This window comes from Azotosporobacter soli (assembly GCF_030542965.1).
Lineage (GTDB): Bacteria > Bacillota > Negativicutes > SG130 > SG130 > Azotosporobacter > Azotosporobacter soli.
The window spans coordinates 1-57,671 of record NZ_JAUAOA010000017.1 but is presented as its reverse complement, the minus strand read 5'-3'; the positions used below and the strand labels follow the sequence as shown (position 1 = coordinate 57,671).

55 protein-coding genes, 1 tRNA gene and 1 riboswitch (1 of these 57 running past the window's edge) are annotated in these 57,671 nt (G+C 53.4%); of the genes, 50 read left to right on the top strand and 6 right to left on the bottom strand.

Annotated elements, in window-relative coordinates; all coding sequences use genetic code 11:
- From QTL79_RS13485 to QTL79_RS13465, 5 genes are all read left to right on the top strand, one after another.
- Window positions 1-1,259 carry the 3' portion of a PTS mannitol transporter subunit IIBC gene (locus QTL79_RS13485; RefSeq protein ID WP_346355494.1) on the top strand. 166 nt of this gene lie to the left of the window's left edge, so the window shows 1,259 of its 1,425 coding nt (coding positions 167-1,425); its start codon lies beyond the left edge, outside the window; the stop codon is at window positions 1,257-1,259.
- Window positions 1,260-1,479: 220 nt separating this feature from the next.
- Complete coding sequence (locus QTL79_RS13480) at window positions 1,480-3,606, top strand: BglG family transcription antiterminator (RefSeq protein WP_346355493.1); 2,127 nt, start codon at window positions 1,480-1,482, stop codon at window positions 3,604-3,606.
- Window position 3,607: 1 nt separating this feature from the next.
- Complete coding sequence (locus QTL79_RS13475) at window positions 3,608-5,458, top strand: PTS mannitol transporter subunit IICBA (protein ID WP_346355492.1); 1,851 nt, start codon at window positions 3,608-3,610, stop codon at window positions 5,456-5,458.
- 11 nt (window positions 5,459-5,469) lie between these two features.
- Entirely contained in the window at window positions 5,470-6,435 is a 966-nt protein-coding gene (gene pfkB / locus QTL79_RS13470) for a 1-phosphofructokinase (RefSeq protein WP_346355491.1), read from the top strand.
- Complete coding sequence (locus QTL79_RS13465) at window positions 6,432-7,691, top strand: zinc-binding dehydrogenase (protein WP_346355490.1); 1,260 nt, start codon at window positions 6,432-6,434, stop codon at window positions 7,689-7,691. Before pfkB ends, QTL79_RS13465 begins: the two co-directional genes overlap by 4 nt.
- Window positions 7,692-7,738: 47 nt before the next feature.
- On the opposite strand, the gene QTL79_RS13460 is transcribed toward QTL79_RS13465, so the two are convergent.
- Window positions 7,739-8,872 (bottom strand): HD-GYP domain-containing protein, encoded by a 1,134-nt coding sequence (locus QTL79_RS13460; protein WP_346355489.1) that lies wholly within the window; start codon window positions 8,870-8,872, stop codon window positions 7,739-7,741.
- A 318-nt stretch (window positions 8,873-9,190) separates the two neighbouring features.
- Between QTL79_RS13460 and QTL79_RS13455 the strand changes: the two genes are divergently transcribed.
- The 5 genes from QTL79_RS13455 to eutJ all read left to right on the top strand — a co-directional run bounded on the left by QTL79_RS13455 (window position 9,191) and on the right by eutJ (window position 15,233).
- A complete protein-coding gene (locus QTL79_RS13455) occupies window positions 9,191-9,826 on the top strand; it encodes a hypothetical protein (protein WP_346355488.1) in 636 nt (211 codons plus the stop codon).
- Window positions 9,827-10,032: 206 nt separating this feature from the next.
- Window positions 10,033-10,797 carry an ABC transporter ATP-binding protein gene (locus QTL79_RS13450; protein ID WP_346355487.1) on the top strand — a complete coding sequence of 255 codons (765 nt, stop codon included), beginning with the start codon at window positions 10,033-10,035 and terminating at the stop codon, window positions 10,795-10,797.
- Window positions 10,790-13,234, top strand: coding sequence for an ABC transporter permease (locus QTL79_RS13445; RefSeq protein WP_346355486.1), 2,445 nt, complete (start codon window positions 10,790-10,792; stop codon window positions 13,232-13,234). The genes QTL79_RS13450 and QTL79_RS13445 overlap by 8 nt, the downstream gene beginning before the upstream one ends.
- 34 nt (window positions 13,235-13,268) lie before the next feature.
- Window positions 13,269-14,159 (top strand): HlyD family secretion protein, encoded by an 891-nt coding sequence (locus QTL79_RS13440; protein WP_346355485.1) that lies wholly within the window; start codon window positions 13,269-13,271, stop codon window positions 14,157-14,159.
- Between the two features lie 261 nt (window positions 14,160-14,420).
- On the top strand, window positions 14,421-15,233 hold the full coding sequence (gene eutJ / locus QTL79_RS13435) for an ethanolamine utilization protein EutJ (protein ID WP_346355484.1): 813 nt from the start codon (window positions 14,421-14,423) through the stop codon (window positions 15,231-15,233).
- Between the two features lie 56 nt (window positions 15,234-15,289).
- On the opposite strand, the gene QTL79_RS13430 is transcribed toward eutJ, so the two are convergent.
- The 3 genes from QTL79_RS13430 to QTL79_RS13420 form a co-directional block, all read right to left on the bottom strand.
- Complete coding sequence (locus tag QTL79_RS13430; protein ID WP_346355483.1) at window positions 15,290-16,258, bottom strand: magnesium transporter CorA family protein; 969 nt, start codon at window positions 16,256-16,258, stop codon at window positions 15,290-15,292.
- 18 nt (window positions 16,259-16,276) lie between these two features.
- Window positions 16,277-16,579 (bottom strand): EutN/CcmL family microcompartment protein, encoded by a 303-nt coding sequence (locus QTL79_RS13425; protein ID WP_346355482.1) that lies wholly within the window; start codon window positions 16,577-16,579, stop codon window positions 16,277-16,279.
- Between the two features lie 89 nt (window positions 16,580-16,668).
- Window positions 16,669-17,838 carry an iron-containing alcohol dehydrogenase gene (locus QTL79_RS13420; RefSeq protein ID WP_346355481.1) on the bottom strand — a complete coding sequence of 390 codons (1,170 nt, stop codon included), beginning with the start codon at window positions 17,836-17,838 and terminating at the stop codon, window positions 16,669-16,671.
- 248 nt (window positions 17,839-18,086) lie between these two features.
- Between QTL79_RS13420 and cobS the strand changes: the two genes are divergently transcribed.
- The 28 genes from cobS to QTL79_RS13280 all read left to right on the top strand — a co-directional run bounded on the left by cobS (window position 18,087) and on the right by QTL79_RS13280 (window position 43,217).
- Entirely contained in the window at window positions 18,087-18,836 is a 750-nt protein-coding gene (cobS, locus tag QTL79_RS13415; RefSeq protein WP_346355480.1) for an adenosylcobinamide-GDP ribazoletransferase, read from the top strand.
- Between the two features lie 15 nt (window positions 18,837-18,851).
- Window positions 18,852-19,475: a histidine phosphatase family protein gene (locus tag QTL79_RS13410; protein WP_346355479.1), complete on the top strand. Its 624-nt coding sequence runs from the start codon at window positions 18,852-18,854 to the stop codon at window positions 19,473-19,475.
- Window positions 19,476-19,565: 90 nt separating this feature from the next.
- Window positions 19,566-19,765: riboswitch (cobalamin riboswitch) on the top strand.
- A gap of 106 nt (window positions 19,766-19,871) precedes the next feature.
- Window positions 19,872-20,933 carry a nicotinate-nucleotide--dimethylbenzimidazole phosphoribosyltransferase gene (locus tag QTL79_RS13405; protein WP_346355478.1) on the top strand — a complete coding sequence of 354 codons (1,062 nt, stop codon included), beginning with the start codon at window positions 19,872-19,874 and terminating at the stop codon, window positions 20,931-20,933.
- 114 nt (window positions 20,934-21,047) lie between these two features.
- A complete protein-coding gene (locus QTL79_RS13400; RefSeq protein WP_346355477.1) occupies window positions 21,048-22,271 on the top strand; it encodes a sensor histidine kinase in 1,224 nt (407 codons plus the stop codon).
- Window positions 22,272-22,289: 18 nt separating this feature from the next.
- The gene (locus tag QTL79_RS13395) at window positions 22,290-23,951 is read left to right on the top strand and encodes a response regulator transcription factor (RefSeq protein ID WP_346355476.1); all 1,662 of its coding nucleotides are present in this window, start codon (window positions 22,290-22,292) and stop codon (window positions 23,949-23,951) included.
- Between the two features lie 282 nt (window positions 23,952-24,233).
- Window positions 24,234-24,575: an ethanolamine utilization microcompartment protein EutS gene (gene eutS / locus QTL79_RS13390; RefSeq protein WP_346355475.1), complete on the top strand. Its 342-nt coding sequence runs from the start codon at window positions 24,234-24,236 to the stop codon at window positions 24,573-24,575.
- A gap of 1 nt (window position 24,576) precedes the next feature.
- Window positions 24,577-25,020: a EutP/PduV family microcompartment system protein gene (locus tag QTL79_RS13385; protein WP_346355474.1), complete on the top strand. Its 444-nt coding sequence runs from the start codon at window positions 24,577-24,579 to the stop codon at window positions 25,018-25,020.
- Window positions 25,017-25,292 carry an ethanolamine utilization microcompartment protein EutM gene (gene eutM, locus QTL79_RS13380; RefSeq protein WP_346355473.1) on the top strand — a complete coding sequence of 92 codons (276 nt, stop codon included), beginning with the start codon at window positions 25,017-25,019 and terminating at the stop codon, window positions 25,290-25,292. The genes QTL79_RS13385 and eutM (QTL79_RS13380) overlap by 4 nt, the downstream gene beginning before the upstream one ends.
- A gap of 25 nt (window positions 25,293-25,317) precedes the next feature.
- Window positions 25,318-26,100: a propanediol utilization microcompartment protein PduB gene (pduB, locus tag QTL79_RS13375; protein ID WP_346355472.1), complete on the top strand. Its 783-nt coding sequence runs from the start codon at window positions 25,318-25,320 to the stop codon at window positions 26,098-26,100.
- Window positions 26,101-26,121: 21 nt separating this feature from the next.
- Complete coding sequence (locus QTL79_RS13370; protein WP_346355471.1) at window positions 26,122-27,792, top strand: propanediol/glycerol family dehydratase large subunit; 1,671 nt, start codon at window positions 26,122-26,124, stop codon at window positions 27,790-27,792.
- Window positions 27,793-27,815: 23 nt separating this feature from the next.
- The gene (locus QTL79_RS13365) at window positions 27,816-28,454 is read left to right on the top strand and encodes a propanediol/glycerol family dehydratase medium subunit (protein ID WP_346355470.1); all 639 of its coding nucleotides are present in this window, start codon (window positions 27,816-27,818) and stop codon (window positions 28,452-28,454) included.
- A gap of 22 nt (window positions 28,455-28,476) precedes the next feature.
- Window positions 28,477-28,995, top strand: coding sequence for a diol dehydratase small subunit (locus QTL79_RS13360; protein ID WP_346355469.1), 519 nt, complete (start codon window positions 28,477-28,479; stop codon window positions 28,993-28,995).
- A 12-nt stretch (window positions 28,996-29,007) separates the two neighbouring features.
- Complete coding sequence (locus tag QTL79_RS13355) at window positions 29,008-30,831, top strand: diol dehydratase reactivase subunit alpha (RefSeq protein ID WP_346355468.1); 1,824 nt, start codon at window positions 29,008-29,010, stop codon at window positions 30,829-30,831.
- A gap of 5 nt (window positions 30,832-30,836) precedes the next feature.
- Window positions 30,837-31,316 (top strand): glycerol dehydratase reactivase beta/small subunit family protein, encoded by a 480-nt coding sequence (locus tag QTL79_RS13350; protein ID WP_346355467.1) that lies wholly within the window; start codon window positions 30,837-30,839, stop codon window positions 31,314-31,316.
- 4 nt (window positions 31,317-31,320) lie between these two features.
- Window positions 31,321-31,875 (top strand): BMC domain-containing protein, encoded by a 555-nt coding sequence (locus QTL79_RS17920; RefSeq protein ID WP_428845481.1) that lies wholly within the window; start codon window positions 31,321-31,323, stop codon window positions 31,873-31,875.
- The gene (gene eutM, locus QTL79_RS13340; RefSeq protein ID WP_346355466.1) at window positions 31,872-32,150 is read left to right on the top strand and encodes an ethanolamine utilization microcompartment protein EutM; all 279 of its coding nucleotides are present in this window, start codon (window positions 31,872-31,874) and stop codon (window positions 32,148-32,150) included. Before QTL79_RS17920 ends, eutM (QTL79_RS13340) begins: the two co-directional genes overlap by 4 nt.
- A gap of 34 nt (window positions 32,151-32,184) precedes the next feature.
- Window positions 32,185-32,844, top strand: a complete 660-nt coding sequence (gene pduL / locus QTL79_RS13335) for a phosphate propanoyltransferase (protein WP_428845482.1) — start codon at window positions 32,185-32,187, stop codon at window positions 32,842-32,844.
- A gap of 1 nt (window position 32,845) precedes the next feature.
- A complete protein-coding gene (locus tag QTL79_RS13330) occupies window positions 32,846-33,640 on the top strand; it encodes a flavoprotein (RefSeq protein WP_346355464.1) in 795 nt (264 codons plus the stop codon).
- A 35-nt stretch (window positions 33,641-33,675) separates the two neighbouring features.
- The gene (locus tag QTL79_RS13325; protein WP_346355463.1) at window positions 33,676-33,960 is read left to right on the top strand and encodes a EutN/CcmL family microcompartment protein; all 285 of its coding nucleotides are present in this window, start codon (window positions 33,676-33,678) and stop codon (window positions 33,958-33,960) included.
- Between the two features lie 5 nt (window positions 33,961-33,965).
- Complete coding sequence (locus QTL79_RS13320) at window positions 33,966-34,946, top strand: cob(I)yrinic acid a,c-diamide adenosyltransferase (RefSeq protein WP_346355462.1); 981 nt, start codon at window positions 33,966-33,968, stop codon at window positions 34,944-34,946.
- Between the two features lie 18 nt (window positions 34,947-34,964).
- Window positions 34,965-36,407 carry an aldehyde dehydrogenase family protein gene (locus tag QTL79_RS13315; RefSeq protein WP_346355461.1) on the top strand — a complete coding sequence of 481 codons (1,443 nt, stop codon included), beginning with the start codon at window positions 34,965-34,967 and terminating at the stop codon, window positions 36,405-36,407.
- An 18-nt stretch (window positions 36,408-36,425) separates the two neighbouring features.
- Complete coding sequence (locus tag QTL79_RS13310) at window positions 36,426-37,769, top strand: 4Fe-4S dicluster domain-containing protein (protein ID WP_346355460.1); 1,344 nt, start codon at window positions 36,426-36,428, stop codon at window positions 37,767-37,769.
- Between the two features lie 18 nt (window positions 37,770-37,787).
- Window positions 37,788-38,339 carry a BMC domain-containing protein gene (locus QTL79_RS13305; RefSeq protein ID WP_346355459.1) on the top strand — a complete coding sequence of 184 codons (552 nt, stop codon included), beginning with the start codon at window positions 37,788-37,790 and terminating at the stop codon, window positions 38,337-38,339.
- Window positions 38,340-38,471: 132 nt separating this feature from the next.
- Window positions 38,472-39,629, top strand: a complete 1,158-nt coding sequence (fucO, locus tag QTL79_RS13300) for a lactaldehyde reductase (RefSeq protein WP_346355458.1) — start codon at window positions 38,472-38,474, stop codon at window positions 39,627-39,629.
- Between the two features lie 166 nt (window positions 39,630-39,795).
- Window positions 39,796-40,665, top strand: coding sequence for a pyridoxamine kinase (locus QTL79_RS13295; RefSeq protein WP_346355457.1), 870 nt, complete (start codon window positions 39,796-39,798; stop codon window positions 40,663-40,665).
- Window positions 40,666-40,670: 5 nt separating this feature from the next.
- Window positions 40,671-41,195 carry an ECF transporter S component gene (locus QTL79_RS13290; protein ID WP_346355456.1) on the top strand — a complete coding sequence of 175 codons (525 nt, stop codon included), beginning with the start codon at window positions 40,671-40,673 and terminating at the stop codon, window positions 41,193-41,195.
- A gap of 170 nt (window positions 41,196-41,365) precedes the next feature.
- Window positions 41,366-42,259: a glutamate racemase gene (gene murI / locus QTL79_RS13285; protein ID WP_346355455.1), complete on the top strand. Its 894-nt coding sequence runs from the start codon at window positions 41,366-41,368 to the stop codon at window positions 42,257-42,259.
- A 52-nt stretch (window positions 42,260-42,311) separates the two neighbouring features.
- Window positions 42,312-43,217 carry a LysR family transcriptional regulator gene (locus QTL79_RS13280; RefSeq protein ID WP_346355454.1) on the top strand — a complete coding sequence of 302 codons (906 nt, stop codon included), beginning with the start codon at window positions 42,312-42,314 and terminating at the stop codon, window positions 43,215-43,217.
- 47 nt (window positions 43,218-43,264) lie between these two features.
- Here the strand turns inward: QTL79_RS13280 and QTL79_RS13275 are convergent, their stop codons facing one another.
- A complete protein-coding gene (locus tag QTL79_RS13275) occupies window positions 43,265-44,422 on the bottom strand; it encodes an ABC transporter substrate-binding protein (protein ID WP_346355453.1) in 1,158 nt (385 codons plus the stop codon).
- Window positions 44,423-44,559: 137 nt separating this feature from the next.
- On the opposite strand from QTL79_RS13275, the gene QTL79_RS13270 reads away from it, so the two are divergent.
- The 10 genes from QTL79_RS13270 (at window position 44,560) to QTL79_RS13225 (ending at window position 54,472) form a co-directional block, all read left to right on the top strand.
- Window positions 44,560-45,198 (top strand): YczE/YyaS/YitT family protein, encoded by a 639-nt coding sequence (locus QTL79_RS13270; RefSeq protein WP_346355452.1) that lies wholly within the window; start codon window positions 44,560-44,562, stop codon window positions 45,196-45,198.
- Between the two features lie 74 nt (window positions 45,199-45,272).
- The gene (locus tag QTL79_RS13265) at window positions 45,273-46,502 is read left to right on the top strand and encodes an aminopeptidase (RefSeq protein WP_346355451.1); all 1,230 of its coding nucleotides are present in this window, start codon (window positions 45,273-45,275) and stop codon (window positions 46,500-46,502) included.
- Window positions 46,503-46,527: 25 nt separating this feature from the next.
- Window positions 46,528-47,808 (top strand): SH3 domain-containing protein, encoded by a 1,281-nt coding sequence (locus QTL79_RS13260; protein ID WP_346355450.1) that lies wholly within the window; start codon window positions 46,528-46,530, stop codon window positions 47,806-47,808.
- A 261-nt stretch (window positions 47,809-48,069) separates the two neighbouring features.
- The gene (gene fdhF, locus QTL79_RS13255; RefSeq protein WP_346355449.1) at window positions 48,070-50,121 is read left to right on the top strand and encodes a formate dehydrogenase subunit alpha; all 2,052 of its coding nucleotides are present in this window, start codon (window positions 48,070-48,072) and stop codon (window positions 50,119-50,121) included.
- 161 nt (window positions 50,122-50,282) lie between these two features.
- Window positions 50,283-50,936, top strand: a complete 654-nt coding sequence (mobA, locus tag QTL79_RS13250) for a molybdenum cofactor guanylyltransferase (RefSeq protein WP_346355448.1) — start codon at window positions 50,283-50,285, stop codon at window positions 50,934-50,936.
- Window positions 50,933-51,520 carry a 4Fe-4S dicluster domain-containing protein gene (locus QTL79_RS13245; protein WP_346355447.1) on the top strand — a complete coding sequence of 196 codons (588 nt, stop codon included), beginning with the start codon at window positions 50,933-50,935 and terminating at the stop codon, window positions 51,518-51,520. The genes mobA and QTL79_RS13245 overlap by 4 nt, the downstream gene beginning before the upstream one ends.
- Before the next feature lie 12 nt (window positions 51,521-51,532).
- Complete coding sequence (locus QTL79_RS13240; RefSeq protein WP_346355446.1) at window positions 51,533-52,918, top strand: [FeFe] hydrogenase, group A; 1,386 nt, start codon at window positions 51,533-51,535, stop codon at window positions 52,916-52,918.
- Window positions 52,915-53,469, top strand: a complete 555-nt coding sequence (locus QTL79_RS13235; protein WP_346355445.1) for a 4Fe-4S dicluster domain-containing protein — start codon at window positions 52,915-52,917, stop codon at window positions 53,467-53,469. Before QTL79_RS13240 ends, QTL79_RS13235 begins: the two co-directional genes overlap by 4 nt.
- A 37-nt stretch (window positions 53,470-53,506) precedes the next feature.
- Entirely contained in the window at window positions 53,507-54,322 is an 816-nt protein-coding gene (gene fdhD / locus QTL79_RS13230) for a formate dehydrogenase accessory sulfurtransferase FdhD (protein ID WP_346355444.1), read from the top strand.
- A gap of 74 nt (window positions 54,323-54,396) precedes the next feature.
- A tRNA-Ala gene (locus QTL79_RS13225) sits at window positions 54,397-54,472 on the top strand.
- A 339-nt stretch (window positions 54,473-54,811) separates the two neighbouring features.
- Here the strand turns inward: QTL79_RS13225 and QTL79_RS13220 are convergent.
- Window positions 54,812-55,402 carry a TetR/AcrR family transcriptional regulator gene (locus QTL79_RS13220; protein WP_346355443.1) on the bottom strand — a complete coding sequence of 197 codons (591 nt, stop codon included), beginning with the start codon at window positions 55,400-55,402 and terminating at the stop codon, window positions 54,812-54,814.
- 271 nt (window positions 55,403-55,673) lie between these two features.
- Between QTL79_RS13220 and QTL79_RS13215 the strand changes: the two genes are divergently transcribed.
- Both QTL79_RS13215 and tnpA read left to right on the top strand, forming a co-directional pair.
- Window positions 55,674-56,627, top strand: coding sequence for an EF-hand domain-containing protein (locus QTL79_RS13215; RefSeq protein WP_346355442.1), 954 nt, complete (start codon window positions 55,674-55,676; stop codon window positions 56,625-56,627).
- 532 nt (window positions 56,628-57,159) lie between these two features.
- Window positions 57,160-57,630, top strand: a complete 471-nt coding sequence (gene tnpA / locus QTL79_RS13210; RefSeq protein ID WP_346353254.1) for an IS200/IS605 family transposase — start codon at window positions 57,160-57,162, stop codon at window positions 57,628-57,630.
- The last annotated feature ends 41 nt before the right edge of the window (window positions 57,631-57,671 follow it).

Genomic DNA, 57,671 nt, shown 5'->3' with positions numbered 1-57,671 from the left:
ATGAGTACTTGAGCAAATTGGTCGGTCCGATGATCATTTATCTCTTGCCGCTTTTGATCGGTTATACCGGAGGTCGAAGCGTCGGCGGCAGCCGCGGCGGCGTGATCGGTGCGGTCGCTACGATGGGTGTGATTGTCGGCGTCGATATTCCGATGTTCATCGGCGCGATGATCATGGGACCGTTTGGCGGCTATGTGATTAAAAAATTCGATGACGCGATAGCCGGGAAAGTGAAACCGGGCTTTGAAATGCTGGTCAACAACTTTTCGGCGGGCATCCTGGGCGGTTTGGTGGCTTTGATCGGTTATACGGCAATCGGCCCGGTGGTGCTGTCGCTCAGCAATATGCTGAAGGTCGGCGTCGAGGGCATCGTCAATGCCGGGTTATTGCCGCTGATCTCGATCTTTATTGAACCGGGAAAGATTTTGTTTTTGAACAATGCGATGAATCATGGCGTGTTAAGTCCGATTGGCATTCAGGAAGCGAAAGAAATGGGGAAATCAATTTTCTTTCTTCTTGAACCCAATCCTGGTCCGGGACTGGGCATCTTGCTGGCCTATTGGATTTTTGCCAAGGGCATGATTAAGCAATCGGCGCCAAGTGCGATCATCATCCATTTCCTCGGCGGCATTCACGAAATTTATTTTCCCTATGTGCTGATGAATCCGATGTTGCTATTGGCCGTCATTGCAGGCGGCGCGAGCGGCGTCTTCACCTTTTCGCTGATGGGAGCAGGCTTGGTGGCGACTCCGTCGCCGGGCAGCATTTTTGCCTTGTTGGCGATGACGCCCAAAGGCGGTTATCTGGCGGTCTTGGCAGGCGTAGTCGTTTCGACTGCGGTGACCTTCCTTGTGGCGGCTCCGTTCGTGAAACGGGCAAATAGTCGCTTGGACGAGGAGGAACTTGAGGATGCCAAGGCGAAGGTCAAAGAGTTAAAAGGCGTGCCTGGTGCAGCTAGTGTGCCGGTGAATGCAGCGCCGCGTAAGAGCGTGAATAAAGTAGTCTTTGCCTGTGATGCGGGAATGGGCTCGAGTGCGATGGGTGCGACCACTTTACGCAACAAGTTCAAGAAAGCCGGACTTTCCATCGTGGTGGTCAATCATGCGATCGAAGACATTCCGGCGGATGCGGATATCGTCATCACGCATGAAACGTTAACCGAACGGGCGCGCGGTATTGCGGCCAAAGCGGAACATATTTCAATTACCAATTTCATCGACAGCCCGGAATATGACGCGCTGGTGAAACGATTGGCGTGACGGAGGACGGGACGGACGGCGTATGGCGAATGGCTAGCGGCAGGACGGCATATGGCTAAGGGCTAACGGGAAACGGTATAATGCCTGACAAGCCACAAGCCACAAGCCACAAGCCACAAGCCACAAGCCACAAGCCACAAGCCACAAGCCACAAGCCACAAGCCACAAGCCACAAGCCACAAGCCACAAGCCACAAGCCACGGACGGAAAGGAGCGGAATATGCAGGAACAAAAGATGAATCATCGTGTAAAAAGCATATTGCGCGAACTTTGCCGTCAGGATGGGTATGTGACGCTGAGCGCGATTGCTGCGACGCTCGGAGTGAGTGCAAAGACGGTGCTGCGTGACTTGAGTGCGGTTGAAGAATGGCTGACGGAGCGAGGCTGGCAATTGCAAAAAAAGACGGGCACAGGCGTGGCGCTCGCAGGCGATGCCATGCTGCGGCGCGAGGTGCTGCAGGCGATGGAGGGGCAGCAGTCGGTTGAAGTGTATTCGCCGCAGGAACGGCAAAAACGCATTATCAGTGAACTGCTGCAGCGCCGCGAACCCGTCAAATTATATACGCTGGCGCTCGATTTAAAAGTTACCGAAGGTACGGTCAGCCATGATTTGGATAAGGCCGAGCAGTGGCTGAAGGGGCAGGGCGTCTTACTGGTGCGTAAGCCGGGTTTTGGCGTCTATGTTGAAGGCGCAGAAGAAAAACTGCGTCGGGCTATGGTCAACTTTCTTTATGAAACGGTAGGTGCGGATCAATTATTGGAAGTGATCCGCAGTAATCTTGGCAAGACGGAGCGACTGCCGAGCGGCTGGGCGCAAAGTCGTCTCTTGAATTTGATTGATCAGGATGTGATCGGACAACTGGAAGAGACGATCCGAGAGACGGAAGATGCAATGGGCGGACGTTTGGCGGATACTGCCTATGTAGGCTTGACCGTGCATTTGGCGTTGGCTGTGCAGCGCATCCGGCAGCAGGAAAAAATAAGCATGGCGGCTGAGTTGTTGGCTGAGTTGAAACGGTACCGGGAATACGACATTGCCCGCCGTTTGGCCGATGCGATCGCGGCGCGTTTTGCGATTGCAATCCCGGAGGATGAAATCGGTTATATCACGATGCATTTGAAGGGCCTGAAGAATCGCGACGGCGGAGCCGGTATTGCGCAACAGTCGATTGGCAATTTTGAACTGGTCAAGGTTGCGAAAGAAATCATCCGCGCCGCGGAAGGCGTCAGCGGGCAATTTCTGGCGCAGAATGAAAAATTACTGGTTGGTTTGGTCAATCATCTTGGTCCTGCGGTGAGCCGTCTGCGCATGAATCTGGAGATACGCAACCCGCTGTTGGCGGAGATCAAGGCCTTTTATCCGGAATTGATCGAAGTCAGCCGCCAATGCGTCGAACCGGTTGAACGTCAGTGGAACGTTGTGATGCCGGAAGCCGAGATTGCTTATATCGCGATGCATCTTGGCGCGGCGCTCGAAGACAGTCGGCGCCGCAGCCGTATCGTATACCGGGTCGCGATTGCCTGTCCGACAGGAATGGGCACATCCCGTCTGCTTGCCAGCAAGATTGAAAAAGAGTATGACAACATCATCATTGTCGATGTTATTTCCAGCCTGCGTCTGGAAGAAGGCTGGCTAAAAGAAAAAAAGATCGACTTTATTTTAGCGACGATTCCGATCAGCGATTGCAGTATGCCGGTTGTCGTCGTGAATCCGCTCTTGTTTGCAGCGGATAAAAAACGCATCGCCGATTTATTGCAGCGCTTGAACGGACAAGCGCAAACGGAAACGCGCGTGCAGGCATCGACGGTTTCCTTGCAGGAAAAACTCGGAACGCTTGGCAGTTATCAAAGCGCGATCCTCGAATTGTTGGAGCACTTCTTCTTGCTTGGCATGGAGACGGCGACGGTGGACGGCATTATCGACGCTGCTGTTCGCTTGTGCGCCAAAGGAGAAAGCGAACAAAGCCAATTAGCGCTGGATTTAAAAGAACGTGAAGCCAAAGGCGGTACGATAATTGCCGGACATGGCTTCATTCTCTTGCATTGCCGAACCAGCGCGGTGCAGGAACTCTTTTTCGGCGCGGTTGCACTAAAAGAGCCGCTTACAGGAATCCATGGACGGGCAGCGGTTTCGGAAGAAATCCGTTTGGCGGTCATTATGCTCGCACCGTTACAGTGCCATAAGAACGCAATGGAGACCATCAGCTATTTAAGCCAAATGCTGATTGAAAGGCCTGCTTTCCTTGCCGAATTGCGTCGGGGCGATCAGGCGGCGGCACGGCTGGAAATAAGCCGTTTGCTTGAAAAACTCTACAAAGGCAAGAGTAAAATGGTGCTGGAGGCGTGAGATGGCAGACGAAATGAAGCGCGAGAAGAGCGGCAAAGCCGGTGCGTGGTTGCAACGCTTGGGACGCAGTCTCAGCGGCATGGTCATGCCCAATATCGGAGCTTTCATTGCCTGGGGCTTGATTACGGCGCTTTTCATTCCCAGCGGTTGGATTCCGGATGCTCAAATTGCGCGTCTGGTGGAACCGATGCTCTTTTATTTGCTGCCGCTTTTGATCGGACAGGCTGGCGGCCGGGCGACCGGCGGGAGTCGAGGCGGCGTAGTCGGCGCAGCGGCGACGATGGGACTGGTTGTCGGAGCCGATGTGCCGATGTTTCTTGGCGCAATGCTGATCGGCCCGTTGGCGGGCTATTTGATTCGCCGCATGGATTCCTTCATGGCGGAGCGAACTGCACCGGGCTTTGAGATGCTGGTCAGCAATTTTTCCGCGGGAATTATCGGCGCTGTATTTGCGGTTGCCGCTTATAAAGGAATCGGTCCATTGGTTTATCTGTTGAATGAAGCGTTGAAGCACGGCGCCGATCAGATCATGCAATGGGGCGTGTTGCCGCTGGCTGCGATCATCATCGAACCGGGCAAGGTGCTGTTTTTGAATAATGCGCTCAACCATGGCCTTTTGGCACCGATCGGCATGCAGGAAACCGCTGCTTCCGGCAAATCGATTCTGTTTCTTCTGGAGACGAATCCGGGGCCGGGAATCGGCCTGCTTGTGGCGTATTGGGTAGCGGCGCAGGGGGCAGCGAGGCAATCGGCGCCGGGAGCGCTTTTGATTCATGCGCTTGGCGGCATTCACGAGATCTATTTTCCTTACGTGCTTATGAATCCGCTTTTGCTGTTGCCGCTCATCCTAAGTTCGGGCATTGGTATTGCCGTGTTTGGCGAACTGAATGCCGGATTGGTCGCAACGCCGTCGCCGGGCAGTCTCTTGACCGTTTTGGCGATGACGCCTAAAGGTTCGTATGCTGCGGTGCTGGCGGGCATCGGAGTATCGGCTGTGTTGAGTTTTTTGCTGGCGATGCCGCTGATTCGCCGCAGTGCGGACGAAAATACGCCGCCGTTAGATGCTGAAGAGCAGATAAAACGGGTGCTGCCCGTTGAGGAGATTATCCTTGCATGCGATGCCGGGCTTGGTTCGAGCGCGATGGCATCGTCGATACTGCGCCGCAAATTAGCGCAAGCCGGTTATGCGGTCGATGTGGCGCATTGCGCGGTCGATGAAATTCCGCCATCCGCCGGCGTTGTGATTACACACGCCGGATTGGCTGAGCGGGTGAGACAGACGGCGCCGCAGGCAAAATGCATAGCCGTTGACGATCTTATCGTGAACGACGCGTTTGAAACGCTGCTTGCCGGAGGCTATCTCGCTGCAGACAAATGCAGTCCGGAAGTTGAAAAAGAGGTGGAGGATGACATGATTTTATTAAAAAGCAACATTCACTTGGGCTTAGCCAGTGTGGACAAGGCGGCTGCGGTTCAAATGGCCGGCGAACTTCTCCATGCCAGCGGCTATGTGAAAGAGGGGTATATTGCCGGGATGCAGGCGCGCGAGGCGCAATTGAGCACGTATATCGGCAAAGGGGTGGCCATTCCGCACGGCATTGGCGCGGCGAAAGAAGAAATTCTTCGCTCGGGCATGGTGGTCTTGCAATTTCCGGACGGCGTGCCGTTTGACGACGAACTGGCTTACCTGGTGATCGGCATTGCCGGGATCGGCAATGAACATCTGAGCATCCTGGCTAATATTGCTACGGTGTTGGGTGAGGAAGAAGGCTTTGAAATAGAAACGTTGTGGCGTACGCAAGACGCGGATATGATTCACGAATTATTCACCCTAAACCGCGAGACGGAATAGGAGAAACGAAGATGATTATAACAGTGACGCTGAATCCTGCCGTCGATAAGACGGTGGAAATTGACGATTGCAGACTGGATGCGGTGAATCGCATTAAAAGCAGCCGCCTGGATGCGGGAGGTAAAGGCATTAATGTCTCCAAGACGATTGCAAGTCTGGGCGGAACGAGCCGGGCAATCGGTATTTTAGCTGGAAAAACCGGCGCTATGATTGAAGAATGCCTGACGCAAACTGGGATTGCACATGCTTTTTTGCAGGGCAGCGGCGAAACGCGGATGAATTTAAAGATTGTCGACAAGCTGAACGGACGCAATACGGATATCAATGAAACGGGTCCGCGCGTCAGTGCGGAGATGATTGCGCAGTTAAAAGAGCAGTGTGTGAACAGTCTGCGGGAAAAAGATATTTTAGTCTTATCAGGCAGCGTGCCGCCGGGCGTGGAAAAGGATGTGTACCGGGAGTGGATCCGGGCGGCGAAGGAGAATGGCGTCAGGACGGTTCTCGACGCTGACGGCGAATTGCTGCAAGCGGGATTGGAAGCGGGACCTTATCTGATAAAGCCGAACATTCATGAGTTGGAGCGGTTGGCCGGAGAGCGCCTCGAAGGCGAGGCCGCTACTGCGGAATTTGCCCGTACGCTGTGCAGCCGTTACGGCATCGAAGTGGTTGTTGTCTCACTGGGCGGCGAGGGTGCGCTGTTTGTCACGGCGCAGGAAGCGTATCTGACGCGAGGGCTTCGCGTTGCGGTACAAAGTACCGTCGGCGCGGGCGACGCGATGGTGGCGGGCCTTGCATTGGCGCTTGAGCGCGAAGCGGATTGGAACGACTTGATTTGCCTGGCGGTAGCCGCAGGTACGGCCAGCGTGATGACGGGCGGCACGGAGCCGGGCGGACGGACGTTAGTCGAAGAACTGGCGAAGCAGGTGAAATGGGAGAAACTCGAGGAACGTGAAAAGAAAAGGAGCAATGAGCGATGAAAACACGTGCAGTCAGATTGTATGGCAAAAAAGATCTGCGTCTTGATGAATTCGAACTGCCGGAGATAACGGCGGATGAAATATTGGTAGAAGTCGTTTCCGACAGCATTTGCATGTCGAGTTACAAAGCGGCCGTCCTGGCCAGTGACCATAAGCGAGTGCCGGATGATATCGCCGAATATCCGATCATTATCGGACATGAAATGGCCGGAAACATCGTGCAGGTAGGAAAGACATGGCAGGATCAGTTTAAAGTCGGAGAAAAATTTTCCATGCAGCCGGCGCTCAATTATAAGGGCAGCATGGATTCACCCGGCTATTCGTACCGTTATTGCGGCGGCGCGGCCACCTATGTCATCATGCCGAAAGAAGTCATGGAACTCGGCTGCTTGTTGCCGTATCAGGGCAAGGCCTATTATGAAGCGTCGCTGGCCGAACCGATGTCCTGCATCATCGGCGCGTTCCATGCCAGCTATCACACATCGATGGGTTCGTACGAACACAGGATGGGCATCGAACCGGGCGGCAAAATGGCGATCCTGGCCGGAGCAGGACCGATGGGGCTGGGCGCGATCGACTATGCGCTGAACTGCGAACGCAGACCGGGGCTGATTGTCGTGAGCGATGTCGATGAAAAACGCCTAAAGCGTGCGCGCAGCCTGTTCAGTGAAGCTTCGGCCGCAGAAAAAGGCATACGATTGGAATTCGTTAATACCAAAGGCATCGAGGATGTACCGGCATATTTGAAAAAAATCGCCGGCGGCGACGGATTTGACGATGTCTTTGTCTTTGCGCCGGTACGTCCGGTCGTGGAGCAGGGCGATCAGATTTTGGGCAAAGACGGTTGCCTGAACTTTTTCGCCGGACCGACGGATACGAAATTTTCCGCAGCCTGCAATTTTTACAATGTCCATTATGCCGCGACGCATATCGTAGGCACGACCGGCGGCAATACCGCCGATATGATCGAGTCGCTGCGTCTTACTGAACAGGGAAGGATCAATCCGGCGGTCATGGTGACGCATGTCGGAGGACTCGACAGCGCCGGCGAGGCGACGCTTACGCTGCCGGACGCACCGGCCGGGAAGAAGCTGGTCTATACCGGGATTAACATGCCGATGACCGCCATCGAGGATTTCACCGAACTTGCGAAAGAGAATCCGAAATTTACCGCGTTGGCTGAAATTACGGAGCGCAATAACGGTCTATGGAATCTGGAAGCCGAAGAATACCTGCTACGACATTGGAAAGCATAAGAAAAAACGCGTTCGGCGATTGGCCGGACGCGTTTTTTCTTATGCTTTTAGAGGGAAAGTCTCACGACTTTCAGACTATCGCGGTGGTTCAGATCGATCAGTTCGCCGTCGCTGGCTTTGACGACCGGCGATTCGAAGGCGTGATGCGTATAAATGACTTCCGCAGTCCGTCCGTCGCTGAGTTCGACATTGGCGGTGAAGACGAAGTCTTCCAGATAACGGTCGAAGATGTCGACGATTTCGGTCGAGATCTTCGTTGCGGCGCTTTTTAAGAGGCGCGGCCGGATGTCGAAGAGATTCGGCAGGCCTGCCTGTTCATGAAAGAGCACGTCGAAGCGGTTGGCCAGCGCCACAACCTGTGCATAAGGATGCATCTTGCCAGGCGGCAGGCATAAAGGGAAACCGCTGCCGTCAATTGTTTCGTGATGCTGGAGTAAAACGAACATCGCTTCGCGCGGAAAAGGATACTGCTTTAACAGGTCATAGCCGATTTGCACGTGGGAACGGTAAAGTTCATTGTCATGCTCGGTCCGACTGGCTGCGGTCTCGGAATATTGAGGCGGCAACAGCATCTTTCCGATATCATGGATCAGCGCGCCGATCGCAATGTTTTGGATCTGTTCGGAAGGATAACGCAACAGGCGCGCAAGTTTTGTCGCAATCACCGCAACGGCCAGACTATGACGGGCGAGAAGCTCGACTGGACCGCCTTCTTCCTCTTGGCGTAGCGCATAACCGATAGCGCCTGGAGTCGAGAGGACATAGCGGCAGATGATGTTGGCCAACGAATCGAGTTTGGCCGGATCGGTATACAGTTTTCGGTTGCGCAGGATTTCGAGAAAACGATGGCTAATCGTTTCATACTGCTCCAATGACTTTTCATTAATGATCGAAGGAATCGGCGTCTGCGGCGGAATGTCGATCGAGACGGAAGCTTCTTCATCAGCGCTTTGGCTGTGTTGACGCGTTATTTCGTCAAACTGTAGAGCCATTGCGAGGTCTTCGTCGGTATCTTTATCTTCCTTAATGCGTACCTCTTGAATGTTCCAACTGAGTAAAGAGGCGATGGCTTTGGCGGTTAAGGTGCTACCTGCCGTCAACAAGATGGCGCCGTCTTCATTGAGGATGTGCTGGGCAATCACGATTCCGGGTTCGAGTTCGGTGGTGCTCATTTGACGCATAATAATCCTCCTACATCGTTGCATTGGGTAAATCCCTATAAGAAAAGTTTCCTTATTATAAGACGAAGAAATAAGATTCTGTTGTGTGAGCATGCTTACGGCATTCTATAGTTCTTATCATAAGTAAAAAAGCGTTTATTTGCCAGAAATAAAAACTAAAAAAAGTAACATAAACGCTAATATAATCTGAAAGTTGTCAACATTTTAGCAAAATGAGGCGAATACTGCCAAAAATAAATTGTAAAAAAAAGGGAAAATGACACTTGCGGCGAAAGAAGTCGTATACTGAAAGAGAAAAACGGATAAAGGAGACGGAAAATGCCGGCTTATTTTACGGTAGAGTTTTCTTTTTGCAAAAGCGTCTTATACTCCGATTTTGTACAGGATATTTATCAGGTTTTTTTTGCACAGGGCATGGTTTTTAAAGAAGGGTTTTGGCATGGCAAGGATATGAAGCTGCAAGAAATTATCCGCTGGAATCAAAATAAATTGGAAGCTGGTTTTAGTTTTGGCTTGGAAGAAGACGTAAAGCTTGATTACCGCCAAATTACGCTGACACATCCTGATTATTCAGAGCTTCGTCTCTTGTGGTCAGGTGCGGCGAATGAAATTTGTCTTAGTTTGTTGATACCAGAGGAGGATATTATTGTTGGCGCTGAGGACTATGCATTTATTCCGGAGAAAATTATGTATGTTATGCAAGTGGCGCAGGCGGTATGGCTGACAGGAAAGGCGGCGTTGGTACAAAGTTGTCTGGAATTGGAAGGCGTCATCAGCTTGTACCAAGCGACAGAGGGCGTGTGTCCCTGTATTGATCCGTTTGCGATTGTAGCGGAGCCGCTGATTTTGTCGGGGAGCGAACTCGACGGTATACGGATCGAAAGCCTGGCGAATGGCGGGGGGTTATTGCAGGATGAAAGCCTGCTAGGCTGCAAAGTGCAGGCGGCAGGGTAATATGCTAAATGACCGGATCGATTATATCGATCCGGTTTTCTTTATAATTATGAAGTAAAAGTAAGAATTGCGTAAGGAAAACAAGTAGGCATTCTATTGACGCGGTGGACGAAGCGGACATAAAATGGGTATGTTTGGAGAAAGTTGCATCGGCTAAGCCTGCGAGAGTGCGTTACAAAAGCAGGCTTACACAAGGGAGAAAATTCATGAGAAAAGTAAATTGGTTATCCTGGCTGGGAGCACCGAGCCTGCCGCAACCACGTTCTGGCGGTTCTGCGGTCGTAATTGCCGACGTCAGGAAGACATATGTGACTGGGGCGGGAGAATTTGAAGCGTTGCGAGGGATTGACCTCGAGATCCAAAACGGTGAGTTTGTTGCGGTAGTTGGCAAGTCCGGCAGCGGCAAATCCACGCTGATCAATATGATCACCGGCATCGACCGGCCATCGGGCGGCGAGGTATGGGTGGCGGGCACGCCGGTGCATCAACTGACGGAAAATCAGATTGCGGTCTGGCGGGGACGGACTGTCGGCGTCGTGTTTCAGTTCTTTCAATTGCTGCCGACGCTCACGGTATTGGAAAATGTCATGCTGCCGATGGATTTTTGCGATATGTTCAAGGCGAGCGAACGGCCGCAGCGGGCCAAGGAATTGTTGGATATGGTCGGGGTTGCGAATCAGGCGGACAAACTGCCGGCGAATCTTTCCGGCGGCCAGCAGCAGAGGGTTGCGATCGCCCGGTCGCTGGCCAACGATCCGCCCTTGTTGGTGGCGGATGAACCGACTGGCAATCTGGATCATCGGACGGCTGACTCGGTCATTGAACTGTTTGGCGAATTGACGCGGGCGGGCAAGACGATTTTGATGGTGACGCATGACGCGGAACTGGCCCGGCGCGGCAGCCGTATCGTGACTGTTGATGAGGGGCAGGTTGTGCTGCCGTTTGCAGACGGGATGAATCATTATGAGTAGGCGGGGTTGGCTTACGCCGCGCTGGATGAAAGTTTGGGCCGATCTGTGGGGCAACCCGCTGCGAACGGCTCTTGTTGTGATGTCGATTGCCGTAGGCGTGTTTGCGGTTGGCATGGTGTATAGCGCCTATCTGATGTTCAGCCGCGACCTGGCCGGCAGTTGGGCGACTGCCGCTCCGGCCAGTGCGACGCTGTACGCCGATCCGTTCGACGAAGAATTGGTCCAGAGCGTGCGCAGCCTGCGCGGTGTAAAAGAAGCCACCGGCCGCCGCAACGTCGATGTCCGGGTTAAGACGCAGGACGGACAGATGCGGCAAATGCTGCTGATTGCGCTGCCGGACTATGTGAAGCAGAAAGTCAACATCATCAAGCCGCAATCCGGCGCGTGGCCGCCGGGGGATGGCGATGTTCTGCTGGAGCGATCTTCGCTTGCCGGCATGGGAATCAAACAGGGCGATCGTGTCCAGGTCGAGACCTCGACCGGGCGGAAGCGTTCGATGAAAGTGAGTGGCGTCGTGTATGATCCGGCGCAGATTCCCAGTATGTTTAGCGGCCGCTCCTACGGCTATATCAGTATGGAGACGTTGGCCAAGTTGGATGAGGAACGAAGACTCGATGAAGTTAATCTTGTCGTGCAGCCGGAACTGATTAAAGGCCAGGATGGCGAAACTGCCATACAGACGATCCAGGGCGTCGGCCGCCGGGCTTGGACAAAGCTGGAACAGGGCGATACCACGGTGTACTGGCTGCAGGTCGGCAAGCCGGGCGAACATCCGCTGCAGGGGCCGATTGATGCGCTCGTCATGCTGCTTGCGGTGCTCGGAGGCTTATCATTGCTGTTGGGAACGCTACTGCTCGTGAATACGGTTTCGGCAATCTTGGCCCAGCAGATCCGGCAGGTGGGGATCATGAAATCGATCGGCGCGCAGCGCGGGCAGATTCTGCGCCTGTATCTGTCGATGGTGGCCGCCTATGGCTGTCTGGCGCTGTTGGTATCGGCGCCGCTTGGCGCGGTTGCTGCGAATGCGATTACCAGCTTTATGGCGCAGGCGTTCAATTTCAATTCCGGCGGCTTGGAACTGCCGCCGCGCGTTCTGGTGCTGGAAGCCTGCGTGGCTTTGCTGGTACCACTGTTGGCAGCACTGTGGCCGATCTGGCAGGGGACTGGGGTCACGGTGCGCGAAGCGATCAGCGATTACGGCATTGGCGCTGTCGCCGCCAAGGGGCGGGTCGATCGCTGGGTGGATCGGGGACTGCGGAGACTTCATCACCTGCCGCGCCCAGTGGTGCTGTCGTTGCGCAATACGTTCCGACGCAAGGGGCGGCTGGCGCTGACTCTGATCACGCTGGTCGTGGCCGGAACCGTGTTCATGGCGGTCTTTTCGGTGCGGTCATCGCTGTATGCGACGCTCGACCAGGCTTTGGAATATTTTCAATATGATATATCAATCAATTTTACGCAGAATTATCGTGGCAGCCGCATCAGCCAGGAGGTCATGCGTGTGCCGGGCGTCGAGGCGGCCGAAGCATGGGGGTTCAGTTCGGGCCGGATACTAAAGGGAGAAGGAAAGGCAGCGGAAACGGAAGCCAGCAAGAGTACGTTCCTGTTGGCGCCGCCGGTGAATACGACAATGATTCAACCCAGGGTCATCGAGGGACGCTGGCTGGTTGAAGAAGATGAGAATGCCTTTGTCGTCAATACCGAGGTGGTCAAGGACAACCCACAGATTAAGGTGGGAGGGGAGACCGTAATCAAGGTTGGCGACCGGAAATTGCACGGCACGGTTGTGGGAATTGCGCAAAGCCAGCTGACTGGTCCGATCTGCTATTCGCCCAATGAATGGATGACGAATGCGATCCAAGCTGCCGGAAAGGCGCGCTCAGTCCAGGTCGTGACGCTATCGAAGGAGCCGCAGGCTCAAGTCGCGTTGGGACAGGCGCTGGAAGCGCATTTGAAGAAAAACAACTTGCGGGTGCAGAGCGTGGAAGTGACCTGGCAGCAGAAAGAGCGGCTGCGTTCGCAGTTTGACATCATTACCACGTTTCTGTTGGTTATGGCGGTGCTGCTCGCGATTGTCGGCGCGCTTGGATTGATGGGAACGATGAGTATCAATGTACTGGAGCGGACGAGGGAGATCGGCGTGATGCGGGCGATCGGCGCGTCGAGTCTTGGTATCGGCAAGGTGTTTATCGTAGAAGCGTTGGTGATGGGGCTGCTTAGCTGGCTGATCGCGCTGTTGCTGGCACTGCCGGTATCGGCGGCCCTCAGTTATCAGGTCGGGATGCTGTTCATGCGCGCGCCGCTGCAGTTTTCTTTTAGCCTTAGCGGTCTGGCGATTTGGCTGCTGCTGTCGGTCGTGCTGTCGGTGTTGGCCAGTTTGTTGCCGGCTTGGAATGCGACGCGGCTCAGCGTCAGGGATGTGCTTAGTTATGAATAAAAGCCTGTTCCGGGGCTTGATGGGGTGATGGATAATGATGACTACATGGTTTGAAAAATGCAAACGTAGATGGTTCATATGCCTGCTTGTACTGGCGGCGCTCGGCGGCTGGTGGTATTGGCAGGGGCGGCCGGCGGAAACGAAGCTGGTTCCGCCGGTTAAGGATGACGGGCGGGTACTGGCGGAAGGCATCGTTTTTCCTGTGCGTTATGCGCAAATGGTGATGCCCGTGGAAGGAACAGTGGGCGAAATATTGGTGCGAGAAGGCGATCTGGTACAGGTCGGCCAGCCGATCATCCGGTTGGTACGCGAGGATGCACAGGCCAGGGTCGGCAGCGCCAGTTCTAATGTCGCTAAATCGGCCGCGGCAGTCGAGCAGGCTCGGGTCAATTTGATCGATGCCAAGCGCGAATTGGCGCGCCAGGAAGCCTTGAGCAGCGCCGGCGCTGCAGCCAAGCAGCAACTCGATCAGGCTCGGACACTGACGGAGCGCTGTCAGGCGCTGCTCGATCAGGCGACGGCCGATGTCGCGGTGCAGCAGTCGACGCTGACTGAGTCGGCCGGACTGCTCGATAAGACGGAACTGAAGGCGCCGATGGCTGGCCGGGTTGCCTATTTGGATGTCAAGGTCGGCGAACATGCCGCGTTCGGCGCCGTGTTGGTACGGATCGCCGATGAATCAGCCTGGGAAGTTCGCAGCGACGATCTTACTGAACTTTCGATTGCCAGAGTTAAGGAAGGCGATAAGGCGATGCTGACGTTTGACGGTATACCTGGACTCGAAATTCCGGCGAAGGTTCGATTTATCCGGCCATACGGCGAGAAAAAACGCGGCGACATCACCTACACTGTGAGCATCAATCCGGAGAGTTGGGACCAGCGGCTACGTTGGAACATGACCGCGCAAATCGCAATTCTGCCCTAGGGAACCACTGATTAATTCGTGCAAGGCGCTGAAATGGATCTTTTTGCGCCTTGCTGCGTCGGTCTGAATTTGAAATAGCGTTGCTATTCCTGCGTTCAGCCCTTCTTGCCAAACACAAAAATATCTCATTCCAGCGGTGCCTTCATTTAATCAGTGCTTCCCTAGATGGCAATATAGTGAAACAGATCAACGGAATAATGCCAAGGAATCCGGAGCCGAAGCGGGGAATCAGGCAGTAAGGTGGATAGGAGGGTATTGTAGATGGAATATGAAAAAATCCACAAACTGCATGAATTAATTGCATCCGGTACGATGGCCGAGTCACAAGGACCATACCGGGTCGGCGTTGATTTGGGAACGGCGGATGTCGTATTGGTTGTTATCGACGGCGAGGGAAATCCGGTTGCTGGCAGCATGCGCTGGGCTTCAGTGGTAAAAGATGGTCTGGTCATGGATTTTCGCGGTGCGATGATGATCGTCGAAGAATTGAAGGCGGAAGTGGAAGCGATCATGGGTATTAAGCTGGAAAAAGGCGCTACCGCAATACCGCCGGGTACGATGGGGCGGAATGCGCAAGCCTGCAACCATGTGATTGCCGGTGCGGGCATCGAACCGGTCGGACAGGTCGATGAACCGGTGGCGGCAGCCAAAGCGCTCGGCATCGAACATGGCATCGTTGTCGATATCGGCGGCGGAACGACCGGCATTGCCGTGCTGAAAAACGGCGAACTGATGTTTACCGCCGATGAGCCGACCGGCGGTACGCATCTGTCGCTGGTATTGTCGGGTTCTTATAAGATCAGCTTTGAAGAAGCCGAATTGATGAAGCGCGACACGCGCCGCCATAAGGAAATCATGCCGACCGTGCTGCCGGTGATTGAAAAAATGGCAACGTTGGTGAACGATATGCTGGAAGGGCATCAAGAGTATCAGCAGTATCCGGTGTATGTCGTTGGCGGAACCGCTTACCTGGAAGGCTTCGAGGCCGAATTCGGCAAGGCCTTCGGTCGTCCGGTTCATGTGCCGCCGCATCCGCTCTTGGTAACGCCGCTTGGGATTGCGATGTTCGGCTAAGCGTAAAAAGAGTGTCTCAACGCAGAAAACTCTGTGTTGAGACACTCTTTTTATTCTTAAAGCATTTTCTTGCGCCACAGTACATAAGCGGCGCAAGCGCTGGCGCAAAGTGAGATCAGCGTGACATACCAGAAGCCATTCGCAGTTCCCTGCCAGGGAACGACCATCGACATGCTCCAGAAGCTGGAGAAGACGGTTGGAATCGAGAGGATGATCGTGATCGAAGCAAGGAACTTCATGATGTGATTGAGGTTGTTGGCGATCACCGAAGAAAAAGCATTCATCATGCTGCTGAGAATGGTGCTGTAGGTTTCTACCATGACCAATGCGCGTTTGTTTTCGAGGATCACGCTTTCCAGTAAGTCTTCATCTTCGCGCCGCAGACTGAGGAAGTGGTGCAGTTTCGGATCGGCGCTCAAGCGAAAAATCGTTTCTACGACGATGATGTTGCCGCGCAAGGCGGCGGTAAAATAGGTAAGGCCTTTTTCTAAATTCAAGAGAAGATAGACTTCTTTATTGGTGGCTGCTTTGCGCAGCACGACTTCGATTGCGTCGGTGCGCTGCCGGATTTGCTGAATGTGACGCAAAAATTCCGCACCGCTTTGGTATAAAAGCTGAAAGAGGAAGCGGCAGGGTGCGTTCGAATCAAAGCGTCCTTCTTCATTCAGCAGAATCGAAGCTAAAAACGCTGAATCGGACTGACTGATCGTAACGCTGAAGTCCGGCGTGAGAATAAAATTGAGTGGTACTGTATTATACGTGCCGTTATCATTGCTGACCGGAATGTGTATCATAATGACCAAACAGTTTTTTTGTTTTACGATGCGCGGGCTGCCGTCATTTTCGAAAGAAAAATCGAGCAGACGGACTGGTATGGCAAGTAGTTTAGCTGCTTGCGCCAATTCCTCCGGCGTTGGCTGCGTCAACTGCAGCCAAGCGCCGTTCAAAGGTTGATCCGGCGCTGCAGTGACAAAGTCGCCTGAGATGTTTTTATGAATCGTCAGCATAGCAGTACGCAGCCGCAACGAACAGCGGCCATCCTCCTATCCTTTTTGCACCCAGTATTGTGCCTTGGAGATTCCCTGCAGATCAATGTCTTCGACGATGCCGACAATCGCCGCATCGACGGCGCTGTCCGGCTTGCCGGTCAGACGTTGTGCTGTGCTGCCGGAGACAACTAAAACCGTTTCTCCGTTGCCCGCACCGACCGTATCCACAGCGACCTGCATGCTGATGGTGTTCATGCCGTCCAGGTTTAACGGCTGTACGATGAGCAGCTTAGAACCGACCAGAGATTCGTTTTTCGTCGGAGCGACTACGGTTCCGACAATTTTACCTAGCCACATGAAAATTCCTCCCGCAATACGGTATTAGAAATAGTGTTTGACTTTAAAAGGGCAATGTCCTATGTGGCGTTTTGTGTTAAGATAGGAATTTATTGCGCTGACCAGGCTGCTTGAAGAATCTCGGCCAATTCGACGGCGGAGCCCTGGCGCGGGTTGGTCAAGGCACAGACATCCTGAAGCGCGCTTGCGGCCAAATGTGGAATATCGGTCGGATCGAAACCTTTTACCGTCTTTATGCCGCAGGGGACATGGACGCTGTCAAGCAACGTCCGCAATGCGCCAAGCAGCACGGCGGCAATCGTTTCCGGCCTGCGGTCAGGCAGCGTCAAGCCCATCGCCATTGCGATGTCAGCATACTTTTCCGGCGCGGCCGTCAGGTTGAATGCGGTGACGAAAGCGAGCAGCATACCGTTCGCCAAGCCATGCGGCAGGTTGTATTTACCGCCTAACTGGTGGGCCAGCGCGTGAACGTAACCGAGACTGGCGTTGTTGAAGGCGATGCCGGCCAGGTATTCGGCGTAGACCATCATCTCACGCGCCTGTCGGTTATGGCCGTCCTGTACCGCGGTCGGCAAGTGACGGCTGATTAACTCAATCGCTTTTAAGGCTTTGCAATCGGTGACCGGCGTCGCATTCGTCGAAACATAAGCCTCGATCGCATGCGTCAGCGCGTCGATTCCGGTTGCGGCAGTCAGTCCCGGCGGCATATCAAGCATTAATTCAGCGTCGTTGACCGCGATGATCGGCGTCACGTGCCAATCGGTAATCGTCATTTTGCGCTGTTGGGCCGTGTCGGTGATGACGCAAAACCGTGTCAGTTCGCTGCCGGTGCCGGCGGTCGTGTTGACCGCAATCAAAGGCGCGGCTGGGTGGCTTGCCTTATTGAGGCCAACGTAATCCTGGATTTTGCCGCCGTTCGTTGCCAGAAGGCCGATCGCTTTGGCGCAGTCATGCGGCGAGCCGCCGCCGAACGAGATGAGAAAGTCGCAGCCGTTGTCGCGGTACAGCTTCAGACCATATTCTACCTGTTCGACGGTGGGGTTAGGCGAGACGTTGTCGTAAATGATGTAGAAAATGCCGGCCTGCTGCAGGATATCCGTCAACTTACAGGTCAGACCGCTGTCGACGAGAAATTTATCGCTGACAATAAAAGCTTTGCGAAATTTCATCGGCGTGACATATTTGATGATCTCAGGCAAGCAGCCTGTGCCGAGCAAACTGATCGGGGTCATAAAATATTCAAAAACGTTTGGCTTCATAAAGTGAACTCCTTCCTGTCCGCATGTGCGTATATACTTTGACACTAGCATTATCGAAGATATGCGGCAAGTGAATTTGGCGCGCTTGGCAATATGCTTTCACAAGAGAACAATGAATCGCTATCCGAATTGCGTATAAGAGCATATTATCGAAAGAAGGAAGTATCTTGTCAAGGGGAAGGAATAGACCGGCAGTGAGGAGAACTATCTCATAGCATAGGAATCGGGTTGTGCCGGAAGGAGGAATCGTGCTGGGAACGCTATGGACTGATTTTATAACGGGCTTTCAATTTTTTACGCGCATTCCGGTCGTCAGCCAGACGGAATGGTCGCTGGAAAGTTTTGGCCGCAGCGTCAAGATGCTGCCGTTTATCGGTGCGATCATCGGCTTGCTGCTGGGTGGCGGCGCTTATCTGCTGCAGCACTATGCGGGAGCGCCCGCGCATGTGCTGGCGGTTACATTGATTGTCGCGGAGATCATCATTACCGGAGGACTGCATTGCGACGGCTTTATGGATACGGCGGACGGCATCTTTTCCGGTCGCCCCAAGGAGCGGATGCTTGAGATTATGAAGGACAGCCGGGTGGGCGCGTTTGGCGCGATGGCCTTCGCACTGCTGATTTTAACGAAGTATTCTTTTTATCTCGATATCGATCCGGCGCTGCTGCCGTTTGCTTGTTTTGCTATGGCGATCGGCGGGAAAATGGGCCTTGTGGTGGCGGTCACTTCGTTTCCTTACGCCAGGCCCGAAGGTTTGGGCAAGATGTTTTTTCAGCATCATGACCGGCATGCGTTGCTGATTGCCGCAGTGCTGGCGGCGCTTCTCCTGGCTCCGTTCGGCGTCAGGGCGCTGGGCGGTGGAGCCGCAGCCTGCATAGCCGCTGTCATTGTCGGCCGCTATGTCAATGCGCGGCTGGACGGATTGACCGGCGATGTCTACGGTGCGGTCAATGAAGTGGCGCAACTGGCAGTACTGCTCGTGTTTTGCGTTAAGTAAGAAAGGGTGTAAGGTATGGGTGCGTCAACAAAAGTCATTCTGGTGCGGCATGGTCAGACCGATTGGAATCGGACGAAACGCTACCAGGGGCATAGCGATATTCCTTTGAATGAAACGGGACAAATGCAGGCAAAGCAGGTGGGAAAACGTTTGGCCTCGCTTCCGCTTCGGGCGGTGTACAGCAGTGATTTGACGCGCGCCGTTCAGACCGCAGCGGCGATTGCTTTGCCGCATGGTCTTACCGTCATGACGTGCGCGGCGTTTCGTGAACTGAACTTTGGCCTCTGGGAAGGTCTTACTTATGAAGAGATCATGGCCGGTTGGCCGGCCTGGCTTACGGCGATGTATGCGCGACCAAGCATAGGCTATGCGCCGCAGGGCGAAAGCTTTCCACTGGTGCAACTTCGCGCGCTGAAAGGACTCAACGCGTGCATTGCCGCGCATCCGGGCGAAACGATCGCGATCGTTTCGCATGGCGGCCCGCTGCGCACCTTGCTTTGCGCAGCGCTTGGCCTGCCGATTGATCAAGTCTGGTCGTTGAAACAGGATACGACGGCGGTGAACATCCTGGAATATAGCGAGGGTTTGCTGCAATTGGTGCTCTCGAATGACACGCAGCATCTGAAAGAGGATGCATAGGATTTTTCTTACCAGATCGTTGATTATCTTGTCGAGCGTTAGCGGCAGGCAGGAATGGCTTTGAGAAGGGCGAATTTGTTAAAGCAAAAGAGAATATGCCACCAAACAGGTGCCTCCTGTAAAAGGGAGGAGAATAGGGAAGTTCGGAAGGATGCCTTGCATCCTAAAACGACGCGGTCGCGCCACTGTAATCGGGGAGCTGCTCCTGTAATATGCCACTGGGAAACCGGGAAGGCGCAGGAACGCAATGAACTGAAAGCCAGGAGACCTGCCTGTATTGGCTGTCATCTACCCCCGCGCAAGGGGTAATGCCGGAAGGATGGGGTCGCTATATAGCCGCCTAGCCTTTTGGGCTGGGTGGTTTTTGTTTTGGAAAAAACAAAGGAGGAAGCGAAGATGGATTTTGAAACGCGGGTCAAGGAGTGGATCGATGGAGCGGCCAAGCCGGTAAACAGCTTAGGTCTGCTGGAAGAACATTTGAAGAAGATCGTCATGTCCTGGGGTGAGATCAAGCCGGAGTTGAAACCATACCACTTGGTCTTTGCCGCCGACAACGGCGTCGTGGAAGAGGGCGTTGCTCAAACGCCGCAGGAAGTCACATATTTACAGGCGCAGAACATGGTGGCAGGCAGAGCGACGATCAGCTGTTTTTGCCAAAGTAACCGGATTGATTATGGCGTTGCGGATGTGGGCATCAATTCGACGGAACCGTTTAGCGGCTTTCAGCGGAAAGTGGCGCTGGGAACGAAGAATTTTATCAAAGAAGAAGCAATGAGCCATAGCGAGTTCGATCAGGCTTGGCAGGCGAGTCAGAATCTGGTGCGCGAGCTGGTGCAAGAGCGCGGTTACAATATGCTTTCATTTGGTGAAATGGGGATCGGCAACACGACGACATCGGCTGCAGTCATGCATGGTCTGACCGGCATTCTGCCGGAGTTCGTCGTCGGTTACGGCGCAGGCGTTGAACGGACGGAACTGCTAAAACACAAACGCCAGATCGTTGCCAAAGGCGTTGCGCTGCATAAAGAAAAACTGCAAACGCCGCAGGAGGTCTTACGTTGTCTTGGCGGCTTTGATTTGGTTGCGATTTGTGCGGGCATGCTCGAGTGTGCGAAGCTACGGACGCCTTTTGTCATCGACGGCTTCATCACGGCTGTCGCGTATGCATGTGCTTCACGCATTGCGCCGGAAATCGAAAAGCATGCGATTCCGTCGCACATGTCAAAAGAACCGGGCATGGCTTACGCTCTTTTAATGGGAAACATCGTGTCCGACAGCGTCTTCATCCGCGCCAATATGGGGCTGGGCGAAGGAACGGGCGCAGTATTGATGGTATCAATCATGAAAACGATGCTATATACCATGCATCATATGGCTCGCTTTTCCGAACTGACGCCGCTTGAAATACCGGGAAACCGGACGGAAGTCGAAGTTCAAGAGAAAATTGTCGTAGTATAAGAAGATATTGCGAAATGCAGGGATTTGTCAGACGATTGGCTAATACTCCCTCAGTGCAGAGCAAAATATTCTTACATTGTTGCAAGAATAGCACACGCGAGGGAGTGATTTTCGGTGCGAGAAATCAGCCAGTTTGCGCTAGGAGACATTGTCAATACCGATGTACTGCAGGAGATTCAGGATAAGTTTTCTGAAACCACGGGCCTGGCCGCGGTCATTGTCGATCCGGAAGGAACGCCGATCACACGGACGAGCAATTTCACGCAACTTTGTCAGTACATCCGTTCAACGCCGAAAGGGATGGCGCGTTGTTCCGGCTGCGATGACAGCGGCGGACGCCGTTCCATCGACCTGCGAAAACCCATAGTCTATCGTTGCCATTCCGGCTTGACGGATCTGGCGGCGCCGATCATCGTGCAGGATCAGTATATCGGCGCGTTCCTGGCCGGACAGGTTGTCCTGTACCGCGAAGAGGGAGAAGACGTCAAAACGGAAATGTGCAAACGCGTCAGCGACCTGGAACTGGACGAAGCGGTGCTGAGCGAACTGTTCGACCGGGTCAGGGAAGTACAGGAGACGAATATCAAGGCGGCGGCCGATCTGATTTATATCATGGCCAATTATATAGTAGAGATCGGTGTGGCCAACATCGTACAGAAAAAACTGATGAAGGAATTGCAGGCCAAGGCGGAACTGGAAACGCTGCTGAAGGCGACGGAACTGAAGGCGCTACAGTCACAGGTCAATCCGCATTTTCTCTTTAACACGCTGAACACGATCGCCCGCTTGGCGATGCTCGAAGGCGCGACGCAGACGCAGGAAGTGGCGTATGCCTTATCGGATCTGTTGCGCAATAACCTGCGCGACATGGATCGTTTGCGGACCGTGGAGGAAGAGCTGAAATCAGTACAGGACTATCTGACGATCCAAAAAGTCCGCTTTGGCGAACGGATCCACTCTTCGATCCAGGTGGAACCGGAAATTTGGACGGCCAGGCTGCCGGCGTTGACATTGCAGCCGTTGGTGGAGAATGCGATCATTCATGGACTCGAGGGGCGGATCGAAGGCGGCGCGATTAAAATCAGCGGCCATTTGCGTGAGACGGACGTCTACCTGGAAATTAGCGACACCGGCGTCGGCGTAGAGGAAGGCAAGATTGCCGCGATTTTTCGCGAAGAAAAACGGCAGAAGAGCCAGGGGCAGACGACGGGCCTTGGCATCTTGAATGTACATAAACGAATCAAACATTATTTTGGCGGTCAATACGGCATCACGATGCAAAGTTGTCTCGGTAGCGGAACGACGATTGGCATTCGCCTGCCGTATCAGACGGAATAAAAAGGAGGGGTGAAGAGCGTGTATACGATACTGATTGTCGATGACGAACAGCTGGAGCGACAGGCCCTTCGCTTCATCATAGAAAAGCAGTGCCCGCAAATCAGAGTGGTCGGAGAAGCCGGCGACGGCGCCAATGCGATACGCCTGGCGGCCGAAAGCAAACCGGATATTGTTTTAATGGATATCCGTATGCCGGAGATGAACGGCTTGGAAGCGGCAAAAGGCATTCGCGCTTTGTTGCCGGGCGTTAATATTTTGATGCTAACCGCGTTCGACGAGTTCAGCTATGCCAAGCAGGCTCTTACGGTAGGTGCGATTGACTACTTATTGAAGCCGGTGCGCCCGGAAGAATTGCTGAAGGCGCTGGGAGTTGTCATGGATAAGATCGGCATCGATCGTTCGCGCCAGGAGGAAGAGGAACGGCTGCGACAGAGCGTGGAAGCGGCGCGTCCGTTCATTCAGATGTCGTTTGTCTATGATTTGATTTCCGGCAATATCGGCGGCAGCGCTACGTTCCAGGAACGTTCGCGTTTTCTTGGTCTGCGCGTCGATCCGCATCTGGCGCTGGTCGTCGATGTCGATGATTTCAAGAAGCTGACGGTTCATTCGAGCGAACTGGAAAAGCAGATGGTCAAGCAGAAGATTTATCAGGTGATCTGCCAGGCGGTCGGTGATCTGGCGATGGTGACGCCTTTCGGCAGCGACAATGTGATTATTTTGCTTGGCTTTGCCGAAACGGTGACGGCAGAGTTGGCAAAACAAAGCGCGAAGAAATTGGCGGCTACAATCAGAGAAACGATTCAGCGCAGTTTGAGTATCAGCATCACGGTTGGAATCGGACGTTATTATGAAGATTCGCGTGAAGTGCATAAATCGTATCATGAGGCGCTGAATGCGCAGCGCCAGCGTTTCTATCTTGGCGACAGTCAGATCATTCATATTGAAGATGTGCCGTTTTTGGGCGATGTGCCCTTTCATTATCCGTTCCAGCATGAGAGAGTTCTGCTGGACAAGGTACGTTGCGGCGATCGCAAGCAGGCAAAACAGGAATTGCGTAATTTATTGGAAGAAATTTTTGCGACGAAGACCAGCATCGAAACCGTAAAAGCGTGCGTCCTAGAACTGTTGATCGTGTTGTCGCGTTCGGCCGTGGAAGGCGGCGCTGATTTGGAACGATTGACGCTGCTGAATTTGGAATGCATCAGTTTGCTGAACCGATGTACGTCACGTAATGAAGTGGAGACCTGGCTCATCGGATCGCTCGATCAATTTCTTGACAATATGCTGGAGAATCGCAGCAGCATGAATACGCGCGTGATTAATAAAGCGTGCGAGTATATCGTGAAAAATTGCCAACGCAATCTGCCGCTGGAAGAGGTGGCGCAAACGGTTCATTTAAGTCCGTTTTATTTCAGTCGGCTCTTCAAACAGGAAAAAGGCTATAATTTTGTTGATTTCATGACGAAGGTTCGTTTGGATAAAGCGAAACGGATGCTGCAGGAACCGGATTATACCGTTGTTCGTATTGCTGCGGAAGTCGGCTACCAGGATGCCAGCTATTTTTGCCGCGTCTTCAGGCAAGCGATGAATATGACGCCGAATCAATACCGGGCGGAAAACCGTCGCGGCGAAACAATGTTGCAGGAACAAAAAGAACATGGCAAAAAGCTCACAACGTAAGCGCAAAAAGTACCAAGGAACGCAATTAACCATAACTGAAAACAGGGAAGTATGAAAAAGGACTGTGGAAACACAGTCCTTTTTTGCGTTTAGAGCAGAGTATAGTCTAAAGCGAAGCAAGGAAGTACCATGCGGATTTTGATGTAAAAAAATGTAAAAACAAAAGAACGAGAAGGGAACAAAGATGTCCGGTGGATAGGCAAGATATGCGCAAGGTAGATTGGCGAAAACAGCTAATTTTTATAAACGTCAGAATTATGGCAAAGATTGCGAGGGAGAAAGATGTCGCTGGAAAAGACTCGCGTGGTACAGGAATATGTACCAGGCAAACAGGTGACGCTGGCTCATCTGATTGCCAAACCGAAGCAGGAGCTCTGCGAAAAACTGGGCGTTGGCATCAGTCAAGCGATCGGCATCCTGACGATTACGCCATGTGAAGCCGCGATCATTGCCGCCGATGTCGCAACCAAGACGGCGGCCGTACAAATCGGTTTCATGGATCGGTTTACCGGTTCGGTCGTTATTGTGGGAACCGTGTCGGCTGTGGAAGAGGCTCTGAAGCAGGTACTCAGCCTGCTCTCGGAAGGACTCGGATTTACCGCGGCAAAGTTGACGAGGTCGTAAGATGGGCAAGATCATGTTGATTGGTCCGGTCGGAGCCGGAAAAACATCGCTGATTGCGACGCTGCAACAGGAAAAAAAGTCGATTGGCAAGACGTCCTGCATCGAATTTCATGACGGAGCCATCGACACGCCGGGAGAATATGCGCAAATTCCCCGTTATTATTCGGCTCTCTTGGTAACTGCGATGGAGGCGGCACTGATCCTTGTCGTGCAGGATGCGGCGGATGCTAAAGTAACGTTGCCGCCGGGTTTTGTCGGCATGTTTTCGCGGCCGGTCATCGGCGTAGTGACCAAGATTGACGTTCCCGGCGTTGACAAGGAACGGGCCAAAGCGCGTCTGGCGGAAGCGGGCGTTAAAGGCGACGTATTCTATGTGTCGGCTCATACCGGCGAAGGCGTCGAATCCTTATTGGATTATATTGCGGAAAGGGGGTGTACTGCATGAATGAAGCATTAGGCATGATTGAGACAAAAGGACTGGTCGGCGCGATTGAAGCAGCCGATGCCATGGTCAAAGCGGCCAACGTACAGTTGGTTGGCTATGAAAAAATAGGCTCCGGTCTGGTGACGGTGATGGTGCGAGGCGACGTGGGAGCGATTAAGGCTGCCACCGATGCCGGCGCTGCCGCTGCGAACAAAGTCGGTGAAGTCGTATCGACTCATGTCATTCCCCGTCCCCACAGTGATGTGGAGAAAATCCTTCCGGCATTGAAGTAGGCAATAATTTGGAGGTGTAAGTGTTATGCAAGAACAGTTAATCGACAAGGTGATGGATGAAATCAAAAAGCGTATGGAAAGCGGCGCTCCGGCCGAAGCAAAAACAGCTTGCCCGGTCAATCCTGGTCTTACCGAATTTGTCGGTACCGCAATCGGCGACACGATCGGTTTGGTAATTGCGAATGTGGATCCGATTCTGCATGAAAAGATGAAACTGGATCCTAAATATCGTTCTATCGGCATTCTCGGCGCACGTACCGGCGCTGGCCCGCACATCATGGCGGCAGACGAAGCTGTTAAGGCCACCAATACCGAAATCATCAGCATCGAACTGGCGCGCGATACTAAAGGCGGCGCGGGTCATGGCTGTCTGATTCTTTTCGGCGCGGAAGAAGTCTCCGATGCCCGTCGGGCGATTGAAGTGGCGCTGAAAGAACTGGATCGTACCTTTGGCGACGTATATGGCAACGATGCCGGCCATCTGGAACTGCAATACACTGCACGGGCCAGTTATGCAATTAACAAAGCGTTTGGCGCACCGCTCGGCAAAGCCTTCGGTTTGATTGTCGGCGCTCCGGCAGCGATTGGCGTTCTGATGTGCGATGTCGCGGTCAAGACAGCGAGCGTCGAAGTTTGCGGTTATGCCAGTCCGGCTGGCGGAACCAGCTTCTCGAACGAAGTTATTTTGATGATCACCGGCGATTCCGGCGCGGTTCGCCAGGCTGTATTGGCGGCTAAGGATACCGGCAAGAAATTGCTTGAGGCGATGGCCGGTCCGGCGCCGTCTGCAACCAAACCTTATATTTAATAGCAGGGAGGGGAGACAACCATGAAAAGACAGAAACGTTTTGAAGTATTAGCTGCCCGCCCTGTAAACCAGGACGGTTTCGTACAAGAGTGGCCGGAGGTCGGCCTGATTGCAATGGGAAGTCCGAACGATCCGACGCCGAGCGTTAAAGTACAAAACGGCAAGATCGTCGAAATGGACGGAATTCCGCGTGATAAATTTGACTTTATCGATCAGTTTATCGCCGATTATGCGATTGACGTGAACCTGACTGAAAAAGCGATGGCGATGGATACGCAAGAGATCGCCAAAATGATGGTCGACGTCAATGTGTCGCGTGAAGAAGTCGTCAAAGTATTTCGTGGTTTGACCGCAGCTAAGATTGCTGCAGTGCTCAATACGATGAACGTCGTTGAAATGATGATGGCGCTGCAGAAGATGCGGGCTCGTAAAGTTCCTTCTAACCAATGCCATATCACAAACGTCAATGACAATCCGGTACTGATTGCTGCTGACGGAGCGGAAGCGGCGCTGCGCGGCTTTGATGAAATGGAAACTACCGTCGCCGTCGTACGCTATGCACCGTTCAATGCGCTGTCGCTGATGATCGGCGCACAAGTCGGCCGCGCCGGCACGTTGATCCAATGCGCACTGGAAGAAGCCACTGAACTGGAACTCGGCATGCGCGGCATCACCGCCTATGCGGAAACCATCTCGGTATACGGCACAGAAAACGTATTCGTCGATGGTGATGACACTCCCTGGTCCAAAGCATTCTTGGCTTCCGCCTATGCTTCGCGCGGTCTGAAAATGCGTTTCACCTCCGGTTCCGGTTCGGAAGTCCAAATGGGCTATGCCGAAGGAAAATCGATGCTCTATTTGGAAATCCGCTGCATCATGATCACCCGCGGCGCTGGCGTACAAGGCCTGCAAAACGGATCGGTCAGCTGCATCGGCGTTCCGGCGGCGGTTCCGTCAGGCATTCGCGCCGTATTGGGTGAAAACCTGACGGCAGCGACACTGGATCTTGAAGTGGCTTCGAGTAACGACCAAACGTTTACCCATTCCGACATCCGTCGCACGGCACGCACGCTGATGCAAATGTTGCCTGGCACCGACTTTATCTGTTCCGGTTACGGCGGCATCCCGAACTATGACAACATGTTTGCCGGTTCGAACTGGGATGTTGACGACTATGACGACTGGAACATCATCCAGCGCGACCTGATGGTCGACGGTGGTTTGAAACCTGTCTCGGAAGAAGAAGTTATTTCGGTTCGTAATAAAGCAGCGCGCGCGTTGCAGGCCATTTATCGCGAACTCGGCTTCCCGGCGATCACCGACAAAGAAGTCGAAGCAGCTACGTATGCACACGGCAGCAAAGATATGCCGGGACGCAACGTGGTAGAAGACTTGAAAGCGGCGCAGGAAATGATGAGTCGCGGCATTACCGGCATCGATATCGTCAAAGCACTGGCTAAAGCCGGCTTTAGCGATCTGGCCAGCAATGTTCTGAATCTCTTGAAACAACGTATTTCCGGCGATTATCTCCATACCGCGGCGATTCTTGATAAAAACTTCAACGTAATCAGTGCGGTCAACTGCCGCAACGATTATCGCGGACCGGGCACCGGCTATCGCATGAGCAAGGAACGTTGGGATGAAATCAAAAACATCAGTCAGGCCATCAAACCGTCTGACTTCGATGTTTGAGACGGGGAAAGAGGTGTATTGTAATGGAAATTAACGAACAAATGATTCGTGAGATTGTCATGCAAGTAATGCAAGGGATGGAGCAACCGGCAAAAGCGAAAGCGGCTGTCAGCGGCCGTCCGATGACGCTGATTGAAAAAGGCGAAGCCAGACCGGGTACCCGTGCCGATGAAGTTGTCATTGCCCTCGCGCCGGCTTTTGCCAAATTCCAAAACAAAACCATCGTCGATATTCCCCATAGCGATGTGCTGCGTGAATTGATCGCCGGTATTGAAGAAGAAGGCATCCGTGCACGCGTCGTAAGAGTGTTGCGTACATCCGACGTCGATTTTGCCGCGCATGACGCGACGAAACTCAGCGGTTCCGGCATTGCGGTCGGCATCCAGTCGCGTGGTACGATGGTTATTCATCAAAAAGATCTGATGCCGCTTAGCAACTTGGAACTGTTCCCGCAATCGCCGCTTCTCGACTTGGAAGCGTATCGGGCGATCGGTCGTAATGCGGCCAAGTATGCCAAAGGCGAAAGCCCGACCCCGGTACCGACGCGTAATGACCAAATGGCCAGACCGAAATACCAGGCGAAAGCCGCTATCCTTCATATCAAAGAAACCGAGCACGTTGTGCCGGGTGCGAAGCCGATTGAAATCGAAGTTCAATTTTAAGTAGACGGAGGTGACTGCAAACATGTCTCAAGAAAAAATGGTGGAAGATATCGTACGTCAGGTGATGCAATCGATGATTCAAACACCGGGCAGCGCAGCCGCGTCTGCTCCGGCAGTCTCAGGGAAAGGTCTTGACCCGTTGCGCGACTATCCGATGGCGGAAAAACGTCCCGAACTTTTAAAATCCCCCAGCGGAAAAACATTGAGCGACATCACGCTTGATAACGTCGTCAGCGGCGCTATTAAGTCGGAAGACGTCAGAATCAGCCCGGAAACTTTGCGTATGCAGGCTGAAATCGCCGACGGAATCGGCCGCAACCAATTCGCCGATAATTTGCGCCGGGCTGCGGAACTGACTGCTATCCCCGATGCGCGTATTTTGGAAATTTATAACGCGTTGCGTCCTTATCGTTCGACGAAAGCGGAATTGTTCGCGATCGCTGATGAAATGGAAAACAAGTACAACGCAAAAATCAATGCCGCTTTTGTCCGGGAGGCTGCTGATGTGTACCAGCGCCGCAATCGTTTAAGAGCGGAGTAAGGTGTGACGCATATGCCTATCGTTGCAGGGGTGGATATTGGAAATTCTACGACAGAAGTGTGCCTGGCGGCTATGGAAAAGGGGCAGCCGCCCCGCTTTCTGGCCAGCAGTCTGGTAAAGACGACCGGCATCAAAGGCACGCTGGCTAATATACCGGGCATCATTCTTGCATTGGAAACGGCGTTGAAACAGGCAAAACTGAGTCTGCAGGAACTGGCGGAGATCCGTCTCAATGAGGCGACGCCGGTGATCGGCGATTTGGCGATGCAGACCATTACCGAGACGATCATCACCGAGTCGACCATGATCGGGCACAATCCTTCTACGCCGGGCGGCATCGGACTTGGCGTCGGCATGACGATTCCGTTTCACCGCTTGCCGCAGATTGCGGCTGGAGAAAAGATCATTTGCATCGTGCCGCGCGGCATCGATTTTGCCGATGCGGCGGCGGAATTGCGCAAAGCAATGGAACGCGGCGTTGATCTACAGGGCGCGATTGCCAGCCAGGATGATGCGGTACTGATCGTGAACCGGCTTGGCAAGGTGATTCCTGTGCTTGATGAAGTGACGTTTATCGACAAGGTACCGCTGGATATGCTCGCGGCAGTCGAAGTGGCCGAAGCCGGGCAGACGATCAAGACGTTGTCGAATCCGTACGGCATTGCGACTGTATTTGGCCTTTCTGCCGAAGAAACGAAAATGGTGGTGCCGATCGCACGTGCGCTGATCGGTAACCGTTCGGCCGTTGTCGTTAGGACGCCGCAGGGCGATGTCAAGGCGAGGACGATTCCAGCCGGCATGCTGACAGTGATTGGGCAAAAAGGCAAAGGCGAAATTGACGTCGAAGCCGGTGCGGCTAAAGTCATGGAAATGGTGGAACGTTTGCAGCCGGTCAATGATGTGCAGGGCGAAGCGGGTACGCATGTGAACGGTATGCTTGAACGCGTCCGCCAGGTGATGGGCGATTTGACGAGTCAGTCGATTGCAGAGATGAAGATTCAGGATGTGCTGGCGGTGGACACCTTTGTGCCGCAAAAGGTACAGGGCGGTTTAGCCGGTGAATTCGCACTGGAAAATGCGGTGGCTTTGGCGGCAATGGTGAAGACCAGTCGCTTGCCGATGCAACAGATTGCGGATCGGCTGCAAAGCGAACTGCATGTACATGTCGTGATCGCCGGCGTAGAAGCCAATATGGCGATTCAAGGCGCCTTAACGACGCCGGGAACCGACAAGCCTTTGGCGATTTTAGACATGGGCGGCGGTTCCACGGATGCAGCGATCGTGACGCGTGACGAACGTGTGCTGTCGATTCATCTCGGCGGCGCAGGAGACATGGTCACGATGCTGATCAATTCGGAATTGGGCTTGAACGATTTTGATCTGGCCGAGGATATTAAAAAATATCCGCTGGCCAAGGTAGAAAGTCTCTACCATATTCGACTGGAAGACGGCACGGTGCATTTTTATGAAAAGCATTTGCCGCCGCAAGTTTTTTCCCGGGTTGTGATTTTGAAAGAAGGCGGCATGATCCCTATTCCGATCGATCAGCCGCTGGACAGAATCCGTCATGTGCGACGGGAAGCGAAAAAGCGGGTCTTCGTGACAAACGCGCTGCGCTCTTTAGCCAGAGTTGCGCCGACCGGCAACATACGGCATATCGAATTTGTCGTATTGGTCGGCGGATCGGCGATGGACTTTGAAGTGGCGGATATGGTTAGCGACGCGCTGGCCGAGTACGGTATTGTTTGCGGCCGCGGCAACATCAGAGGCTGCGAGGGGCCGCGCAATGCGGTTGCCACCGGCCTGGTTCTGTCCTATCTTAGCGAAGAGGCGTGATGCAGATGAACGAACATGTTGCAGCAAAACCATGTGTTCATATCCGCCTGCTGACGCATTCAGGCTGGGAAGAAAAACTGCGTGAAGTACAGGCCGGATTGGAAGAGGAAGGGATCCCCTGGCGCGTGACGGCAGGCGATTGCGGCGAATTTGTCGCTCTTGGTCATCAAGGCGCAGAAGAGTCGCAGCTTGGCGTCGGCATCGGCATCGATGCGAGCGGTATGTGCATCCATTATCAGAAATTGCCGCAAGCCGAACCGCTCTTTTGTCTGCCGGAGGGCGGAGTAAAGGCGGAGTGGCGAAGGATTGGCTATAATGCGGCGCGACTTGTCAAAGGGATTCCGTTTAAGGACGAAGAGACTAGTGTGCTGAACCATAGTAATGAAACGGCATTGGCGCTAAGCGAAGAGTTGGCGTTAAAGCAGTTGATTGAAACGATTGTCAGCAAAGTAATAGCAGAAACGGGCAGGGCCATGGGGAGGTGAAAGCATGGTCAAAGACGCGTTGGGCCTGATCGAGGCGGTCGGCCTGACTGCGGCGGTGGAAGCTGCTGATGCGGCGGTAAAGGCTGCCAATGTCAAATTAGTAGGTTATGAACTCAGCAAAGGCGGCGGTCTGGTCGTGGTGAAACTGACCGGCGACGTCGGCGCGGTGAAAGCGGCGGTCGAAGCGGGCAAATCCGCTGCCGAAAAGGTAAACAAGGTTTGGGCTGTCCATGTTATTGCCCGGCCGCATCATGAACTGGAAAAGATCGTGATGACAAAAGAGACGGTGGGCTTGGCGGCAAAAAAAGAAGCGGTCGAAGCAGTGCAGGCGGTGGAAGCGTCGCCGGTCAGCGAACCTGCGGAACCGATGCAGGTCGAACTGACGGGCGAAGAGCTTCAGGAGCTGGACGCAGAGACGAGACTAGAGCTGCCGGAAGAGGACAAAGGGGAAATCACCTGCAATTTATGCGGTGATCCGAGATGTCCTCGCACCAAAGGCGAGCCGAAAGTGACATGCTTGTATTACGGGAAAACAAAAAAGGAGAGTGACGAAGAATGAGCGGAGATGCATTGGGAATGGTTGAAACAAAAGGGTTGGTAGGTGCGATCGAAGCAGCTGACGCGATGGTAAAGGCAGCGAATGTCACATTGGTCGGCTATGAAAAGATTGGTTCCGGATTGGTCACAGTGATGGTACGCGGCGATGTCGGCGCAGTAAAAGCGGCTACTGATACCGGTGCGGCTGCGGCACAACGGGTTGGCGAACTGGTTTCGATTCACGTGATTCCGCGCCCGCATAGCGATATCGAAAAGATTTTGCCGAAAAGTCTCTAAGAGGTAAAAATAGCTGGCATAGCGAGGTGCGATGATGGAAAAAGAACAGATTGATCAAATTACCCGGCACGTAGTGGCCATACTGGCCAAACTAGCGCCGGAAGGTGAAGCGGTCAAAACGATTCCGGTTGGCGTGTCCAACCGCCACATCCACCTCTCTGCCGAGCATATGGCCATTTTGTTTGGCTGCGGAGCTTCACTGACGCATCAAAAAGACCTCAAACAGGTCGGAGAATTTGCTGCGGCCGAGACGCTGACGCTGGTGGGGCCCAAAGGGGTTCTGCGCGGCGTCAGGGTGCTCGGGCCGATTCGCAACATTACCCAGGTTGAGATCTCACGGACGGACGGTTTTTCTCTCGGAGTGAAAGTTCCGGTCAGAGATTCCGGCGATCTGGAGGCTTCTCCTGGGATTGTGGTTGTCGGGCCTTGTGGGGCAGTTACGCTGAAACAAGGCGTGATATGCGCAGCCAGACATATTCATATGCATGACGATGACGCAAGAAACTTTGGGGTTTCGGACGGTCAGCGCGTAACGGTAGAGACGGATGGGGTGCGCGGCGCTCTGTTGAAAAACGTATTGGTACGGGTCAGTCCCAAATTTCGTCTGGAACTTCACATCGACACGGATGAAGCCAATGCACTAGGCGTTGGCAACGGCGACGAAGTAAACTTGCGTCGACGTGAGGAGGGATAGCGTGGGACAGGAAGAGCTGATCGCGAGAATCACTGCGGAAGTGATGAAACGCCTGGCGCAAGCTGAACCGGAAGTTGGATTAAAGCCAGCTGCCAAGGTATTGGCTCTCATTACCGGAGGTACAATCGGACTGGATACAGGCCTTGAACAATTGCAAGCGCTGCAGACGGCGGGGATGGAAATCAGCGTGGTTCTGTCGCAGGCGGCGGAACGCGTTGTCGGCAAAGAGCGCGTGCAAAAAGCCCTCGGCAGTCAGGTGCGCGTGATTACCGCAGATATGCCATTTCCCGGCAAGGAACTGCGCGAAGCGGCGCTTCTTATCGTACCGGTATTGACGCAAAATACGGCGGCAAAACTGGCACAGACCATCGCCGATGGACTGGCGCCGACCTTGATTATGCAAGCGCTGCTGATGGGGAAAGCGGTGGTAGCGGCTGCTAACGCCGCCGATCCTAAGGATGGCTGGCGAATTAAGGCGCAAATGGGAAAAGGAGCGCCTGCCTTGCAACAGGCATTGCGCATGAACTTAAAGCGACTGGACGAATTTGGTATGACGCTGGTCAAAGTGGAAGAGTTGGCGGCGCAGTGCTTTCAGCGCATTGGACTTGCAGCAGGCAGCTCGAACGAAGAAAATACGACAAAAACAATGAGCGGCAAGAAAGTTGTCGTCGACGCTGCGATGATTCAGGGTGTTGCGGCGACAGGACAACGGCAGCTCCGGCTTGCGCCGGGCGCATTGGTCACGCCGTTGGCGCGCGATATCGCACGCCAGCAGGGCGTGGAATTAATCGGCTAAACTACGAAGAACGCAACGGGATAGGAGCGATAAAAATGTGGGCAGGAACAGTAGTAGGAACGGTCGTTGCCACGCCGAAGGATGAAAGTCTGACCGGCAGCAAACTGCTATTGGTGCAGCCGATGCGTTTCGGCCAAGGCGGAAAAACCGAGCTGGTGGTAGCCGTCGATATGATCGGCGCAGGAACCGGCGAGCAGGTGCTGGTCGTTGCGGGAAGCTCCGCCCGGTGTGTTACGGGACGAGCGCAGTCTGCTGTCGATGCGGCCATTATCGGCATCATTGACAGCATCGAAGTGAATAACGCTTTGCTCGAGGGGTAATGCAGATGAAAGTGTATACGAAAACAGGTGACGATGGACAAACCAGTCTGTTGAGCAGGCAACGCATCGCGAAAGACGATGTGAGGGTAGAAGCCTACGGTACGGTCGATGAAGCCAATACCGCGATGGGATTGGCCAAATCGCTTTTAAAGCAGCAGTGGGCGGAGCCGATTATCCAGTCGCTGCAGGAAGAGTTAATCCAACTGAACGGCGATCTGGCGACCGATTTGAATTCGGATGTGGTGGCGCTGCGCATTGGCGACGGACACGTTGCGCGTTTGGAACGTCAGATTGATGCGCTGGAAGAAAAACGGATTCCACAAAGATATTTTGTCACGCCCGGCGGCTGTCCGGCCAGTGCCGCCCTTGATTTGGCGCGAACCATGGTCAGGCGGGCGGAACGGTGCGTCGTACGCTTGAAACGGACGGCTGAAATTCCCGCTGCGGTGTCATTATATTTAAATCGCTTGTCAGACTTGTTGTTTGTGCTGGCGCGCTGCGTCGAGCAGGACGAGATTGTTGCCGCGGCGACGGGGAAGATCATGACGGCGCTGCAAGCGACAGGGCAAAATGCAGGTGGTAAGGATGGGATGACGGTGCTGGATAGGGCAAAAAAGCTGCTTGCAGCTGCGGAATATAAAGCGCTTGAAATCGGTGTGCCGATGGTCATTGCCGTTGTCGATGACGGCGGAAATTTGGTAGCGCAGCAGAGGATGGACGGTGCGCTGCTGGCGAGTATTTCCTTGGCGCTTGACAAGGCGTATACCGCTGTCGCACTCAAACTGCCGACGGATCAGGCTGCGGCCGTCGTAACGCCCGGACGTGAACTGTTTGGACTGAATACGGCTGCTAACGGACGCTTCATTGTCTTTGGCGGCGGCTTTCCGATTGTTGAACGGGGCGTTGTCATCGGCGCAATCGGCGTAAGCGGCGGCTCGGTACAGGAAGATATGCTGGTGGCGAAAGCCGCGTTGGCAGCGTTGTGATTGGAAGGGGGAACTGGAATGAATATGGATAAGGATTTGATTGCAAAAATAACGGCTCAGGTTGTGGCGCAGATGAAAACCGGCGAGCAGCCTGTTTCCAGCGACGGCGCCGACGGGGTGTTTGAAACGGTTGACCAAGCGGTGGCGGCTGCACGTGTTGCCTATCAGCAACTGAGACAGCTGAGCAAAAGCCAGCGTGAAGTATTGGTTCAGGCAATTCGTGACGCTTCTAACGCGAACGCCGAATATATGGCTGAACAGGCCGTCAAAGAATCCGGCATGGGTCGGGTCTCAGATAAAATCATCAAAAATCATCTGGTGGCGCAAAGGACGCCAGGCACGGAAAATCTGACCAGCAGCTGCTGGAGCGGCGATAATGGGTTGACCGTTGTTGAGATGGGGCCGTACGGCGTCATCGGCGCGATCGCGCCGACAACCAATCCGACTGAGACGATCATTTGCAATGGCATTGGTATGATCGCAGCCGGCAACAGCGTATTTTTTAGCCCGCATCCGACGGCTAAGAATATTTCGATCTGGACGATTCAGCTCTTGAACCGTGCGATCGTCAAAGCGGGCGGACCGGCCAATCTGATGACGACGGTAGCCGATCCTTCGATTCAGGCGGCCAATGCGATGATGAAACATCCCGGCATCAATATGCTGGTGGCGACCGGCGGACCGGGCGTCGTCAAAGCAGTGATGTCATCGGGGAAAAAAGCGATTGGCGCTGGAGCGGGAAATCCGCCGGTCGTCGTCGACGAAACGGCGGATATCGCCAAAGCGGCGCGTGATATTGTTGCAGGCTGTTCGTTTGACAACAATCTGCCTTGTATTGCCGAGAAAGAAGTCATTGCGATCGGTTCGATCGCCGATCAGCTGATCGGTCATATGCAGCGTCATGGCGCTTACTTGGTTTCGGCCGCGCAAGTTGAGCAACTGATGCAGGTTGTGTTGACGACGCGGGAAGAAAAGATTGCCGAGGGGTGCACCGAACGCGTTCGCACCGTGTACGGCGTCAATAAGGATTATGTGGGCAAAGATGCAAAATATATCCTGTCAAAAATCGGTGTAGACGTGCCGGATAGCGTAAAGGTCGTGCTTTGCGAAACCGAAGCGGATCATCCGTTTGTATTGGAAGAACTGATGATGCCGGTATTGCCGATCGTACAGGTCAAGGATATTGACGCTGCGATCGAGCTGGCGGTAAAAGTGGAACACGGCAACCGTCATACGGCGATGATTCATTCGAAGAATGTCGACAACATGACGCGTTTGGCAAAAGCGATCGAAACGACGATCTTCGTTAAGAACGCACCGTCTTATGCCGGGATCGGCGTAGGCGGCGAAGGTTTTCCTACTTTCACGATCGCCGGACCTACCGGCGAGGGGCTGACCTGTGCCCGCACATTCACGCGCCAGCGGCGCTGCGTGTTGGTTGACGCGTTCTCAATTGTCTAGGAATGGGAGATGAAGATCGTGAGTGAAGAAATGCGGGGGCAAATTGTCGCAGCCGTCAAAGCGGCCGGCGTCGTCGGAGCCGGCGGAGCCGGATTTCCCACCCATGTCAAAATTGATGCCAGCGTCGACACCGTCATCGTCAATGGAGCAGAATGCGAGCCTCTCTTACGGGCCAACCAACATTTGATGGCGGCGGAAAGTCAGCGTCTCTTGCTGGGCTTAAAATCGGTAATGTTGGCGACAGGAGCGCGCAAGGGCTACATCGGCTTGAAGCAGAAATATGCGCAGGCGGTGGAAAAACTTAGTCAGGCGTTAGTTGAAGAAAAGGATCAGAAAATCGAACTGTTCTTCTTGCCGGATATTTATCCGGCAGGGGATGAACAGGTTCTCGTCTATGAAGTAACCGGACGCATCGTGCCGGAAGGCGGGATTCCGCTGCAGGTCGGCGTCGTTGTCGCCAACGTTGAAACGCTGATCAATGTTGCGCAAGCGTTGGAGGGAAAACCGGTTACGGATAAGTATCTGACGATTTGCGGCGCGGTTAAAAAGCCGGTTACGCTCAAATTGCCGGTCGGCATGCCGGTCGCGCAGGCTCTTGAACTGGCTGGCGGCGCGGCCTGTGCAGCCTACGAAGTGATTGACGGCGGCCCGATGATGGGGAAAATCATCGCGGCGGACGCGGTGATCACGAAGACGACGAGCGGACTGTTGGTGCTGCCGTCTGATCACTCCCTGATCCGTCAGAAACAAGCGCCCTGGCAGCAACTCGCCAACCGGGCGAAAGCAGTCTGCTGCAACTGTGTGGAATGTACGGACGTATGTCCGCGCAATTTGCTCGGACATCGTCTGCAGCCGCATCGCATCATGCAGGCGATTGGTCACGGCAATGTCAATGACTCTGCCGTTTTAAACACGGCCTTCCTTTGTTCCGAATGCGGCGCGTGCGACAGCTTTGGCTGTCCGATGGGCTTGTCGCCGCGACGGGTCAACGCCGAAGTGAAAAAGGAATTGGCGAAAAACGGCATAAAAAATCCGTTCCACGACGCTCCGGCGCAGGTGCGCGCCAATCGGAACTATCGCCAGATTCCGACAAAACGTTTGCTGGCCAGAATTGGCTTGTCAGCATATGAAGACAAAGCGCCGCTTAGCGACGTCGAATCCGGCGCAAAATTCGTCAAGATTCTACTGCGCCAGCACATCGGCGCTCCGGCGCAGGCGGTAGTGGAGGTTGGGGCAGTTGTCGCTAAAGGCGACTTGGTGGCGGCGATTCCGGGTGACGGCAAGATGGGCGTTAACATGCACGCCAGCATTGCCGGAAAGGTAGTGTCCGTTACGGATGGGATTACGATCCAAGCGTTGTAACAAAGCGGGGGTAAGAAGATGAAACGTGCCATCGGATTATTGGAACTGAAAAACATTACCCGGGGAATTTTGGCGGCCGACGCGATGTTGAAGGCGGCCAATGTGGAGATTGTCATGTCGCAGCCTCTTTGCCCCGGCAAATATGTGGTGATGGTGGCTGGCGATGTCGGCGCGGTGCAAAGTTCGGTACGCAGCGGCAAAGCGGCTGCCAAAGACGAGAATATCGTTGATGAATTTGTCCTGCCGAATATGCATGACAGCGTGTTCGCCGCATTGAGCGGTTGCAGTGAAGTGAAGGCCATTCATGCGCTTGGCGTCATTGAAACGTATTCGGTTGCGTCGGCGATCATTGCCGCCGATGTGGCGGCCAAGGCGGCGGCGGTAGAACTGCTCGACGTTCGTCTGGCGCGCGGCATGGGCGGCAAGGCAGTCGTAACGCTGACAGGGGACGTCGGTGCGGTGAACTCGGCGGTGCGTGCCGGCGGGCAGGCGATTGAAGCTGGCGGTTTCTTGATCGATACGCTGGTACTGGCTTCGCCGCATAAGGATCTGCATAGCGCGCTCTTTTAAAACAAGGATTGACGCTTAACACGAAGGCACGAAGAAAAAAGAATGGAAGAAGAGTTAATGTGAAATTCTTCGTGTCCTTCGCCATTTCTTCGTGCCTTTGCTCTAAAAAAATAAACTGGGGAGGGTTTTTTCATGGCTAATCGGATCGTATTGAATGAAACCTCGTATTTCGGACCAGGAGCAATCAGCGTGATTCCAGAGGAGGTAAATAAACGCGGCTTCAAAAAAGCGCTTATTGTCTCCGATAAAGATTTAGTGAAGTGCGGCGTCGTGAAAAAAGTATCCGATATGTTGGTTAATGGCAAGATTCCTTTTGAAATTTATGACAGCGTCAAGCAAAATCCGACGATTGCCAATGTACAAAATGGCGTGATGGCATATCGTGATGCCAAAGCGGATTTTATTGTGGCGATCGGCGGCGGTTCTTCGATCGATACAGCCAAAGCCGTCGGTATCATCATCAATAATCCGGAATTTAGCGATGTGAAGTCGCTGGAAGGCGTTGCCGACACTAAAGCGAAAAGCGTGCCGATTATTGCGGTGCCGACTACGGCAGGTACCGCTGCTGAAGTGACGATCAACTATGTGATCACCGACGAAGAAGCGGTAAAGAAGATGGTCTGCGTCGATCCGCATGATATTCCGATCATGGCGGTGGTCGACCCCGAACTGATGACCAGCATGCCCAAAGGCCTTACTGCCGCGACAGGTATGGATGCGCTGACGCATGCCATTGAAGGCTATATCACCAAAGGCGCCTGGGAAATGACCGATATGTTCCACCTGAAATCCATTGCCTTGATTGCTCGTTATCTGCCGCAGGCGGTTGCTGAACCGGCTGGCATTGAAGGACGTCAAGGTATGGCGCTCGGACAATACATCGCCGGCATGGGCTTTTCTAATGTAGGACTCGGCATCGTGCATTCGATGGCGCATCCGCTGGGCGCGTTTTACGACACGCCGCATGGCGTGGCTAATGCTCTGCTGCTGCCTTATGTCATGGATTACAATGCAGCGGCCAGCGGCGATAAGTATCGTGAAATCGCGCGTGCGATGGGCGTGACCGGGGTCGACCAAATGGATCAGGTTGCTTATCGCAAAGCAGCGGTTGAGGCGGTCGTGAAGTTATCGAAGCAAGTCGGCATTCCGCAACGCTTGCATGAAATTGGCGTCAAAGAAGAAGACTTGCCGCAACTGGCAAAATCCGCTTTTGCCGATGTCTGTACACCGGGCAATCCAAGAGATACAAGCGTGGAAGAAATCTTAGGCATCTACCAGACCGCGTTTTAAGCAAAAAAGAAAAATCCGCCGGACAGCAAATGCTGCACGGCGGATTTTTTTCTAAACAAACTGGTCGGATATAAAAAAGAAAAACTGTCCCTTGACGACAGGCCGGATTAGGAGTACATTCAAAGTGGTAGTTTGCGATAATCGGCTCGTTCAAGGGAGATTGACAATGAAGAAAACTGTAGTACCTCGGGTGGCGGCTGTACATGACCTCTCCTGCGTCGGACGCTGCTCGTTGACGGTAATCATGCCGCTGCTCTCCGCGATGGGGGTTCAGGTCTGTCCGTTGCCTACGGCGGTATTAAGTTCCCATTTGGGCGGTTTTAAAGAAATGGCATTCTGTGATTTTACCGAACAGATGCCGTCGTTTTATGAACATTGGAAAAAAGAAGGCATTCTATTTGATTGCATTTACAGCGGTTTTGTTGCATCGCAGCAGCAGATGGGCGTTGTACAAAACTTTATTGATGCTTTTTCCGCCAACCGGCCGCTGGTACTGGTTGACCCGGTGATGGGCGATGAGGGGAAGCTGTATTCGACTTATACGCCTGCGATGCAGGAAGCGATGAAGATCCTGGTCAGCAAGGCCGACGTCATTACGCCGAATTATACGGAAGCCTGCTTTTTGCTGGGCGAAACGTACGATGAAGCGACGCAGGAACCGCAGCGAATGCAGGAATGGCTGCTGCGGCTGGCGGAGTTTGGCCCGGAAAAGGTCGTCATGACGGGAATCGCGATGCCGGAAGACGTTTTATTGAATATGGGCTATGACAAGAGTACGGCAACACATTGGCAGGTGAGCGCCAAACGGATTCCGGTGCGTTATCCGGGAACCGGCGATGCGTTTGCCAGCGTCTTGGCAGGCGCGCTTTTAAATGGCGATGACTTGCCGACGGCAATGCAGCGGGCAACCGATTTTGTTTCACTGGCGGTCGGCGTTACCTACGCTGCCGGAACGCCGCAACGCGAAGGGGTCTTATTGGAGAAAGTTTTACCTTTTCTCTATAGAGAAGAGAAAAGCAAAGGGTATGAGGAGTGATTGCTATGACGGATAAACGCAGTTTTACGGTGCGTGACATGACTTATGTAGGAATTTTGGCGGCGCTGTGCATTGCAGGGACGATGATAAAAATTCCGCTCGGCACGGGAGCGATGGTGCATTTGGGTACGGCTGTCGTCTTTACGAGCGGGATTCTCTTCGGCGGCGTATATGCCGGTTTGGCAGCGGCGATCGGTTCGGCGTTCTTTGATCTGTTGATGGGTTTTTCGCCGTATACGGTATGGTCGTTTGTCATCAAAGGCGGCGCCGGCCTGATTGTCGGCACGGTTGCCAAAGGATTGTGGCCGGAAAGCTCCGGCAGCAATGAGAAATGGCTGCTGCGCGCGGTGTTTGGATGTTTGTTGGCTGCTGCCTGGACGCTGGGCGGTTATGTGGCTGCTTGGACGCAGGTTATCGGCAGTTTCACTGTCGCGCTTGGCAATATGCCGGCATCGCTCTTAACGTCGACCGCCGGCTTCATCGTTGCGATGGCGCTGGCGCCAAAACTGCGCAAGGCCATTAAGCGTTAACTGACGTAAAGCCGCTTCACCGGAAGGTGGGGCGGCTTTTTTGCGTACATATAGAATTTTATGATTAGCAAGATAGGCGATAACGATTTCCTCTTTTGCCAAGAGCGTACTACCATGGAAGTAGCAAGAAACCATGCGCAGGGGCTGCAAAACGAAATGGGGGAATTGAGATGAAAGTCAATCTGCCAATCGGCATTTTTGACTCCGGCATCGGCGGGCTTACTGTTTACGAAAAGTTGCGCCAGCGGATGCCAAAAGAGGACATCATTTATTTCGGCGATACCGGACGTGCTCCTTACGGCGCGAGGCCGGAGGCTGAGATCAGGCTGTTTGTTGACGGCATTATGCGGTTGATGTCCTTATTCGGCATTAAACTGGGCGTCGTCGCCTGCAACACGATCACGGTGCTGGGAACGGAAAAAATGAGTGAACGGTATAATTTTGACTTGGTCGGCAACAGCAGCGGAACGCTGGCTGCGCTATCGGCCAGCCGGACTAAGCGCATCGGTGTTTTGGCGACGGAGAACACGATCGCCAACGGCATGCATAAGCGGGAAATTTTGCGGCACAATCCGGAGGCGAAGGTGTTTTGCCAGGCTTGTCCGTCGCTCGCGCCGCTCGTTGAAGCGGGCGACTTGTCGGGCATCCGGCTGCGTCATGATTTACGTCGCTATTTGCTGCCGCTGCGTAAAGCAAAGGTGGATACGGTCATTCTTGGCTGCACGCATTATCCGTATTTGACGCCGCTGATCCAGGAAATGCTCGGCGCAGAGGTTACGCTGATCGATCCGGCCGATGAAACGGCGAGTCGGGTCGAAGCGTATTTGCAGCAGAACAAGCTGGTTAATGAGGACGGCCATGGTGAAAGCTCATTCTATTTTTCGGCAAAAGCGGAGCAGGCGAAAATAATAGCGCAGCAGTTATTTGATGCACGCATGGCTACTTTTGCGCAGATTGAATTGGCTGAGTTAGAAAGTTTTTGTCGGCAGCCTGTGCTGCGTAAAGTATTGGCGCAGCACTTTGACGCTACGCAGAGCAGGGAATTGTTGCAACAAGTGGAATAGAAAATAAAGACAGGAAAGGCGAGTGATGAAAAAAGAAAGGCGGAATGCGTGGTTGGACATACAACTTTTTCAAACGTTTCTCAAAGTAGCTGCGCTGGAGAACATCAGCCAGGCCGCGGAGCAGATGAATTTTACGCAGCCGACTGTTACCGCGCAGATTCAAACGCTGGAACGATATTTTGAAGTGCAGTTGTTCGAACGAATCGGCAAGCGGATTTTTTTGACGGAGGCGGGACATCGGATGGTGCTCTGTGCGGAACGGATGCTGCAGGAGTTGGCTGCTGTTGGTCAGGAAATGGAAGCGTTTAAAAAAACGCGCCATCATCTGTCAATCGGCATATCGACGCAAATGATCAATCATCTCTTGCCGCCGATTTTGGGTAAGGTGCAAAGCTGCGTGCCGGGAATTCGCGTCAGCATTGAAGTGTGCAAAAATGCGACAGAAGTGATAGGGCAGCTGCTCGCCAATCAGATTGATCTGGGCATTATTCACGGCGAGCAGGTCAATGCACAGGTGGTCGGCTATAATATCCTGCGTGAGCCGATTGCCTGGGTCGTTGAAACGAAACTGCATGCGCAATACGGTAAGAGCAGCCAGGTGTTGGACTATCCGATCATCAACTTCACCCGACCCGGCAGCGTGTTTCGCGCGAATTTTGATGCGGTGATGAAGGATGCAACTTTCGTGTCGGAAATTGAATTCAGCGATTCGGAAGCGGTCAAACAAGCGGCGCTGAACGGACTTGGCGCGGCCTATCTGCCAAAGGCGCTGTTGCATGAACCGATTGCCAGCGGAGCGCTGCAAGTCTTGCAAGGCCCGGCAATGCATCTGCCGATCTCGGTTGTCCTGCACAAGAACAAGCAAATCACGCCAGCGCTGCGCGGCTTTCTCGGCGTGGTCGCCGATTTGCCGGATGTGGATCCGCGGCTGTGTTCTTTTCTTGCGGCGTTAGAGTGAAAAAAGAGACTGGCGCTCCAATCGAGCTTCAGTCTCTTTTGCTTGTGCTACGGTTGCGTACCTACGCGTTCCAGAAAATGACCCTTGCCGTTGCGTAGTTCAATGATTAATGCGCTTTGTTTACCATTATGCTGTTCGTCCATGCGGATCGGGCCGGAAACGACGCGCAAATCGCTTGTCGTTTCCAGCGCGCGGCGCAGGTCGGCTTGCGTTCTCTGTCCGCCGCTGCGCGCGATCGCGTCAAAGAGCAAGCAGGCAGCGTCATAGGCAAGGACGGCGCTTTGCGTCATCTCGACATTCGGTGCGAAGGCGTGAAAGCGTTTGGCAAATTCTTGCACTGCCGGAGTTCCTTCATCCGAGGCGAAATGAGTCGAGTAGTAGGCGTTATTTAAAAATTCGGCTTTGAGCAAAGGACGGAGCAGGCCTTCTTCCCAACTGTCAGCGCCTAAAATGGGGCCGCTGTAACCGCGACTGCGTACTTCATCGATGATTTTTGCCACTTCGGGATGAAAGCCGGGCAGAAAGATCACATCCGGCTTGCGGGAAAGGAGTGTTTCGGCCTGCACGGTAAAGTCGGTTCCGTTCGGCTTGTAGCCGTCCTTAAAGACGACCTGGCCTCCTTCTTTGAAAAAGGAGCGTTCGAAATAAGTGGAGAGGGCATTGGAATAATAAGCAGTGTCATCGATTAACGTTGCGGCGCGTTTCGCTGGCAGGCGCGCGGCGAATTGCCCCATGACCGTGCCCTGAAAGAGATCGTTAAAACAGATGCGGAAGGCGAATGGCTTGGTGCGTCCGTTGTCGTCCACAGTAACCCTGGGGTTGGTGGCCCAGGTTGCGATGAAAGGAATCTGATGCGCTTCGGCCAAAGGATTGATGGCGATGCCCATCGCAGAGAAATTCGGACCGATCACGCCGAGCAGCCCCTCGTTTTGCGCTAAAGCGGCGAATGCTTTCACCGCCTCGCCTTCTTCTGATTTCGTGTCGCCGATCAAAAGACGAATCGGTCGTCCGCCGATGCCTCCGGCTGCATTTTGCTCGGCTACCGCCATTTCGACGCCTTTGATGGCGGGCAAGCCGAATTCGGCATACTTGCCGTTTTGCTCAAAGAGTGCGCCGATCAAAAGCGGCGCAGGCGGAGTTGGCGGCGTTTGTGATGCGCAGCCGCAAAAGAAGAGGAGACTAAAGCAGAGTAATAAAAAGCGCATGGCGCTACCACCTTTGCAATGAAATACTGACTTTATTCGCGCGTCGCCAAGGTAAATCCTTCCAAAAAGTGGCGGGCGTGCAAAAGTTGTGATATTCTTGAACACAGAGACGGAACGCAGATGGGAAGTGACGCAAGATGCGGCAGCGCTTGGGGAATTTATTTTTTGGTTTGTTTTTATATGGCTTGGGAATCGTCGTGACGCTGCGCAGCAATTTGGGAACTACGCCATGGGACGCATTGCATGCGGCGTTGACGGCTTATATTCCGCTCACGATGGGCCAGATCGGACAGGTCACCGGCCTGATTATTATTCTTTTGAGTATGCTGATCGGCATGCAGCCGGGGTGGGGAACGCTTGCGAATATGTACTTTATCGGCGTGTTCATCGACTTTTTTCTCGGACAGTCCTGGCTCAGTGCGCCGGATACTTTTTGGTGGCAGCTGGCGATGCTGCTCGGCGGCGTGTGGATCATCGGCTGGGCCAGTTATTTTTATATGGTCGCTGCGCTAGGCGCCGGGCCGCGTGACAGTTTCATGGTCGGTGCGGTACGCAAAAGCGGTTGGCCGGTCTGGAAAATCCGCACCGCAATCGAGGGCAGCGTCGCGCTGAGCGCGTATGCGCTGGGCGGTCCGGTCGGAATCGGCACAGTCATCATTGCACTGACGCTGGGTCCGGCGATCCAGTTTTCTTTTCGCCTGATGGGCAAACGGGCGCAGGACATCGAACATGAGGGCTGGAAACCGGACTGGCGGAAGAAGACGGGGAGCGCCTAAAAAAAGCGGCAGGGATTTGACGATGGAATCTTGTATTTACTTATTATGAGAGACAAAAGAAGGGATGAAGAAATATGGAACAGGAATTGATGAAAAAATATGCCCGGCTGATCGTAAAGACCGGGGTTAATGTGCAGAAAGATCAGACGCTGATTATCGTTTCGCCGATCGAGTGCGCTCCGTTTGCCAGAGCGATGGCGGAAGTGGCGTATCAGACAGGCGCACGCGATGTAGTAATCAGCTGGCGCGATGAACTGTTCGCCAAACTGCGTTATCAAATGGGGCCGGATGAAATTTTTGATGAGTTTCCCGCATGGCAGAAAGACATGTTTGTCAATTTGACGCGCCAGGGAGCAGGCGTGATCAGCATTGCAGCCTCCGATCCCGAACTGCTGAAGGATGTCGATCCGGATCGCGTGGCGCGTGCGATGAAAGCCAGTACGAGTGCGCTCAAGGAATATCGTGAGCGGATGATGGCGCACCGCAACACCTGGTGCGTCGTTTCGATGCCAACCAAGGCGTGGGCGGCCAAAGTGTTTCCGCAGCTTGATGAAGAGGCGGCGCTCGAAAAATTATGGCAGGCGATTTATCAAGCGGTGCGGGTGAACGAAGCTGATCCGGTCGCGGCCTGGCAGCAGCATCAGGCGAAGCTGCAAGCGGCGATGGATTTCATGAATGGACACACTTTTCGCTATCTGAAATATAAGAACGGACTGGGAACGGACCTGACGATCGAACTGCCGAAAGAGCATCTCTGGTTGGGCGGTTCCGAGCGCACACCGGGCGGCGTGGATTTTTTCGCCAACATGCCGACCGAAGAGATCTTCACGCTACCGCTGAAAAGCGGCATCAACGGAACCGTTTACAGCTCGAAACCGCTTAACTATCATGGCAACCTGATTGATCGCTTCTGCCTGACGTTCGAAGCAGGCAGGGTTGTTTCGTTCAGCGCCGAGCAGGGGTATGAAGTGCTGAAAAACCTCTTGGAAACCGACGAAGGCGCAAGCTTTATCGGCGAAGTGGCGCTGGTGCCTTTTGATTCGCCGATTTCGAACTCCGGCATCCTCTTTTACAATACGCTGTTCGACGAAAACGCCTCCTGTCATTTGGCGTTCGGCAAAGCGTATCCGATTTGCATCAAGGGCGGCGAAGGCCTGTCGCCTGAGGAACTGGCCGAACGCGGCGTCAATGATTCTTTGGTGCATGAAGATTTCATGGTCGGCACGGCTGATTTGTCGATTACCGGCATCACGGCCGATGGGACTGAAGTTCCGGTCTTCCGGCAAGGGAATTTTGCTTTTTAGAGCAAAGAAGTGAGGGGGAACAACGATGCGGTTCATAGTAATGTTAGTATTGGTTCTTGTCGGGCTGTCAAGCGGCGCGCAGGCGGCGACGGACGATAAGCAGGCGCTCGATTATTGGTTGGCGCGCGTGCCGGAGCGGGAGCAGGTGCTGATGAACGGTGCGGAGATTGCACAATATAATGAAGAGCTGCGCGGCAAGCAGCCGACGGTTGTTTATGATCTGCTCCGCTATCCATCGCAAGTGCCGGGAACGGCGTTGAAGCAGTGGCTGTCCGAATGCCAGATGCCGGAAGGCTACGTGAACGGCCAGCCGATGGCGAGCGAGTGGAAGCGGCAGGTGATGCTGCGGATCAATACGGACAAGGTTAAGCCGATGAACACGGTGGAATACGGTTTGATCACCGTACGCAGCCATGTCCGAGCGGTACCGACCGCGACGCCTATCTTTGAAAGCGCGACCGACAAGGAGTTTGACCAGAATCAAAGTACGATCCTTAATCCGGGCGAAGGCGTCGTGATCTTGCAGCGCAGTCCGGACGGCTTGTGGCTGTTCGTGCAAAGCGAAAATTACCGGGGCTGGCTGTCGGCGGATGTTGTCGCTGTAGCGTCGGATCGCAAAGTCTGGCAGGAGTATCTTGCGGCGGAACATTTCATCGTGGTTACCGGCAGCAAACTCTCTTTGACGTTGGACGGGCGGACGGTGCTTCTGGAAATGGGTAGTCAATTGCCGCTGGCGAAAAAAGAGGATGCATCCGTACACACGGTGCTGCTCCCGAAACGTGATGCGACGGGCGGCGTTATTTTTACTGAATACCGTTTAGCCGCGAATGCCGATGTGCAAGTCGGTTATCTGCCATACACCACTGAAAACGTATTGCGCCAAGCCTTCAAATTCAAAGGCCAGCCTTACGGCTGGGGCGGACTGAAGGACAGCGTCGATTGTTCGAGTCTGATCATGGATGTCTATCGCACGTTCGGCTTCAGACTGCCGCGCGATGCCGACCAACAGGAAGCGTCGATCGGGAAGAATTATCCGGTTGCTTCGTCCGGCGCGGCTGCCGTCTTGGATACGGTCAGATCCGGCAGCACGCTCTATATGCCGGGACATACCATGCTTTACTTGGGTAAGGCAGACGGGCTCTACTATGTGATCCATTCGCTCGGTTCCTCCGGAGCGCCTGACAAGTTTGGCAAGTATCAGCGCGTACCGGTGATGCAGGTGGTGGTCAGCGATCTCAGCTTGAAGCGAAAGACGGGACGTCCGTTTATCGACGGGCTGACGACGGTCAAGGAAATTATGCAGTAAAAAAGCGGTCTCAGGCGAACGACAGTGTTCGCTTGAGGCCATTTTTATGCAGCTAAATAAAGCAGGTCCAGTATGAAATGGCCGTCAGCGTCAGCGATTCAGCAAAGACAGTGCAGAAATGCGCTATTTCCGGCGTTAGAGGTGCGGAATCTGTTCGACAGCGGCGCAGGCAAAAGCTATAATTAAGACATTGTGAATAATTATAAAAAGTGGCGCTAACGATAGATGCCTGGTCACTCGAACCGGGCAGGAGGTTGAAAGATGAAACAGGTATTGACGGTCTGCCCATACTGCGGCACCGGTTGCACGCTCTACCTTCATGTTGAAGAGGAGCGGATTAAAAAAGTTACGGCCAATGATGCGCCGGACGCGGTGAACCAAGGCAAACTTTGTTCGAAAGGGCATTTTGGTTTTGACTTTGTGCATCACCGCGATCGTTTGACGACGCCGCTGATCCGAAAGAGCGGCAAACTGGTACCGGCCGGCTGGGCGGAAGCGCTCGGAATTGTCGCCGACAAAATAAAACAGGCAAAAGAAAAATATGGGCCGGACAGCATCGCGGGCTTCAGCTCCGCACGCTGTACAAACGAAGAAAACTATCTGATGCAAAAATTGATGCGCGCCGCAGTGGGAACGAATAATATCGACCACTGCGCCCGTCTCTGACACGCTCCAACCGTGGCCGGTCTGGCCACAGCATTCGGCAGCGGCGCAATGACCAACTCGATCAACGAACTTGATCGCTTGGGGCCGCAAGATGCCATGTTTGCCATTGGAACGAATACGACGGAATGCCATCCGCTGATTGGTCTCTTCATGCTGCGCGCCAAAGAACGGGGCGCCAAGCTCGTCGTTGCCGATCCGCGCGAGATCGATCTGACGCATGCCGCCGACGTTTGGCTGCGTCTAAAGCCGGGCACCGACGTTGCCCTCTTGAATGCGCTGGCGCAGGTGATTATTGCCGAAGGAATGGGCGATTGTGATTTTATCAAATCGCGTACGGAAAATTATCCGGCGTTTGCGGCGGCGGTGCAGGATTATACGCCGGAAATGGCGGAAACGATTACGACAGTACCGGCCGCAAAAATCAGAGAAGCCGCGCGCATCATCGGTCGCGCAGCCAATACCGCGGCGTACTATACAATGGGAATCACGCAGCATACCAGCGGCGTTGACAATGTTTTGGCGGTCGCGAATCTGGCGCTGCTTACCGGCAACATCGGCAAGGTGAAGGCCGGCGTCAATCCGCTGCGCGGTCAAAACAATGTGCAGGGTTCCTGCGACATGGGCGCGCTGCCCAATGTGCTGCCCGGTTATCAACCGGTTCAGGATGAAGCGGTGCGGCAAAAGTTTGAACAGGCCTGGCAGGTTGAACTTTCACAGCGTTCTGGTCTGACGATACCGCAGGTACTGGAAGCGATCGAAGAAGAGAAGGTCAAAGTACTCTACGTGTTTGGCGAAAATCCGCTGCGCAGTGATCCTGACATCAATCATGTCCAGCATTGTCTGGAACATGTCGACTTTCTCGTAGTGCAGGACATTTTCCTGACGGAGACGGCCGAACTGGCGGACGTGGTTCTACCGGGTGCAAGCTTCGCGGAAAAAGAAGGCACATTCAGTAATACGGAACGCAAGGTGCAACTGCTGCGCCAGGCGATAGAGCCGATCGGCGACAGCCGCCCGGATTGGCGCATTCTTGCAGACTTGCTCACGGCGTTGGGGCGACCGGAAATTTATCGCTCGCCGAAGGATGTCTTCGATGAGATGCGGCGTCTGACGCCGAGCTATGCGGGGATTTCTTATCAGCGCCTAGCGGAAAAGGGGTTGCAATGGCCGTGTCCGAGCGAAGATCATCCCGGCACGCCGGTACTGCACATCGGCAGCTGCAACCGTGGTTTGGGGCGTTTTTCCGCAGTCGGACATCGTGATCCGGCGGAACTGCCGGATGCAGAATATCCGTTGATGCTGACGACCGGGCGGGTCGTGGCGCATTATCACACCGGCACGATGACGCGACGCAGCTGGGGCTTGAATGGTACGCATCCGAAGGAAGCGCTGGAAATCAATCCTTTCGATGCCGCCGCGCTCGGATTGGAGGACGGCGATGCGATTCGAGTGACCAGCCGCCGCGGCGTTGTCGACACCGAAGCGCAAATCACCGATCGTGTGCCGCCGGGTCTGACGTTTATCACCTTTCACTTTACGGAAAGTCCCGGCAACCGTTTAACGAACAGCGCCGCCGACCCGGTGGCGGGTACGCCGGAGTTTAAAGTCTGCGCGGTGCGGGTGGAAAAACGTGCAATGGTGGTTTAGAGGAATGAAAAATAAGCGGTGACTTTGAAAAAAATTACAAAGGGGAACGTGAAGGCAGCAGATGAATATCTGCCACGCAAAAAAATATGCTTAGTGTTCTTTGTGTCTTTGTGGTGAAATTCGTTACTAAATCAGCGGCTAACAGGTGAGGGGGCGATACTATGCTGGAGCAGATTACGCCGATCGTGCTGGCGGGCGGAAGAAGCAGCCGTATGGGGCGGGATAAATCTTTCGTTTCATTGGCTGACCAACCTTTGATCGAACGGGTCTTGGACGGTTTGCGGCAAACCTTTTCGCGTCTGCCGCTCCTCGTCACCAACCGGCCGGACGAATATGCACATCTCGGCTTCACAATGGTCGGCGACAAGGTCGTTGGACAGGGGCCGCTTGGCGGCATTCATGCCGGACTCTGCTGGACGGAAACCGAGCTAAATTTTATCGTCGCCTGCGATATGCCGTTTTTACAGCCGGCTTTTATCCGCTATATGGCCGAGCAGGCGGTTGGCTATCAGGTGACGATGCCCAAAGACGGCGACGCCACGGAAGCGTTGCACGCCTTTTATACGAAGGATTGCATCACGCCGATTGAAGCGTGTCTGGCTGCCGGGGGAAAGCGCAGGATCATCGATTTTTTGCCGCAAGTGAAGGTGCGTTATATTGAAAAGGCGGAATATGAGCCATACCACTGGGCGCAGCAGCCATTTTTTAACGTGAACAATGGCGAGGATTTGCTGGCGGCGCAGCGTTTGCTGCTTAAGCGCGAAAAATCCTGGGGCGAACAAAAAAAGCAAGAAGAGAAAGAGGCGTCGTCATGAGCAATTCGTTAAACTCCTTTGTCATTGCCGATCCGAACAAATGCATCGGCTGCAAAGTGTGCGAGCTGGCCTGCGCTGCAGCGCATGCAACTTATCAGGGGAAAACCGTCGGTTGCGTAACGGAACCGCTGCTGCCGAAACTATATTTGGTTCATACGGCGGAAGTCACGATGCCGGTGCAATGCCGCCATTGCGAAGATGCGCCCTGCGCCAATGTCTGCTCGGTCGCGGCGATCCGGCAAGCCAAGAATGCGATCGTCATCGACGAGGAGCGTTGCATGGGCTGCAAGACCTGCATGCTGGCCTGTCCATTCGGCGCACTCGAAATGACGCCGCAATACCGCTATGGTGAAGTGGTGATGCAGGAGATTCTTAAAGAGGAAGCCGCTGACGGCTTACAGGAGAAAGAAAAACTGGTTGCCAGCAAATGCGACCTGTGTACGGAGCGGGTGACAGGGCCGGCTTGCGTGAACGCCTGTCCGGAACAGGCATTGACGCTGATCCGTCCGGCGGAAACGAAAAAACGGCGCAGCACCGAAGCGGCGCTGGCAACGCTTGACTCCATGAAAAAATTCCTAGGCTAAGAGAGGCGGTCAATGATGATGTCTTCCAGCATAATGATAGATCAAGAACTTTGTACCGGTTGCAGGCGCTGCGCGAAAGCGTGTCCGGTCGATGCGATTCAGGGAACGCAGGGCGAGCCACAACGGATTGACGAGAGCCGCTGCGTTTTGTGCGGGCAATGCGTCCAAACCTGCAGTGCGTTCGATTCGCTGTCAGCGGAAGAAACGATGCCGCGCAAGGAACGGCTGGCGCAGCGCGGCATGCCGCAAGGCGTTAAAGAACCGCTCTTTGCCGCGTATTGCCAAAGCGCTCTTGCAAAGGTCAAGGCGGCGCTGGCCGATGCCTCGCTCCATACTCTCGTGCAGTGCGCGCCTGCGGTGCGGGTGGCGATTGCCGAAGATTTCGGACTCGAACTGGGTTCGCTGACGCCGGGCAAACTGGTCGCCGGGCTAAGACGGCTCGGTTTCGACCGCGTCTACGACACGAATTTTGCCGCCGACCTGACGATCATGGAAGAAGGCAGCGAACTGCTGGCGCGTTTGCAAAACGGCGGCGTGTTGCCGATGTTCACATCCTGTTGTCCCGCCTGGGTCAAACATGTCGAACAGGAATACCCGCAGCTGATCCCGCATCTGTCGAGTTGCAAGTCGCCGCAGCAGATGGCGGGCGCGCTCTTTAAAACGTACGGTGCAAAAATTGACAACCTTGAGCCGCAGCAGGTGTACAGCGTGGCGATCATGCCCTGCACCTGCAAGCCGTATGAAGCGGCGCGCCCCGAACTCGCGAGCGAAGGCCGCCCCGATGTCGATGCGGTACTGACGACGCGCGAGCTCGCCTATCTCCTGAAAGAAGCGAAGATTGATTTTGCTGCGCTGCCCGATGAAGAAGGCGATGCGGCGCTCGGTTTGTATAGCGGCGCGGGACACATTTTCGGCGCGACCGGCGGCGTGATGGAAGCGGCGCTTCGCACAGCCTGGGAACTGGTGAACAAAAAGCCGCTCGACAAGCCGGAACTCGAATTCATTCGCGGCGGCGAAGGCATTCGCAGCGCAAGCCTTACGGTTGGCGGGCAGGAAGTCAAAGTAGCTATTGTGGCCGGACTGCAACATGCAAAACCTTTGCTCGAACAGGTCGCGGCCGGTAACGCCGACTATCATTTTATCGAGGTTATGACTTGCCCGGTCGGCTGCGTAAGCGGCGGCGGACAGCCGAAGGTTTTGTTGCCGGAAGATCGTGTGCTTGCCTACGCCAATCGCACGGCGGCGACGTATGGCCACGATGCGCAGCTGAAAACGCGCAAGTCGCATGAAAATCCGGCGATTCAGCAACTCTATAAAGAATTTCTCGGCGAACCGCTGGGGCATACGTCGCATCATCTGTTGCATACGACGTATACTGACCGGAGGAAACCGTCATGAACCGCTTCGTCGTAGCCAACCCGCGCCGCTGCATCGGCTGTAAGGCGTGTGAGATCGCCTGCGCGCTTGCGCATCTCAGCGTTGACGTGAATGCGGCCAATGAAAACGAGTTGCCGTTCATACCGCGCCTTTCGCTGGTGCGCGCCGCGCGGGTGACGATGCCGGTGCAATGCCGTCAATGCGAAGATGCGCCCTGCGCCAATGTCTGCAAGGAAGGTGCGATCGTTCAGAAAGACGGCTGCAACATCGTATATGATGAGCTTTGCATCGGCTGCAAGAAATGCATGGTCGTCTGCCCGTTTGGCGCGATTGACGTCAAGCCGCTGATCGTCAATGACAGGACGGTAGCGCAGCACGGTTTGCAGGCGGACGGTGCAGCGAAGGAAGTCTTCGTCACGCAAAAATGCGATTTATGCTTGGGGCGCAGCGAAGGCCCGGCCTGCGTAGCCATTTGCCCCGGCGACGCGTTTGTCATCGTCGATGACGAAATGCTGAAGGAAACAACCAAGAACAAACGCTTCGCGGCGGCGAAGGAGATCGGCAAGCTTTGAGAAGACGCTTTGCTCAGACGAGGAGGTGGCTGGTGCGGTGAAAAATAATAACCCGGATGTGCGCCAGCCGCTGGCGGTCGATTATCGCACGGCGCTGCGCATCACGAAACAGGGCGGCGTAAAAATCGATGCGCCAATTTCGGAAGAAATGCCGTTGACGCTGTATTTGAACGGCAAAGAAATCGTCACGATGCTCTGTACGCCGAGCGAAGAAGAAGAATTGGCGCTCGGCTTTGTTGTCTCGGAAGGCATGATCAAAGACAGCGCTGCGCTGACAAAGCTGACGCTTGACCGCGAACGGGGCATGATCTGGCTGGAGGCGGACGAAGTGAGACCGGAAGTTGCAGGCCGTTATCTGAAACGCTGCCTCTCGGCTTGCTGCGGTCGCGGCCGCGCGGAATTTTATTTTGCCAATGATGCTGCGGTCAGCAAACATGTCGAAAGTGAACTGTGCATCCAGCCCGACTTGGTGAACTACTATGCGCATGCGCTGGAAGCGTCCGCTGCCACGCATCAATTGACGCACGGCGTTCACTGCGGCGCAGTGGCCGCCGAAGGACGCTTTGTCGCTTACAGCGAAGATATCGGCCGTCACAACGTGTTTGACAAACTGTACGGGCGTTGCCTGAAAGAAAAGTTGACGATGCAAGACAAGGCGATCGTCTTCAGCGGTCGCGTCTCGTCGGAAATCCTGCTCAAGTTGAGCAAGATGTCCGTTCCCATCGTCATTGCCCGCTCCGTGCCGACCACGCTCGCGGTGGACTTGGCAGAGGAACTTGGCATCACGCTGATCGGCGCGGCAAAAGGAAACGGCTTTACCGTCTACAGCCATCGTCAGCGGATAACGGAATAAAAAAAGTTACCGCAGAGAGAAAAAAACTGTTAATTATTGAACCAATTAGTGGTATAATATGTAATGTAGGCAGTGGGGGCGTAGCTCAGCTGGGAGAGCGTTTGGCTCGCATTCAAAAGGTCAGGGGTTCGATCCCCCTCGTCTCCACCAAACTAAAAGTAAAGCTTCACAGCGTGGCTGTGAAGCTTTTTTATGTGTGTAGGTGTTTGTATATTACAAAGTATGTTAAGAGCTTTTTTGAATGCGCAACAAACTCTCTCGCAACGGAGTTACGTCTTATGCAAAGATGCTTTGCATATTCTTATGCGTGGGTCATTTGTAAAAAAAACAGATACTGTTCTAAGAGGGGGATTCTGGTGATTTTTTATTGCTAGGAGTTTTTCTTTTGAACAGTGATAGTGGTAATTAAAAGGATGACAACTTTAAAATATGCAAAGACCTATTTCCATTCACATTAGGGTGAGCAGGAAAAACGATGCCAAGAATCATTTATGTTTGAGCGATTGCGGTCAATTCGCTGGAAGTATCGATAAGTAACTTGCTGACTTCTAGCGATAATTCATTGAATGAAATAGGTAACTCGTTTTGAAACCAGAGTTGATACAAATGGACAATTCCTCCTGCAAAGAAATTTGCTCGAATGTAAAAACCCTGTGAGTTTTTAAGTGAATCGGGGATGTCACTATTCGATTCAAGATACTCTAGGAAAATTTTTCGAAGTTTAAATAAAAATTGTTCCGCACCTGGTGAACAAATAAGAATACGATAAAATTCCAAATCAGTTTCTAACCAGGCGGAAATTTTTGATAACAGGGGATAGGGGTCTTGAAAAAAATCGATATAATGAAAATCGCGCAAGACAAGGAGTGTTTTTTCAATGATCTCATTTTCAATCTGCTCGATAACGGCGCGCACATCTTGGTAGTGTGCGTAAAAAGTTCCACGATTAATGTTGGCGCGGACAATGACGTCGGTTACAGTGATTTTTTCCAATGGTTTCTCATTCATCAATTCGATAAAGGCTTGCCGAATCATATGACGTGAGCGAATAGCACTTTTGTATACTGCCTTTTTTCGCATATTTTTCTCCTGAAATCGAACAAAAAATTAAAATGTATCTATTTTTGTACAGATGAGGGAAATCTGTTGATTGTAGGTTTGCGTCAGAGTTATTATAATGCAATCAAAACCAAAATTCAACATGTGTCTGACTTTACGAAGTGTTGAGTGATGCAAAAAAAGAAGACTATTAAAGGAGGTGTTGTTATAAAAATTTTATCGGCTAATATCTCCATCAGTGGCAATACGAATATAGAAGTGTAAGTGAATGGAAAATAAAGGAGGAATCGTCATGCAGGTTACGTCAAACTATTCCGCCAGTTGGTTGTCAGCCATAAATAAGTTTAAAAGTCAGATGACAGCTGCGGAGAATAATTCGGCGGAAACATATTCGAAGTCATCCAGCACTTCTGACAGGGTGGCGGCAAAATCAAAAAGTGGAGGCAGCGAGACTAGTTATGAGAAAGATATGGAAATCTTTCTTGGATTAACGGGTGGGACAAGCGTGGTTTCTCAATCAACGACAGAAAACGATGCAAGCAGTTCTGTCAGCAAAAGTGATGTAGTCAGCTCTGCTAGAAAAGTCGCGCAAGACGCATATGCGAAGGCAGACACGGATGCGGATGGAAGCGTAAGCGAGAGTGAGTTCGTGTCGGGAACGCAAAATGTGGCGATGAAAGCATATGAGTATGCGGCATCAAGCGGGATGAATTTGCCGGTGAGTGAGAGCGATTTTGTCTCGGATGCCGGAAGTGTTGCACAAAAGGCCTATGCGAAGCTGGATACTAATGGCGATGGAAGCGTGGGCGAAAGCGAAGTTACAGCGGGCGCAGAAAGTATCGCCGGAAAAACGTATGACTACCTGACTTCAAACGATAGTAGCGCGATGATAAGTGAAGATGAAGTAATGTCTACAGTTGCGAAAGTCGCGCAAGACGCATATGCGAAGGCGGACACGGATGCGGATGGAAGTGTAAGCGAGAGTGAGTTCGTGTCGGGAACGCAAAATGTGGCGACGAAAGCATATGAGTATGCGGCATCAAGCGGGATGAATTTGCCGGTGAGTGAGAGCGATTTTGTCTCGGATGCCGGAAGTGTTGCACAAAAGGCCTATGCGAAGCTGGATACTAATGGCGATGGAAGCGTGAGCGAAAGCGAATTTGCGGCGGGCGCGCAAGATGTGGCGAAGAACGCGTATGAAACGGTGGGCATAACGCAGACATCAAGTCGCAAAATCACAGGATGAATAAGCGTTAGAGGATATGTTTAAAACGACAGCGTGGGGAAGGATTGCTTCTATTGCTGTCGTTTTATTTGTTTTGGGCAGCTTGCATACTTTTGATCCTTGCATTCAAAAGGTCAGGGGAACGATTTCCTCGTCTCCACCAAATGAATGACAAAACGCTTCATGATGAAAAATCAGGAGGCGTTTTTTAGTATCCGCAAGATAATCCGGTCATTTAACAAAATGATAATAAAAAATGTAAACAAAGAGAAAGGTTTTTTCGAAAGCGCAGAGAATAGTAATTGCAAGCGCAATCGCAGAGAAGCGGAGAAATTTCATAGCGCCAGAATGAACAAGGTTTACTTAAGCAGCGAAGCTTGACGCCTTTGTGCCGTATACGGGACAAAGGCGTCTTTTTTTGTATAAAGAAAACCACGCGCTAGGCGTGTGGTTCCGGAAAGCTTATAGCTATAAGTAGAAAAGAAAAGCCTCCTTTGCTAGAATAAATGCAGGTTTGCCGACCGCATAAACTAACAAAGGAGGAGTATCCAAAATGGATAACAGCAGTTTAGCACACACAAAATGGAAATGCAAATACCATATAGTTTTCGCACCGAAATACAGAAGACAAATCATATATGGGAAAATAAAAAGTGATATCGGAGTTATACTGAGAAAGCTATGCGAACATAAAGGTGTTGAAATTATAGAAGCAAGTGCTTGCCCGGATCACGTTCACATGTTGGTAAGCATACCGCCGAAAATAAGCGTGTCAAGTTTTGTGGGGTATCTAAAAGGAAAGAGTTCATTAATGATATTTGATAGGCATGCGAACTTGAAATATCGATATGGCAATCGACAGTTTTGGTGTAAAGGATACTATGTAGATACAGTAGGTCGAAATAAAAAAGCAATTGAAGAGTATATCAAAAATCAGTTAAAAGACGATGTGATCGCCGAGCAACTTACTTTGAAAGAGCTAGTTGACCCGTTCACGGGTGAGCCAGCAAAAAAGTCGAAATAAGACCCCTTTAGGGGTAGACTGAAAAGGCTATGCGGTTGGCG

Coding starts and splice junctions, on each gene's coding strand:
- QTL79_RS13465 (WP_346355490.1), top strand. CDS start 6,432: ATGAAAACACGTGCAGTCAGATTGTATGGCAAAAAAGATCTGCGTCTT.
- QTL79_RS13475 (WP_346355492.1), top strand. CDS start 3,608: ATGGCAGACGAAATGAAGCGCGAGAAGAGCGGCAAAGCCGGTGCGTGG.
- murI (WP_346355455.1), top strand. CDS start 41,366: ATGAAAGTCAATCTGCCAATCGGCATTTTTGACTCCGGCATCGGCGGG.
- QTL79_RS13410 (WP_346355479.1), top strand. CDS start 18,852: ATGGGTGCGTCAACAAAAGTCATTCTGGTGCGGCATGGTCAGACCGAT.
- QTL79_RS13420 (WP_346355481.1), bottom strand. CDS start 17,838: ATGAAGCCAAACGTTTTTGAATATTTTATGACCCCGATCAGTTTGCTC.
- QTL79_RS13450 (WP_346355487.1), top strand. CDS start 10,033: ATGAGAAAAGTAAATTGGTTATCCTGGCTGGGAGCACCGAGCCTGCCG.
- eutM (WP_346355466.1), top strand. CDS start 31,872: ATGAGCGGAGATGCATTGGGAATGGTTGAAACAAAAGGGTTGGTAGGT.
- QTL79_RS13440 (WP_346355485.1), top strand. CDS start 13,269: ATGATGACTACATGGTTTGAAAAATGCAAACGTAGATGGTTCATATGC.
- QTL79_RS13275 (WP_346355453.1), bottom strand. CDS start 44,422: ATGCGCTTTTTATTACTCTGCTTTAGTCTCCTCTTCTTTTGCGGCTGC.
- QTL79_RS13235 (WP_346355445.1), top strand. CDS start 52,915: ATGAACCGCTTCGTCGTAGCCAACCCGCGCCGCTGCATCGGCTGTAAG.
- QTL79_RS13385 (WP_346355474.1), top strand. CDS start 24,577: ATGGGCAAGATCATGTTGATTGGTCCGGTCGGAGCCGGAAAAACATCG.
- pduL (WP_428845482.1), top strand. CDS start 32,185: ATGGAAAAAGAACAGATTGATCAAATTACCCGGCACGTAGTGGCCATA.
- eutS (WP_346355475.1), top strand. CDS start 24,234: ATGTCGCTGGAAAAGACTCGCGTGGTACAGGAATATGTACCAGGCAAA.
- QTL79_RS13290 (WP_346355456.1), top strand. CDS start 40,671: ATGACGGATAAACGCAGTTTTACGGTGCGTGACATGACTTATGTAGGA.
- QTL79_RS13220 (WP_346355443.1), bottom strand. CDS start 55,402: ATGCGAAAAAAGGCAGTATACAAAAGTGCTATTCGCTCACGTCATATG.
- QTL79_RS13215 (WP_346355442.1), top strand. CDS start 55,674: ATGCAGGTTACGTCAAACTATTCCGCCAGTTGGTTGTCAGCCATAAAT.
- QTL79_RS13265 (WP_346355451.1), top strand. CDS start 45,273: ATGGAACAGGAATTGATGAAAAAATATGCCCGGCTGATCGTAAAGACC.
- QTL79_RS13425 (WP_346355482.1), bottom strand. CDS start 16,579: ATGTGGCTAGGTAAAATTGTCGGAACCGTAGTCGCTCCGACGAAAAAC.
- pfkB (WP_346355491.1), top strand. CDS start 5,470: ATGATTATAACAGTGACGCTGAATCCTGCCGTCGATAAGACGGTGGAA.
- QTL79_RS13460 (WP_346355489.1), bottom strand. CDS start 8,872: ATGCGTCAAATGAGCACCACCGAACTCGAACCCGGAATCGTGATTGCC.
- QTL79_RS13405 (WP_346355478.1), top strand. CDS start 19,872: ATGGATTTTGAAACGCGGGTCAAGGAGTGGATCGATGGAGCGGCCAAG.
- QTL79_RS13305 (WP_346355459.1), top strand. CDS start 37,788: ATGAAACGTGCCATCGGATTATTGGAACTGAAAAACATTACCCGGGGA.
- QTL79_RS13360 (WP_346355469.1), top strand. CDS start 28,477: ATGTCTCAAGAAAAAATGGTGGAAGATATCGTACGTCAGGTGATGCAA.
- QTL79_RS13245 (WP_346355447.1), top strand. CDS start 50,933: ATGAGCAATTCGTTAAACTCCTTTGTCATTGCCGATCCGAACAAATGC.
- QTL79_RS13270 (WP_346355452.1), top strand. CDS start 44,560: ATGCGGCAGCGCTTGGGGAATTTATTTTTTGGTTTGTTTTTATATGGC.
- QTL79_RS13455 (WP_346355488.1), top strand. CDS start 9,191: ATGCCGGCTTATTTTACGGTAGAGTTTTCTTTTTGCAAAAGCGTCTTA.
- eutJ (WP_346355484.1), top strand. CDS start 14,421: ATGGAATATGAAAAAATCCACAAACTGCATGAATTAATTGCATCCGGT.
- QTL79_RS13365 (WP_346355470.1), top strand. CDS start 27,816: ATGGAAATTAACGAACAAATGATTCGTGAGATTGTCATGCAAGTAATG.
- eutM (WP_346355473.1), top strand. CDS start 25,017: ATGAATGAAGCATTAGGCATGATTGAGACAAAAGGACTGGTCGGCGCG.
- QTL79_RS13260 (WP_346355450.1), top strand. CDS start 46,528: ATGCGGTTCATAGTAATGTTAGTATTGGTTCTTGTCGGGCTGTCAAGC.
- pduB (WP_346355472.1), top strand. CDS start 25,318: ATGCAAGAACAGTTAATCGACAAGGTGATGGATGAAATCAAAAAGCGT.
- QTL79_RS13355 (WP_346355468.1), top strand. CDS start 29,008: ATGCCTATCGTTGCAGGGGTGGATATTGGAAATTCTACGACAGAAGTG.
- QTL79_RS13370 (WP_346355471.1), top strand. CDS start 26,122: ATGAAAAGACAGAAACGTTTTGAAGTATTAGCTGCCCGCCCTGTAAAC.
- QTL79_RS13480 (WP_346355493.1), top strand. CDS start 1,480: ATGCAGGAACAAAAGATGAATCATCGTGTAAAAAGCATATTGCGCGAA.
- QTL79_RS13325 (WP_346355463.1), top strand. CDS start 33,676: ATGTGGGCAGGAACAGTAGTAGGAACGGTCGTTGCCACGCCGAAGGAT.
- tnpA (WP_346353254.1), top strand. CDS start 57,160: ATGGATAACAGCAGTTTAGCACACACAAAATGGAAATGCAAATACCAT.
- QTL79_RS13240 (WP_346355446.1), top strand. CDS start 51,533: ATGATGATGTCTTCCAGCATAATGATAGATCAAGAACTTTGTACCGGT.
- QTL79_RS13320 (WP_346355462.1), top strand. CDS start 33,966: ATGAAAGTGTATACGAAAACAGGTGACGATGGACAAACCAGTCTGTTG.
- QTL79_RS17920 (WP_428845481.1), top strand. CDS start 31,321: ATGGTCAAAGACGCGTTGGGCCTGATCGAGGCGGTCGGCCTGACTGCG.
- QTL79_RS13315 (WP_346355461.1), top strand. CDS start 34,965: ATGAATATGGATAAGGATTTGATTGCAAAAATAACGGCTCAGGTTGTG.
- mobA (WP_346355448.1), top strand. CDS start 50,283: ATGCTGGAGCAGATTACGCCGATCGTGCTGGCGGGCGGAAGAAGCAGC.
- QTL79_RS13350 (WP_346355467.1), top strand. CDS start 30,837: ATGAACGAACATGTTGCAGCAAAACCATGTGTTCATATCCGCCTGCTG.
- QTL79_RS13445 (WP_346355486.1), top strand. CDS start 10,790: ATGAGTAGGCGGGGTTGGCTTACGCCGCGCTGGATGAAAGTTTGGGCC.
- fucO (WP_346355458.1), top strand. CDS start 38,472: ATGGCTAATCGGATCGTATTGAATGAAACCTCGTATTTCGGACCAGGA.
- QTL79_RS13295 (WP_346355457.1), top strand. CDS start 39,796: ATGAAGAAAACTGTAGTACCTCGGGTGGCGGCTGTACATGACCTCTCC.